The organism is Algoriphagus sp. Y33 (genome assembly GCF_014838715.1).
Taxonomy (GTDB): Bacteria; Bacteroidota; Bacteroidia; order Cytophagales; family Cyclobacteriaceae; genus Algoriphagus.
The window spans coordinates 5,829,455-5,887,125 of the sequence record NZ_CP061947.1 but is presented as its reverse complement, the minus strand read 5'-3'; the positions used below and the strand labels follow the sequence as shown (position 1 = coordinate 5,887,125).

The following is a 57,671-nucleotide window of genomic DNA, read 5'->3' as shown; positions in this document are numbered from 1 at the left end:
ATGCCCGGATGGAAGTCAAGGCTGTCGCTAATGAAATCACGCTTCCCAATAAAGAAGATGGAGTCGCTGCTATGCTTGAAAAAATTCGAGATTCGAAATTTGAGATTAATTCTTAACGCTAGAATCTTGGCTCTAAGCCACGAGACCCCACACAGAATAGCCCGTCTTTCTGGACATAACATTTAGTTATCAGTCATACAAAATGGAAATGACAGAAATTGTTCTTGGATCCAAAATAGTGTAATGAATCAATCTGTTCTTGATAAGAGATTGATTCACTCCTCCGTCGTTTGCAATGACGTGAAAAGATTGTCTCTCAGGTTCTTAATTCCTGGCTCTTGGTTCTAGACTCTACAAAAGTCCTGATCCATCTTCCACATCCTCGATGGCTTGAGCTAGGAACTGCTGCAATGGAATCATTTTCCGAAAACCTTCCAAGGCGATATTGATAAAACTCCCTGATTCAATATCCCCGTCTGAGATTTTTGAAGACACCGTAAAGCTCTTCAATCTCAGATAGTCAATAAACTCATGATCAGCCTCATAATCCCGTGGGCTGGTCTTGAGTTTTTCTCCGTCTATCTGTCCGAAAAGTGCTTTGAATTCCGGATTGCTTTCAATTTTCACCAGCTCTCCTCCGGAGTAATCAATTTCCCTACGGATTTTCTTTAAGGTTTCCGCCATCGGCATCCAGATTCCTCCTGCCACAAATGAATTGTCAGGCTGGATTTGCAAATAATACCCCGGGCCTTCCGACTTCTTTCCTTTGGGAGAAAAATAGGCTCCAAAGTTATTTTTGTAGGGCAATTTATTGGCCGAAAAGCGGATATCCCGATTTTGTCTGAATACACAGTCTTTAGGCTTAAATACCAATAGCTCCTGCTCCCATTCCCCAATTCCTTTGAGCAGAACTGCCACATCTTCCAAAAATTCAGCTCTTGTTTCCAAATACCATTTTTTATTGGCATCCATCCATTCTTTGGAATTATGTTCGGCAAGGGCGGTGAGGAAAGGCAAGTAGGGACGCATTGTTTATCGTATTTGTAACTTATGAAATCAAAAACCGTCAGAAGGCTGACATGAAAGTAAACTTTATTGAAGCAAAATTGATTTCAATTAGGAAGGAATTCTTCTTAAATTATATCGGATAATCCGAAAGCCATGACAACGAAATTAACACTGGACATCAACGAAGTTCTTGCCGAAAAAGCAAAAAAGTTTGCTGAAGCGCAAGGAAAGAGTCTATCGTCGCTAGTAGAAACACTTTTGGCGGACGCAACTAAAGCTGTTCCAAAAACTTTAGAAAAACCAAAGGTAAAGGATCCTGCACTCGTGAAACGAATTCTGGATGGAACTGAACCGATACCGGAAAGTTTGAAGAAGCTTTATGGAATATTAGAAGGGTATACTGAATATGAGCTAAATGAAGCCAAATACGAATATTTAAAGAAGAAATATGGGGTCTAGCTTTTTTATCGATTCCGACGTCATACTCGATTTATTACTAAAAAGGAAACCCTTCGACGCAGATTCTCTGTCAATTTTTAGCTCGCTATAAGCGGAGAGATCCATCTATACTGTTCTTCAATCATTTTAACAAATGTCCATTTCTTTCTGAGAAAAGCATTTGGAAAAGAAACAGCCTTGATTGGAATAGAAGATTTAATGTCTAAATGTACAACTCTACCTGTTGGTGAATCTGAAATCAGACGTGCAATATCAAGTCGTTTTTCTGATTTTGAAGATGCTATCCAATACTATACAGCTTTAGCTAATCCTGAAATCAGCGGAATAATCACCGGAAACACCTCAGATTACAAGCATTCGGATCCGCCTATTTTTTCTCCCGATTCCTTTTTGGCACTTTTCAAATAAAATCCACCAATCCCTCCAGCTTCATTCCACGGCTACCTTTGATCAAGATCAGGTAATCCTCCAGTTTACTATCCTGCAGCCAGTTTCTAAATGAAAAAGGATCCGGAAAATACAATGCTTTTGGATATTTGGCTAAGGCAGATACGATCAGCTGACCGGTAAAACAAACTTTTTCAATATCGTATTCACTTATAATTTCTCCCAATCGAGCATGCTCTGCTTCTGCATGAGCTCCCAACTCAAACATATCTCCTAGGATCAGCATTTTATGCTTCTTTCCCGTCATCTGTCCAAAAGTCCGGATAGCCACTTCCATGCTAGATGGATTGGCATTGTAAGCATCCAGGATAATCAGATTGCTGCGATTCTCGATCAATTGAGACCGCATATTAGACGGTTTATAATCTACTATAGCCTGGACAGCTTTCTGCATTTCTACTCCAAAAAACTTACCGATCGTCAGTGCAGTTGCGATATTTCCAAAATTATACGCCCCGATCAGTGAACTTAAGAAAATTTCATCTGAACCTTCTGTCGAAAACTTAACAAACGGATTGGCCTCTTCGAACATCACCTCACAGAAATCTCCCATCGAGGGATAAAGCACCGGACTTTCAAAGCGTTTTGACAGATTTGACAAAATAGGGTCCTGCGAATTGATAAACACCGTCCCACTTTTTTCTCTCAAAAACTGAAAAAGCTCCGTCTTGGTTTTCAATACCCCCTCGGGACCGCCCATACCCTCCAGATGTGCCCTTCCGATATTGGTGATCACCCCGTGGGTAGGCTCGGCGATCAGGCAAAGCTCGGCTATATCACCGGGTTTATTGGCTCCCATTTCCACGATTGCGATTTCATCTTCCTCCCCCATAGCAAGCAAAGTCAACGGCACACCGATATGGTTATTCAGGTTTCCAACAGTAGCAGCTGTTTGAAATTTCTTGCCCAAAACCGCCTTCATCAACTCCTTTGTAGTCGTTTTCCCATTCGAGCCGGTCAAACCAATGACAGGAATACCTAGATGCTTGCGATGGTAATTAGCCAAATCCTGAAGCATTTTCAATGAATCCTGCACCAAAAAATAACGCTCATCCTCCTCCACAAAACACTTAACATCATCGATCACAACAACAGATGCGCCCATTTCCAACGCTTTTGGCGCAAAGGAATTAGCATCGAAATTAGGGCCTTTCAGTGCAAAAAATAAATTGTCTTTTTCGATCTTTCTGGTGTCAGTACAGACCCCAGTACTATTTTTGAAAAGCGTATATAAAATGGAAATATTCATCGTTTTGGAAGGAATTAATTCCCAAAATAAAGGAATCATTCACATCTTTGAACTGAGACTGCCGTATTAATTTGTCATATCCCTTACCATTCCATGCGCAAATTCTGGATTTTCATTTTTCTCCTCAGCAGCTTTCAACTGAACGCGCAAGAAATTTTTCGAATTGATCAATACCCAAATGTTGAAGTAGACGGTGTTATACTGTCCTCTCCTTTCACAGGTGGGATTAATTCTGCACAGATCCAAACTATAGATCTTACAGGAGACGGGATAGAAGAATGGGTGACATGGGACATCAATTCCAGACAATTGCTGGTTTTCAGAAAAGAAGGGGAAACGTTCATTCACTTGCCCGAATTAAGTTACTTATTTCCGATAGACATCAGTGGATTTCTAGTTCTGGCAGATTTTGATGGAGATGGAAAAAAGGATCTTTTCACTTCCACAGCTCTTGGAATCAAAGCCTATAAAAATACATCTTCCGGAAATAGGATTTCATGGGAAGTAGCTCAAAACTTCCTGAAGCTGGATGGATCAGCTAACATCCAAACAAATAACCTGGATACTCCTCTAATTCAGGATCTGGATGGGGACGGTGATATGGATCTGGTGATTTTCAATTTTGCAGGCGGTGATTACATGGAGTTTTACAAAAACACAAGCATAGAGCGAAAAGGAACACCGGATATTGATGGTTTTGCCTTCGGAGAAAATCACTGGGGGAAATTTGAATTCTGCGGTTGCGGAGAGCTCTCATTTGGCAAGACCTGTGCCGGACTTGACCTAAACCCACGAAGGCTTCCTGACGAAAACGACAAGATACTTCATGCAGGAGGCCACTCTATTCTTTACAGAGACTTTGATGGGGATGGAATAGAAGACCTGGTTTTGGGTCGTGATGAGTGCAGCGTTCTCTATTTTCTTCCCAATACAGGAACTTCTACCGAGCCTATTTTCAATAGCTTTACCAACAGCCTTTCAGGCTATGGAAGCCTTCCCGAATTCCCCCTTTTTCATATTGGCCATATGATTGGTGATGATTTAATAGTGACTCTAAACACAAGTGAAACTTCCTTCGATTACAAAATTGACTTTGCCCAGTCCCTAGTAAAAATCAACAATCAAGGAAATCCTGACTATGATTTCCTACAGCACCGGATGATTGATCTGGGTGAAAACACAAGGCCTCTGTTCTTTGGCAACAAAAGTCTGGGGGAACTTATTGTCACAGCAAATACACTCACGGCAAATGGGCAGGTAAAATCCAAGCTTTCCAAATTTGCAATGGTTGATGGCAAACTCACCCAACTGGAAGAACAGAGTCTGGATCTATCCTCACTTGATCTTGTAGATGTGCAGTATATCAGTTATCGGGACAAAGCTGGGCAATCAATTTTGCTGGCCTCAGGTATCCAATATCAAAACAACATTCCAACCCAGGTGATTTATGATTTACGCGAAGCGGGGTCATCTCCTATTTCAATTACAGGATACACAGCACGGCGTGGCGATTACCTCCAATTTTTCAATTATGCCGCCCAAGACTATATGCTAGTAGCCTCTCAAAATGGGCGTTTAGACCTGTACACACTTGATTTTGGCACACATACCGCAGTTCTTCAGGAAACAGATTTCTTGGGCTTTAACGACAATCCGGCCAATCGAAATCTAAGTGTAGCAGTGGTCCAAAAACCCAATCCGGACCTCTATGCCATTGATCAAAATGGCGTAATCAGCAAAATTGTGGATTTCATGCAGTCCTCAACACGTACTGAGGTCTTGGTACAGATCCAAGGTCAAAATCTTCCCACTCGATTGGGAAGAAATACCTGGATAACTACTCTCATCCCCGCTTTCGATGGACCTATAGATTTAATAGCGGGCACAAGAGGAGGTGGTTTGATTTATTTGACTTCTACCGAGGGGTCAAATCCTGACACGAACGATTATAGAATCAAAGTATATCCCAACCCAAGCGATGGCCCTATTAAAGTTATTGCCAACAAAACCTCCACGGGAACTTTATTCAATTCACTCGGACAGGAATTACTAAGTAACATACAGATTCCGGCCAACTTAGAAATAGAAATACAGGCTAACTTTCTGCCTCCCGGATTATATATTCTCCGACTGGAATACGAAGGCAAATTTAGAGAAAGCCGTAAAATCTGGATGCGCTAATTACAGGACTGGCTTTTTGGATTGTCTGAAATAAGGTAGTTTTCGGGTTGAAATATAAATCCATGAAGAACATCTACTTACTCGCAATCCTGGGGATTATCCTCCTTTCTTGCTCTCCGGAAAAGTCCGACCCAGCCGATCTGATTTTTACCAATGGGGTCATCTACACAGTAAATGAAGACCAGCCCAAAGCCGAAGCTGTCGCTGTGAAAAACGGGATGATCATTGCGGTGGGTTCTGCCGAAGAAATAGAAAAACACAAAGCTGAAAACACCGAAGTAATTGATCTTCAAGGGAACACCATGACTCCTGGCATCATAGAATCCCACGCACACTTGATGGGAATCGGCTACAATAAGCTAGAGCTTGATCTAATGTATGTGAAAACTTACGACGAACTGGTGGAGAAAGTAGCCCAGGCTGTAGCCCAAGCAAAACCGGGAGAATGGATCACCGGTCGGGGCTGGCATCAGGACAAGTGGATCGAGAAACCTGAGAAAATGGTAAAAGGATTTCAAACCAATACGCAACTCAACGAAGTGTCTCCTGACAATCCTGTATACCTCTCCCATGCAAGTGGGCATGCGGCTTTTGCCAATGGAAAAGCACTGGAACTCGCCGGTATCAGCAATCTGAAAGGCGAGAGACCCGGTGAGGTTGAAGGCGGGGAGATTATTCTGGACGAATTGGGAAATCCCACCGGCATACTTTCTGAAAAAGCAGCAGGACTTGTAGCCCGATTGATTCCGGCAGAGACTCCCGAAAGAGCTGAGCAAGCATTGACTTTGGCCCTGCAAGAATTAAATGAAAAGGGAATCACAAGTTTCCATGATGCAGGAAGCGGACAAAATGTGATTGACCTCATCCAAAAATTCAAAAATGAGGGAAAGCTCACCGTACGCCAATATGTGATGCTTACAGGAACTCAACCTGCTCTTTTGGAGCAATGGTATGAAAGAGGCCCGATGATCGATTCCGCAGATCACATGCTTACCGTTCGTTCGATCAAACTCAACTGTGACGGTGCCTTGGGATCAAGAGGAGCCTGGCTTTTGGAAGACTATTCAGATAGACCTGGACATCGGGGCCACGAAACATTGCCGATGTCTGTGGTATCCGAGGTTTCAGAAAAAGCCATCCCGACAGGGTTTCAAGTTTGTGCTCATGCCATCGGTGACCGGGCAAACCAAGAAATTCTCGATAGATATGAAGCAGCATTTGCCAACAGCCCGGATTCCAAAAAGCTGAGATTCCGCATCGAGCATGCCCAGCATATTCATCCAGACGACATTCCCAGATTCGGTGAATTGGGAGTGATTGCTGCTATGCAGGCTATTCATTTGAGTTCGGACCGTCCTTGGGCGATTGACAGATTGGGCGAAAAAAGGATCATCGATGGAGCCTATGTATGGCAGAAATTGATGCAAAGTGGTGCGGTGGTCACTAATGGTACAGATGCGCCAGTCGAACCTGTAGATCCGATTCCTTCTTTTTATGCTTCTGTGACGCGTAAAACCTTGCAAGGGTTACCGGAAGGAGGCTACGAAGGAGATCAGAAAATGACTAGAGAAGAAGCGTTGAAAGCCTATACGTTGGATGGTGCATTTGCAGAATTTGATGAAGACTTCAAAGGATCAATTGAAGTTGGGAAAGCTGCGGATTTCACTGTTTTCGATAAAAATATCATGGAAATCCCCGAGGATGAAATTCTCGACACAAAAGTAGCGATGACTGTGGTCGGAGGAAAAATGGTCTATAAAACCCCGTGATACCTAAACAGAAACTCAGTTTACCTTACCGCAAAATCTAACCTGTAACAAAAAGTCTTGGATCTAAGATCTGAGACTTTTCTCCTTTTGATCTGTTGCATTTTCAGTTTTTCGTCCCTATTACAACCACATTGGCCAACAGGAGAGCCAATTTGTTTCAAAAAAACTTATTTTACACACTTAAACAGCTATAACTATGCAAAGACTCTTTACCTTTTTCTGGCTTTTTTGCCTGATTTGTAACCTAGCAATTGCCCAAGACGAAGCTACCAAGCCGATGACTTGGAAAGACATTCCTACCTGGAAATACATGAATAGTTCTTCCTTCAAAATCTCTCCGGACGGTCAATGGGTGGCCTATGGAATGATTGCGTTGGAAGCTGATGGAGAAGTAATTTTGCAAAAAGTGGGCGAGCCTGACTCTACGAAAACATTTAAAATAGGCTTTACCAATTTCCCCTCCATCGAATTCAGCGAAGACAGCAAGTGGATTGCGTTTAAAGAATATTCGACTTTCAAAGAAAAAGAAGCCAATAAGAAATCCAAAGGTAAGCCTCTTCACGACAAAGTTACGCTGATCAAACTAGGCTCTGACGATAAAGAAGATAAGAAAACCTTTGAAAACGTAAGCAATTTCTCCTTTAACGGAAAAGCTGCAACTCATCTGGCAGTCAATCTAACCAAAGATGGTGGCGGAGATGCTAAGGGCTCTGATCTCCTGATTTATCATCTCAAAACAAAAAAGGCGCAGAATCTCGGAAATGTAGCCGAGTTTGCTTTCAACAAAAGCGGAAACTATTTGGCATATACGGTAGATGCAGCCAATCAATCCGGAAATGGCATTTACCTAATGAACCTGGCCAATAACAGCACAACTGTGCTAGACTCTGACAAAGCTGCCTACAAATCCATCAATTGGACAGAAAAAGGTGATGCTTTCGCTGCGCTCAAAATGGTCAAAGATAAAAAGTACAAGCAAGATCAGGGGAAATTGGTTGGCGTAAAAAACCTGCCAAGCCCTCAAGTGACAGTATATGATCCGATTAAAGATTCTGTCGGATTTTCGAAAGAATATACGATCAGCCCAAATCGCCGACCGATGTGGTCAGAAGATTTGACCAGGCTTTTCTACGGTATTCACCCGTTGGTTTTAGCCAAAAAAGAAGAGGAAAAAAAAGAATTGGACAAAGATTCGGTAAAACTTGCAGAGTCTGAAGCGATGAAAAGAATCATGGCCGACACTTCTTTAAATTCCATTGCTGACCTAAAGAAAGCACTTTCGAAACTGGATTCAGGTAAAGTAAGTCCAAAAGATAAAGATGCAGACAAACCCGATATGACTATCTGGCATTGGAATGACAGTCGTCTTCAATCCCGTCAGCAAGTGCTGGAAAATCAGGATAAAAATTACAGCTTTTATGCCATGTATGATGTCGCAGCAGGCAAGCATATTCAGCTTCAGGATAGCACCATGCGTGATCTGAGTATTCTTGAAAAAGAGAAATATGCGATTGGCTCAGACAATCAATCCTATGAATTGCAAAGTAATCTGGATGGACAGAATTATCGTGATTTCTATATAGTAGACCTTAAAACAGGTGAGAAAAAGCCCCTTTTTACTAACTTTTATCTCCCGGGTTATTCTTCCTATCCCCGCAGCTCTCCGGATGGCACGAAGTTGATTTACGGTCACGATGGCCACTACTACAGCTATGATATTGCCTCAGGCGCAGAAATGAACCTAACGGCAAATTTGCCTGTCACCTTTGTAAATGTGGAAGATGATCACAATGTGAAAAAACCACTGCAAGGTGCACTTGGCTGGAGCAGTGACAGTGAATATGTGCTGCTTAATGATGGATGGGATATTTGGCAAGTGCCCGTAACAGGCAAGACCAAAGCAAGAAATCTCACTCAAAATGGGAGATCAGAAAAAATCAAATACCAGTACCGTTTTTCTCTTGATCCAGATGAAAAAGGCATAAACCTTAGCAAGCCACTTTACATCCGAGCTTATGGGGAATGGACTAAAAAAAGTGGGATTGCTGTAATCAATTCTTCTAAGAAGGGATTGGAACCTGGTGCAAAATTAGTAATCTGGGAAGATGCCAGTATTGGCTCTCTGAAAAAAGCAGAGAATGCTGAAGTTTATTTCTTTACCCAAGAAAAATTCAATGAACCTGACCAGATCTATGTAGCAGATGCTTCTCTTTCTTCCCCTTCCAAAGTAACCAATAATGCCCCTGATGCGGGGAAATATGCGTGGTCTTCAGGGACAAGATTGGTTGATTATGTATCTGACAAGGGAGATACACTTCAAGGTGCCCTATTTCTTCCTGCCAATTATGTAGAAGGAAAAAAATACCCGACAGTAGTTTATTATTACGAAAAGCTCTCCCAAACCCGTCATAACTGGACAAACCCCAGCTTTAGCGGAACAGGCTGGAACCCGAACATATATACGAGCAACGGATTTGCTGTATTTATTCCGGACATCGTCTATACCATGAATGATCCTGGTATGTCCGCAGTATGGTGTGTAATCCCGGGTGTGAAGGCAGCTATTGAAACAGGAGTAATCGATGAAGACAACATCGGAATCCACGGACACTCTTGGGGCGGGTATCAGACATCATTCCTGATCACCCAGACGGACATGTTCAAAGCAGCAGCAGCAGGTGCGCCCCTGACCAATATGATCTCAATGTACGACTTGATTTACTGGAATTCGGGTGGAGGAAATATGTCTATTTTCGAAGCGTCTCAGGGCAGGTTCACTGGAGGTCCGTGGGAAGACTGGGAGGCATACGAAAGAAACAGCCCTGTATATCATGTGAAGAATGTTAACACTCCGCTGTTGATGCTCCACAATGATAAAGACGGGGCGGTAGACTTTACTCAGGGAATTGAGTATTATTCCGCATTAAGGCGATTGAAAAAGCCTGTGATCCTAGTTCAGTACAAAGGAGAAAACCATGGTCTGGGCAAGCTCGAAAACCGAAAAGATTATTCCGTCAGAATGATGGAATTTTTTGACCATCATCTAAAGGGATCCGAAGCACCGGATTGGATGTCAAAAGGAATTGACAAAGTCGATCTGGAAGAGCATCTTGAAAAAAGAGTCTTTTAATCAAAGAGGAGCTGTAAAAGGCTCCTCTTTCTTGTTTTATCCATCCGGAAAGCAAAATGAAAAAAGTTTAACCCCCTTGGCATTCAACCCAATGTACTTCCCCCATCGTCCTAAGGTTGGGGAATAGTCTCACTTTTGCTTTCTTTAAATCCTGATTTTGCATTAGTCTTCGTTGAGGGCTAAAATTGCAAGAAAATCAGGATGTTTGGAAACTGAAGCATGGCACCGCTATGGTGAAGTCGAAAACTGCAGCGATGCTCCTGATTTTAAAGTAATTTTAGAACGCGATAGAAATGCTAATGCATAATGCAGGTTAAAGCCCATTTCGCATAAGCGAATCTTTATTATCCATGCAAGAAAATATCAACAGAAAGAACGGTATCCCGGAATTTGATTTCTCAAAACTAAGCTCCATATGCTACCAAGATGCAGACCCTGATTATCACGAACATCTGGAAACTTACCTTTATGAAGAAGATTTCGACAACGTCTGGGATGGCTATGTCAATATTTCTCCTGAACAAGCATGGAGTGGTCGAATGATCCATTTTCATCAGCTCTATACAAGACAAACGGGTGAAGAAGTCTTTCCTGGCCAAATTTATACAGGAGGCATGGGCGAAGGACAGGTACTTATTTTAAATCTTCATGTATTCAATGGCACCATTAAACTTCAAGTAGGTCATGAAGTGATGGAAGTCGACAAGACGAAAGGACTAATTCGAATCTGTTATCTGGAAAACTCCAAATCTGAAGGCTCCCAATTCATCCGCTTCAAATCGCTTTCTAATGGAAAAACCGAGGTTACACATAAGACATTGTATCGCAGTGGATCGTGGTTTAGAGACAAAATCATTTATCCCTACTTTCATACCAAAGCAATTAATGAGTTTCATGGAAACGTAAAGAACTGGATAGGCACAAGAGATCGAGCATGACTATACCATTACACGGAGCAATGATTATCAATCTCCCGAATGGAGTTCAGGACAGGTTATGACCTTTAAAAGGAAAGCAGATGATTTAAACCTACAATTAGGTGAATACTTAGAGAAGGAATCTGATTATCAGGCTCCTTTTTTTTGTATTTGGCTTTCTGTTTGTACCTTTTAGAAAAACGAAATTCACTCACAAACTTTTTTTATGATTGAGGACAGAGTAGAAACTTTTGACGCCATCATTATCGGATCCGGACAAGCCGGTAATCCTCTTGCGTTGGCACTAGCCAAAGAAAAATGGAAGGTTGCGCTGGTAGAAAAAGCAGCATTGGGAGGAACCTGCGTCAACACTGGGTGCACCCCAACTAAGGCCTATGTAGCAAGTGCCAGAGCAGCATGGGTTATTTCAACTGCTGATAAATTGGGAATCGAAGTTCCCAAATCGCCCAAAATCAATCTTAAAGCAATTAAAAAAAGAAAAGACAAACTGGTCAACGATTCCAGAATCGGGATACGGAAATCATTAAACGATTCACCTCAAATCTCCATGATCCGTGGCACTGCTACTTTTATTGATAAGACTAGAATAAAAGTAGGGTCACGAACACTAAAGTCTTACAAAATCTTCCTGAATGTAGGTGCAAGAGCAAGAATCCCGGAAGGTTTTGAGGATGTCAATTACCTCACAAACACCTCTATTCTTCAGCTCGACAAGATTCCTGATCATCTGCTCATAGTTGGGGGAAGTTACATTGGACTAGAGTTCGCTCAGATTTTCCGACGGCTAGGGTCAAAAGTCACTGTATTGGAAATGGGCAAAACGCTTATCTCGAAAGAGGATGAACACACTTCGGAAGCTGTCAGAGAAATACTGGAAAATGAAGGGATAAAGGTTATCTGCAGAGCCAAATGCCTTAAAGGAAAAGCCAAAAAATCAGGGAAAATTGGAGTGGCTTTCCGCCAAGACGGAAAAGACAAAGAGATCAATGGTTCTCATCTGCTGATCGCTACCGGAAGATTGCCTAATTCAGATTTGCTCAAACCGGAAAATGCGGGGCTTCAACTAAACGACAAGGGTTATTTCGAAGTAAATGAAAGACTTGAGGCCAATATAGCAGGAATTTACGCTCTGGGAGACTGCAATGGAAAAGGTGCCTTTACACACACCTCTTATAATGACTTTGAGATAATACAAGATCAGCTTTTCGGGGCAAAAGAAAGAACGCTGAATGACCGGATCACAAATTACGCTTTATATACCGATCCTCCGCTGGGAAGAGCAGGCATGACGCTCAAACAAGCGAGAGAGACGGGTAAGAAACTTCTTTTTGCCAGCATGCCCATGAGCAAAATTTCCAGAGCAAAGGAAAAAGGGGAAACTCAGGGAAAAATGGAAGTCATCGTAGATGCGGATTCCGAACAAATCCTCGGAGCAGCAGTTTTGGGGACTGGAGGGGATGAAATCATCGGGACGTTCTTAACCGCCATGTATGGAAACTTGAGCTATAAAAAGCTGATGAATTCCGTCCAGACCCATCCCACGGTAACCGAACTTATCCCTACCCTACTACAGCAACTCAAGCCTTTGGAGGATTGAAGAAATGAAGAAATCACATAAAATATACTCCATCCTGAATATGACGGTATTATTACTAGTCATCTTTTGGAACTATTGGGTAAATGCCAAGGGCTTAAATGGAAACACTATGAGTTCCCTAAGCGAGAAATACGCAAACCTATTTACACCGGCGGGATACGCATTTTCGATCTGGGGATTAATCTTTTTAGCTCTTTTAGCCCAAGCAAGCTTCTTTATTTCGAGAGCATTCAGTTCAATCAAGGATTCTGATTTTCTTTCACAGATCGGTCCTTACTTGATCATGGCCAATATTGGCAATGGGCTCTGGATTTACATGTGGCTTATGGAATTCACGGGGATGAGCATCGTTATTATGTGTGGAATTTTAACTTGTCTGATTATTACAATTCTGAACACGAATATGGAACGATGGGATGCTCCACGTCCCATTATTTTTTGGCTATGGTGGCCAATTGCACTTTACAGTGGTTGGATAGCGGTGGCTACTATCGCAAATATATCAGCGTACCTGGCGAAGGTAGGTTGGGATGGCGGCATATCAGAAATTACTTGGACAATACTAATGATTACTGTCGCTGTACTTCTCAATCTCTTTATGATTATAAGTCGAAATCTTCGGGAATTTGCATCTGTGGGGGTGTGGGCCTTAGTCGCCATTGCAATAAGGCACTGGGAGAGCATTCCGTCAATCCAATGGGCAGCACTTATCGGCGCTGTGGTTCTCTTCGCAGCCATAAGTTATCATGGCTATCAAAATAGAGAAACAGCTCCATTTAAACCTAAGTAAACCAGCCAATATGAGAACCTTGACCTATCCCGAAAAATTTGCCTTGGCAATGCCACTTTTGGCAGCAGCAGGAATCATGCTTCTGTCAAAAAAAACAAAGAACAGGATCTGGAAACTGTTCCTTACGTAGACCTTGAAAAATACGCTGGAGACTGGTATGAGATCGCTTCGTTTCCCCAGTCTTTTCAAAAAGAATGCACGTGCACCAAAGCGAACTATTCAGCGAATGAAGACGGCACCATAACCGTGATAAACAGCTGTAATCTACCCGAAGGGAAAACAAAAATTTCCACCGCAAAGGCCTTTGTAGAGGATGGCTCAGGCAATGCCAAGCTAAAAGTGCAGTTCTTTTGGCCATTGAAGGGAAAATACTGGATCATAGACTTAGCCAAAGATTACTCTTATGCTGTGGTCGGACATCCCAATCACAACTATCTCTGGATCCTATCCAGAACACCTGAGATAGATGATACGCTCTACGAAAAACTTCTGGAAGGTATTGCCGAAAAAGGGTTTGATATCGGCAAACTTGAAAAAACAATTCAATCTGAATGCTGAGCAAGCTGAAATCCCGGAAGCTTAATTTCCAGGATTTTTTTTACTTCTACCTATACATTTTGATTAGTCAAATGCATGGTACAATCGACAGTTAAGCCATATGCTTCTGAATCCATCAAATTTATTCCAAAATAGAAAGTCAGTAATTAGATATTTTTTGATATTTTGAGCCTAGCTAAGGTGGCTATAACTTATATTGACATGGAATTTTTAGAGGGATTAGATCCTCAACTCAAACTGTTTTGGTATATCGCTATACCTATTTCATTGGTTTTCATACTCCAGACGATCTTGACATTTGTAGGATCAGGAGGCTCTGACGGCATTGAGGCTGACTTTGATGGGGATTTGGATGGTGCAGAAGCTCCATTCCAGCTTTTCTCCTTGCGAAACCTGATCAATTTCTTGCTCGGATTTAGCTGGGCAGGGATTTCTTTTTATGCGATAATCCCAAATTACCCCCTACTTCTGCTAATCAGTTTGACAATAGGATTTGCTTTTGTTTATTCCTTTTTTCTAATAATTAGGCAAATTCAAAAGCTAGGAGAAGACAACACTTTTCGTTTGGAAAAAACGCTGAATAAAATTGCCAACGTTTATCTAGCCATTCCCGGCAACATGCAGGGCAAAGGAAAAATTATGGTAAGCCTGAATGGTTCGGTGCGTGAACTTGATGCTATGACTGAACAAGATAAAATAGAAACCAATGCCACCGTTAGAATCATGCGGGTAGAAAGTGGCAATATCCTCATCGTAGAAAAGCTTTAAATCAATTCTTTTATGGATCCATTAATTCTTATTGTTGTCGCGACAGTTGTTGTCTTCGTGACTATTTTGGCACTCGTCTCCCGTTACAAACGCTGTCCTTCTGACAAAATACTTGTCGTCTATGGGAAAACAGGAGGCACTTCCGCCAGATGTATACATGGCGGTGGAGCTTTCATCTGGCCGGTAATTCAGGATTATGCTTATCTGGACTTGAAACCGATTTCCATTGAAGCTAATCTGACCAATGCACTAAGCCGTCAGAATATCCGGGTGGACGTTCCCTGTAGATTCACTATTGCTATTTCTACTGACACAGACACGATGAATACAGCTGCCGAGCGTCTATTGGGTCTAGCACATGAGCAAATCCAAGAGCTTTCAAAAGATATTCTTTTTGGTCAGTTACGTTTGGTGATTGCGACAATGACCATTGAAGAAATTAACTCTGACAGAGATAAATTTCTAGAAAGTATCTCCAAGAATGTGGACAGCGAGCTGAAGAAAATCGGCTTGAAACTGATAAACGTCAACGTAACGGATATCAAAGACGAATCGGGATACATCGAGGCTCTGGGAAAAGAAGCTGCCGCAAAAGCAATCAACGAAGCAAAAATCTCAGTAGCTGAGCAAGAGAAAATCGGTGAAACCGGAAAAGCTCTTGCAGATCGTGAAAAAGACGTTCAGATTGCTGACACCCAGCGTGACCGTGATGTGAAAATCGCGATTACCAATAAAAACCGGGAAGTCAGTATAGCTGAGGCTGCAAAAGACGAAAGTATCGGTAAAGCCGAAGCGCAACGAGACACCCGTGTAAAAACATCGGAGGCGAATGCCATTGCGATCAAAGGGGAAAACGAAGCCAAAATCTCCATTGCCCAATCCGATGCACAGCGAAGGGAAAAAGAGGCAGAGGCTTTGAGGATTGCACTTGCCTCGGAAAAAGTGCAAAGTGCAAAGGCTCTAGAGGAAGCCTACCTAGCGGAGCAAAAAGCAGAAACAGCCAGGGCAGAAAGAGAACGCTCCACGCAAAATGCCAACATTGTCATTCCGGCAGAAATAGCCAAACAACGGGCAATCATAGATGCACAAGCAGAGGCTGAGCGAATCAGAGAGCATGCAAAAGGTGAAGCTGATGCGATCTATGCTAAGATGGAAGCCGAAGCAAAAGGGCTCTTTGAAATATTGACGAAACAAGCAGAAGGCTACCGGGAGGTTGTAAGTGCTGCGGGGGGAGATCCTACCAAAGCATTCCAATTGCTACTGATTGAGAAACTGCCTGAACTGGTAAAAACCCAAGTGGAAGCAGTGAAAAATATTAAGATTGATAAAATCACGGTTTGGGATTCGGGACAAGGTGAAAACGGAAACGGCTCCACAGCCAATTTTGTCTCTGGAATGATGAAGACAGTTCCACCATTAAATGAATTATTCAACATGGCGGGCTTGAATCTGCCTACATACTTGAAGGGAGATGACTTAAAAGAGCCGCCCCAAGCCAAAGAGAAGCCGAAACCTGAAGAGTAATAAAAACTTGTTCAACCTTATCAAAAACCCAGCTCCAAAGAGCCGGGTTTTTATTTTATCTTCGCACTATGTTTGTTCTTTCTGACACATCATCTATAGCAAATCATTTCCTTCGGGAAATGCGGGATGTAAGTATTCAACATGACCGGATGCGCTTCCGTAGAAATTTGGAGCGCATGGGCGAAATAATGGCCTATGAAATCTCAAAATCTTTTGAATACGTTTCTGAGAAAATTGAAACTCCGCTTACCCCCACTTTCGCATTAGCCCCGGTAGAACAACCTGTAATTATCTCAGTGATGAGAGCCTCTTTACCTTTTTACAATGGATTTTTGAATTATTTTGATCAGGCTGACAGTGGGTTTATCGGCGCTTTTAGAGATGAGAGTCAACCGGGAGAAATCACGGTTCAACTTGGATATCATGCCAGTCCCACAGTAGAAGGGAGAATTATCATCCTTGCTGATCCTATGCTTGCAACTGGCAAATCACTGATAGAGGCCATACAAACTATACTGTCCCACGGCACTCCCAAACATATCCACATAGCCGCAGTCATTGCAGCACCTGAGGGCATCCAATACCTCAAAGAAAACAGCAGGTGTTCCTATTCCCTCTGGCTGGGAGCAATTGATGAAAAATTAAATCACCAATCCTACATTGTCCCCGGACTGGGCGATGCAGGAGATCTTGCTTTTGGTCCAAAACTTTAATTAGTACATGCTTCCCTATTTCCTCTTATTTCTTGGTTTGATCATTCTCCTCTATGGAGGAAAAATATTAGTAGACGGTGCTTCCGCCATGGCGGTAAAGTTAGGCATGAGTGCCGGACTGATTGGGATGACCGTAGTCGCATTCGGCACCTCTGCACCTGAGCTGCTGGTCAGTGTAAATGCCGCACTCAAGGGAAATAGCGATATTTCTATTGGAAATGTAGTTGGTTCCAATATTGCCAACCTTGGACTTGTTCTCGGGATAAGCGGATTATTCTATCCAATCTTGATTAAGAAAAGTCATATCAGAGTAGATTATCTGGTCACTTTATTGGTCTCGATCCTTTTCTATGCATTAAGCTACAATGGGTTTATTGAGCTCTGGGAAGGTATCTTCTTGTTCGGATTGTTTATAGCCTTCAATGTCTATCTCTTCAAAGGTCCAAATGCGGACTTAATCGACAACACAGAAGTAGAAGAAGAAATCGAGCAGGTGAAAAACTACTCTTGGTTTGCATCCATTGGCCTATTTTTAGGTGGAGTAGTAGGCTTATACTTTGGATCCGAACTATTAGTGAATAACGCCGTGAAAATCTCCAGAGAGTTCGGAGTATCAGAACGGATAATCGGAGTGACCATCATCGCCATCGGCACAAGCTTGCCCGAGCTTATCACCTCGATTATAGCAGCATTGTCCAAACGAACGGACTTGGCATTAGGCAATATTCTTGGTAGCAACATCATGAATATTCTGTCCATAATTGGCCTTACTGCGATCATTAAGCCAATTGGCGTATCGCAGGCATTCATCGATTCTGATTTCTTATGGATGCTGGGAATTACGCTTCTCTTATTCGTTTTAATGCGTGCGAAGATGCGCATTTCAAAAGTTGAAGGCTCACTGCTTTTAGCAAGCTATCTTGCCTATTTGTATTTCCTACTGTAATGGAAGAAATCCTGACCTTCTTGGGAATCTATTTCTTGTGTTGGTTTAAATTTATAGCGGGTCCTGTATTAGGCTCTGCTGCCGGCTACAGTGTTTTGGGTACTGCGTTGGTAACTGTCGCAGGAATGATGACCAGTGTAATCATTTTCACATTGCTGGGGACAAAAATCAAGGCACTCTTTGAAGGGAGTTTCCAAAGGAAACCAAAGCTTGTTTTCTCCAAGAAGAATAGAAGAATTGTCCACCTCTGGAGAAAATATGGGGAAATTGGAATTGCTTTTTTTACACCACTTTTACTCACACCGATCGGCGGGACACTAATCATGGTGTCTTTTGGTGTCAAAAAGAGACATATTTATTTACACATGTTTTGGAGTGCATGCCTTTGGGCTGTAGTGCTCAGTTTAAGTATTGATCAACTTCTAGCAGTACCTTTTCTGAAAAACCTATTCCTTTAATTCATCGTCGGGTAAGATCTCAATATCTTTTATCAACACCCGCTCGGCAATAGCCTGCCCTGTCAATGTCGCAGCCAATCCTCCCATCGCTGTTTCCTTATACCTGCTTTCCATTGAGGCTCCTACTTCTCCCATTGCCTCCACGCATTCGTCCACGGGAATTACCGCACTTACATTGGCCAAAGCTATCTGGGCCGAACTGAATGCAATGGCTGCTGCACTTGCATTCCTTACAACACAGGGCACTTCTACCAATCCTGCCACAGGATCACAAACCAATCCCAGCATACACTGAATAGTGACGGCGACTGCATTGAATATTTGATCTGTATTTCCACCCAAGCAATACACTATCGCTCCGGAAGCCATCGCGGCAGCGGAACCGGTCTCTGCTTGGCAACCGCCCACAGCTCCTGCCAAGCTTGCCTTTTCTTCGATAATCAAAGCAATCCCGGCTCCTACCAAAAGTCCTTCGACAATTTGCTCATCACTTAATCCATGGATTTCCTGAAGGGTGACCAGCGTCCCGGGAAGAATCCCACTTGCACCGGCCGTAGGGGCAGCGACCACTCTTCCCATGCATGAATTGACTTCCTTGGCTGCCAAAGCCCTAGAGATCAACTTCTGAAACTCTGGAGAAAGTACTGCTAATGGATGATTGTAAACTTTCTTTGCCCCATTGTTGATCATTCCGGAGCGAGAGATCATCTCTTCCTCCAGACCGGTTTTCACCGCATCCTTCATGACAGCATAAGCCTGAAGAAGCCCAGCTTTGATCTTATCCCCTGTTCCGTTTTTCTGATCGACTTCGTATTCGATCACCGACTCAGGCAGTGACATATTCTTCTCTCCACAATAGCTTTTCCAACCTTCAAAAGATTCAAACAAATAGCTCATAATAGATGGGTTTATATACTTTTATACTTGTCCTCAATAATGCCCGTAACTTCAATTTCTTTAGCTTGGAGGCTTGAAGAAGGGAGGCCAAAGACCGATGTATCCTCATTTTAAGAGTTCAACAAATCTTAGGTCACTTTCGTCACTCACTTGTAGAAGGAAGTTTATTCAGGCTAAATATTTGCCTAGAAATCGAACTTCAAGGTCTGCTTAATTTCCGGATCCAAGCTTAAGGCAACAGGGCAGGTTTTGGCTGCATTCTTCAATTTTTGGATCATCGCAGCATCATTAACGGGATTTCCCCAATGGAAATCAACAATGATTTCACTTATTTTTCGGGGTGAGGCCTGCATTACTTTGGTCACATCCCACGTCAAACCTTCCAAGGAAACAGAATCTCTGTTAGCCACAATTCCCATAATAGTCACCATACAGCTTCCTAAAGCACTAGCGACCAAATCAGTCGGAGAAAAAGCTTCTCCCTTTCCATTATTATCTACAGGAGCATCGGTGAGAATTTTCACACCTGATTGCAGGTGTTCTGATTCCGTTCTCAAATTCCCTAAATATGAACTTTTTATAGTGGACATAAACTCTTATTTTTAAAATCAGTTAAAATACCAACACCCAAAAATAGGGCTATATTTTCGACCAACTCGAATGAACAAGCTGAAATTCATTTTACCGATTCTATTCCTTTCCTTTTCCATTGAATCTTTTGCCCAAAGAGATGATATCGGCAATTATGAATACGATAAGGAATATATGTTTGGCATTAACAAAAACACGAATGGAGGATTAATCGGTGGCTTTGTTTTCAAAGCCGGAACACGGATTGACGACACTCAGTTTAGTTTTGTGGCTGTGGAATTTTCCAATGTCAAAAACCCGAAGGAGACCCGATATAACACCGTGCTGGGCAACAGTTATATTTTCGGCAAGTCTAACTACCTCTATTCGATCAGACCCCAATATGGTCGCGAAGTAATTCTTTTCAAGAAAGCTCCCAATCAAGGCGTCCAAGTATCTGCCCTGGCGGCCGTGGGGCCATCATTTGGATTAATCGCTCCTTATTACATAGAATATGCACTGAATAGGGTAGAAACTGTACGCGAACAATATGATTCTGAGATACATCGAGCCCCTGGAAACATTTTAGGAACAGGCCGGCTTTTCGAGGGCATCGGCCAATCCGAGTTTGCATTTGGGGGTAATGTGAAAGCGGCAATATCTTTTGAATTTGGGGTTTTTCGCTCAAATGCGACAGGATTGGAACTTGGATACATGCTCGAAGGTTTTACCAAAGAAATCCCGCTGATCCCCACTACAGAAAACAGGCAACTGTTCCAATCGGCTTACTTTACCTTCTTCTACGGGTTCAGAAAATAGGTCAGCTTGGGTTTTGTGCTCTACTGACTTACCTTTGCATCAAATCAGAAATCAATGATCGAATTACCTGTAATTTCCGAAGAAGCCACCCGAAGAAAAAAGCCGGATTGGCTTAGGGTGAAACTTCCCGTGGGGAAAGAATATGCCAAAGTCCGCAAGCTGGTAGATGAGCATAAGCTTCACACCATTTGCGAAAGCGGCAATTGCCCAAATATGGGCGAATGCTGGGGAGCCGGTACCGCCACCTTTATGATTTTAGGAAATGTATGTACACGCTCTTGTTCATTTTGCGCTGTGGCGACAGGCAGACCGCCTGAGTACGATACTGATGAGCCTAGAAGAGTAGCCGAAGCGATCAAACTCATGGGTGTAAAGCATGCTGTGCTGACCTCAGTAAACAGAGATGAGCTGAAAGACAAAGGCGCTGAAATCTGGTATCAAACAGTGATTCAGACCAAAGAACTCTCTCCTGCCACTACTATAGAAACTCTTATCCCCGATGTAAAATCTAATTGGGATGCCCTCTATAGGATGATCAGTGGAGGCCAGGAAGTAGTTTCCCACAACATGGAAACCGTGGAAAGTCTCTACCGCAGAGTTCGCCCTCAAGCTAAATATGCCCGATCCCTTGAGCAGACTAAATTGACAAAGGAATTTGGAAAGAGAACCAAAACGGGAATTATGCTAGGTTTGGGAGAGAAAAAGGAAGAGGTCTTCAAGGCTATGGATGACTTGGCAGCCCATGGCTGTGACATTCTTACCCTAGGCCAATACCTTCAACCTACCAAAATGCATATCGAAGTGGCCGAATTTATACATCCTGACCTTTTTGCGGAATACAGAGAAGAGGGGCTGGCAAGGGGATTAAAATATGTGGAATCCGGACCTTTGGTTCGATCCTCATATCATGCAGAAAGACATGTAAACGTCTAGTCATTAATGGAATTATGGGCTTTATCGTAGGAGCACTGGGTGCTTCATTTATAATTCTGTAGCCTCAAAAATCGGTGGATTGGAAATCCAGCTTTCACAAGAGAATGGAATTCCGATTCTTTAACTAAAAGTCCAGCTTCTGGAGAAGCAGGACAGCTGAGAATTCCCATGCTCTAAAAAATTAGCCTATCGCATTTAAGTGAAAGGCTTCAATTCGCTAAGCCTAACAAGAAGAAATTCCAAAAACTGTGCTTCCTTTGTGGTCTTTGCGGTTAAAAAAAATAAAATGGCTGCCAATCGGCAGCCATTTTTATTAAAAGCAGAATTAAGCTTCTTCGCTAGCATAATCCTCCACAGGAATACAGCTACAGATCAAGTTTCTGTCTCCGAACGCCGAGTCAATTCTACGTACACTTGGCCAGAATTTATTTTCTTTCACGTAGCTAAGTGGGTAAACCGCTTTTTCTCTGGAATATGGCAATTCCCAATTGTCGGTAAGAGCCATCATCGCAGTGTGCGGTGCATTTTTCAATACATTTTCCACCTTATCAGCTATTCCGTCTTCGATTTCCCGGATTTCTGCACGGATAGAAAGTAATGCATCACAGAATTTGTCCAGCTCAGCCTTGGTCTCAGACTCCGTAGGCTCGATCATCAACGTGCCTGCTACAGGGAAAGAAACCGTAGGCGCATGGTAGCCATAATCCATCAATCGCTTAGCGATATCCTCTACTTCCACTCCCACTTCTTTGAACGCACGGCAATCCACAATCATCTCATGCGCTGCTCTTCCCTGCGTGCCCGTATATAGAATCGGAAAATAATCTTTCAGTCTTTCCTTAATATAATTGGCATTTAGGATTGCCATCTTGGTAGCATTCTTCAAACCATCTCCACCCATCATCGCAATGTAGGCATAAGAGATAGGCAAAATACTTGCACTTCCATAAGGTGCAGCCGAGATGGACGACACCGCCAGCTCACCACCGGCTTTTACCACGGGATTACCCGGAAGGAATGGTGCCAAATGACTTGCGACACAAATAGGCCCCATGCCGGGTCCACCACCACCGTGGGGAATACAGAAGGTCTTGTGAAGGTTCAGGTGGCAAACGTCAGCTCCAATTCTCCCTGGGCTAGTCAATCCTACCTGAGCATTCATATTGGCCCCATCCATGTAAACTTGCCCACCATTTTCGTGAATGATCTCACAGATTTCTTGGATTGCTACTTCAAATACTCCGTGTGTTGAAGGATAGGTAACTAGAAGTGCTGACAAATCAGTTGAATGTGCCGTAGCTTTTGCTCTCAAATCTTCGATATCGATATTTCCTTTCTCATCACATTTCACCAAAACGACTTTCATCCCGGCCATCACGGCAGAGGCAGGATTTGTACCGTGAGCGGATGTAGGAATTAATGCTACATTTCTATGATGATCTCCTCTGCTCTGGTGATAGGCACGGATTACCATCAATCCGGCAAACTCACCCTGCGCACCGGAGTTTGGCTGAAGAGATGTATCAGCAAAACCGGTGATTTCATTAAGCCAGTGTCTCAAATTTGCAAAAAGCTCCTGGTATCCTGCCGTCTGATCGGTCGGAGCAAATGGGTGCATCTGTCCGAATTCCGGCCAAGTCACAGGGATCATTTCGGCTGTCGCATTCAGTTTCATCGTACATGAACCAAGCGAAATCATGGAGTGTACCAAGGACAAATCCTTGTTCTCAAGACGCTTGATGTAGCGAAGCATTTCATGTTCACTTTGGAAATTATTGAATACAGGATGAGTCAGGTACTCTGACTGCCTTACCAATGCTTCCGGCAACTCCAGGTTAATATCCGAAGCCAAAGCGGACAAATTCGGAGCTTCCACTCCCTTCACTTTTGCAAAGACCTTCACCACAGAAGCTACATCTTTCAACGTTTTAGCCTCATCAAAAGTCAAGAAAACAGTATCGTATTCGTATCGGAAATTCATTTCCGAAGACAAAGCCAAGGACTGGATTGTAGTGAGCGATTTCGCTTCGATCCCTACTTTTATCGTGTCAAAATAATTCTTTGATGTCACCTCATACCCAAGTTGCTCCAGTGCTTTAGCTGTAAGTTTTGTCAATCCATGAGTTCTAAGCGCAATATTTTTCAGTCCTTTTGGACCGTGATAGACTGCGTAGAAACTGGCCATTACAGCTAGAAGCACCTGTGCTGTACAGATATTTGAGGTTGCCTTTTCTCTCTTGATATGCTGCTCACGTGTCTGCAAAGCCATTCTGTAGGCTTTGTTGCCCTCACGATCCTGAGAAACTCCGATGATTCGCCCGGGGATCTGACGCTTATAAGCTTCCTTGGTAGCAAAGAAACCGGCATGCGGCCCTCCATAGCCCATAGGCACACCAAAACGCTGAGACGAACCAACCACCACATCTGCTCCCATTTCTCCCGGAGCGGTCAAAAGTGTCAAAGCCAACAGGTCTGCGGCAAAAGCAGTCGTCACATTGTTCTCCTTGGCGGCAGCAACAATAGCAGAGTAATCCCTCACTTCACCGTCCGCATCCGGATATTGGAATAAAACCCCGAATAGATTTTCGTCTGTCAAGTCCAAGGAATCAATGGATCCAAAAACCAAGTCAATACCCACTGGCTCAGCTCTGGTCTCCAATACGGCCTTGGTTTGAGGAAAAACCTTTTCGTCCACAAAGAATTTTGTAGCATTCTTTTTCTCTCTTGGTTTCACCGCAAAAAGCATGTTCATCGCCTCTGCAGCAGCAGTTCCTTCATCTAGAAGAGAAGCATTGGCAAGTTCCATCCCTGTCAACTCCATCACCACAGTCTGAAAATTGATCAGAGCTTCCAATCTACCTTGGGCGATTTCTGCCTGATATGGAGTGTATGCGGTATACCATCCAGGATTCTCCAGCACATTTCTCAAAATCACTCCCGGCACCAATGTGTCATAATACCCCAAGCCTATGAAAGACTTGAATACTTTGTTTTTAGAAGCAAGTTTTTTGAAATCCTTCAAAAAGTCCGACTCAAGCTTTGCGGCAGGCAAATCCAACGGGCGTTCCAATTGGATGGATTTCGGTACAGTTTGGTTTATTAATTCCTCTAAAGATGAGGCTCCGATTTTCTCCAGCATAGCTGTGATCTCTGCATCTGTCGGGCCATTGTGTCTGCTCTCAAACTTGACAGCATTAGAAAGATTGATCTTCATATAAGAACGTTAAGACGATGAACTATTTGGGTTTGAAATAGGCTGAATTTTCAAGGTGCAAAGGTACAATTTATTGAAAGATATTGCTTTCAAGAACTCCTTTATTTCCCATATGCCGCTTCAAATTATATTGAAGGTTTATTGTGGGGCAGAAAAATTCTCTAGTTTAGCACCACAAAATACAAACTGGATGAAATCCGCCGCAGTTTACGCTATTGATTAACAGGGCCCTGCTAAGGCGATTCCTTTCTGAATCAAAAAAAACCTAACTATAAACTGATGAAATCGAGCATGATCCCGTATCTACGGGCACACACAGAGGGATGATTATCCCATATGCGAGATTCCGTGTGACCTTAAAAAAACAAATTATAAACACATGAATAAAAGTCTGTTATTGACGGGTGCAATGGCTTTGGGTCTTGCACTGCCGTCGTTGGCGCAGCAACCTGTACAGGTGAAGTATGCCAACACCATCACCGCAGGAGACCTGAAAGAGCGCCTCACTTATCTAGCTTCTGACGAAATGAAAGGTAGAGACACAGGATCTGAAGAACAAAAAGTAGCTGCAAATTATCTTGCGGATTTTTACAAAAAGATTGGACTGGCCGGACCTGTAGAGGGAAGCTATCTGCAGCCTGTTGAATTGGTGAGCTCCTCTTTTGGCGAAGTTTCCCTGAAAGTAGGTAAAAACAAACTTGTCAACAATGAAGACTTCGTTTTCATCGGGGATGGAGACATGAAGAAGACAGCAAAAACCGATCTCGTTTTTCTGGGTTTGGTCTCTGACGAAAATCTTGCAAAAGTTGACGTTAAAGGCAAATTGGTAGGGATATGGGCTGTAGGTGTAAGGTCCAATGATCTTCTTACCAAGGTAATGGATGCAGGTGCTACCGGTATCGTATTGGTTAGTATGGAAGGTCAGGCAAACTTTGACCGTATTGCGAACCGCTATAAGAGCTTAGTCGGAAAGGGAAGAGTTGGCTTCGCCAAGCCAACTGAGCAAAAGCCTGTTTTTATGGTAAGCTCTGATAAAATGGCGGAGTTGTTTGCTACTCCGGTGGAAGACTTGAAGGAAGCTGCAAAATCAAGTCCTGAAACTGTCAAGTCTCAAAAAGCTTCTTACCATATCGAAAAGACAATTGAAGAAATTGAAAGTTCTAATGTATTGGGATACTTGGAAGGAACCGACAAAAAAGACGAATTGCTCGTTATTTCCTCCCACTACGACCACGTGGGTGTGAGCAGCACCGGTGAGGTATTCAATGGCGCTGATGATGATGGATCAGGAACTGTATCTGTCACTGAAATCGCCGAGGCATTTGCTGCAGCAGCAAAAGACGGAATCAAACCAAGAAGATCCATCCTTTTTCTAAATGTCACAGGTGAAGAAAAAGGACTTTTGGGATCTGAATATTACTCAGACTATCCAATTTTCCCGTTGGAGAATACGGTAGTGAATTTCAACATCGACATGGTAGGTAGAATTGACTACGAATACCAAGATGCTGAAAACACGGATTTTGTCTATGTGATCGGTTCAGAAATGCTTTCTACGGATTTGAAAAAAATCCTGGAATACAACAACATCACTTACTCTGATCTAATCTTGGACTATAGATATGATGCCGAGGATGACCCAAACAGATTCTATTACAGGTCTGACCACTACAATTTTGCTAAACACAATATCCCGGTGGCTTTCTTCTTCAACGGAGTTCACGATGACTACCACCAAGTAACTGATACGGTGGACAAAATAGAATTCGAGCTAATGGAAAAGAGAGCAAGGTTGATTTTCTATACCGCTTGGGATGTAGCCAATAGGGACAAAAGACTTCCTGTAGACGGAACCAACACAAGAACAGAAGAATAAAAAGTTATAAAGACAGCACATTAAAGGCTATTGGAGAGATCCGATAGCCTTTATTCGTTTTCAGTAAAAACTCTCAAAAAATTAAGCTTTCAAACCTCCGTGCCCCATGAGGTCAAAACTTATCGTACAAAAGCCACAAAGACAAATCTTCTAATTGATCCAACTTTTCCAATCGTCAAATTTTATAAAACGGTATCTTTACATTCCAAACGCAATCCAGATCCCGTGTACAAATATCTACTTAAACCTCTCTTTTTCTTAAAAAAACCTGAGGATGCCCATCACTTCACAGTAGATCTCACCAAGTTGACATTTAATCTTCCGCTGATCGGCTCAATTGTAAAATCTACTTTTAAACTGGAGGACAAAAGATTAGAGCGGGAGATTTTTGGTTTGAAGTTCAAGAATCCGGTTGGTTTGGCAGCAGGATTTGACAAGGATGCCAAGGTTGTTGATGAAATGGCAATGCTTGGTTTCGGCTTTATCGAAATCGGAACGCTGACCCCAAAACCCCAAGACGGAAATCCACAGCCGCGACTTTTCAGGCTTCCGCAAGACGAATCTCTGATCAATCGTATGGGCTTCAATAACGGAGGTGTTCACGAGGCGGTTGAGCGGTTGAAAAAGCGGAAATCCACTGTATTGGTGGGGGGAAATATCGGGAAAAACAAAACAACTCCGAACGAAAATGCCATCCAGGATTACTTAATCTGTCTGGAAGCATTGCATGATCACGTAGATTATTTTGTAGTAAACGTGAGTTCACCCAATACACCAAATCTTCGGGATTTGCAGGAAAAGGAGCCGCTCAAGCAATTGCTCCAAGCGGTTAAAGATGCCAATTTGCTCAAACCAAATCCTAAACCAATTCTGTTGAAAATTGCTCCTGATCTGACAGATGGGCAATTGGATGATATCATCGAAATCGTGCTGGAAACAAAAATTGATGGCGTAATAGCGACCAATACTACTATAGACCGTTCGCACCTGAGCACTTCAAAAAATGAAGTAGAAGCAATAGGAGCCGGAGGAGTCAGCGGAAAAGTACTGGGAAAAAGAAGTACAGAAATCATTCGATACCTTTCGGAAAAGTCAAATAAGGCTTTCCCGATCATCGGAGTGGGCGGTATATTTTCTGCAGAAGATGCTATAGAAAAACTGGAAGCCGGAGCCAGCCTGGTACAAGTGTACTCGGGCATGATTTATGAGGGGCCTAGCTTGATCAAAAAGATTAAAAAAGGATTATTGGCTCATTTTTCGCAATAATTTGTCAATCTAAATTCATTAATCTTATCTTAAATCGGATTTGAATCGCATACATGGCCACCAATTCACCTAGGACCAATACGTTTAGAAAAAAAGGAGAGCCCACCAAAAAGAAAGGAGTAGGTTTCAAACCTCCTCGCGTTTCATTTGGTAAGATTAATACAGTCAAGATCAGCTTGACGATGGGTATCTTGTTGATATCCACGTCCATTTTTCTGTTGATCGCTTTTATCAGCTATCTTTTGAACGGTCCTGCGGATCAGAGTTTGGTCATGAACAATCCCGACGAAGCTATTCGTGATGCAGCCCGTAAATCCACCAATTGGCTGGGATATCTCGGAGCACAGGCAGGAAATTGGATGATTTATCGCTGGTTTGGAGTTGCCGCATTTTTATTCCCTCCCTTTCTCTTTTTATTGGGATTCAAGTGGGCATTCAAAATCTCCCTAGTTTCACTTACTAGATACACTACTTTTGCCCTTTTCTTTACATTCTGGTTGGGCCTGCTTACCGGATATGTGGTGATTTTGATTCAGGGATATTCTTATTGGAGTTTTCTCTCCGGAGGTTTTGGCTACGAATTAGCCAAGCTATCGGCCGATTTCCTGAGTTGGGGAACATTTATTCTACTTGGAGGATCCATGCTCATTTTCGTGATTTTCTTCTTTGATATTGACAAGCTGGACTGGTTTAGCGGCAGAGCCTCAGATCTGGATGAGGATGAGCTACAAGTTTCGGCTGAACGTTCAGTGAAAAATCCTTTTACAGAGGAGGAAGAAATCGATGAGGAAGAAGAAATTGACGACGACGGCAGCTCTTGGACTATTAAAGAAGATAATCCCGACACGTCGATTGAGCTCAATCCTGTCTCGACACCAAAGCCAAAAAGAGAGGACATAGCTTTCGACGTACCTCAATTGAATATTCTAGATCCAATAGTACAACGTGAGACAGAAAGGAAGATGGAGGAAAAAAACTTCTCTGTGGTAAAACCGGCCGGAGAGGAGAAAACCGCCGAAGAAGTCGAGAATCTGGACGCTTACGACTCGACTCTAGATCTTCCCCATTACAAATACCCTACACTGGATCTCTTAAATGAATATGATGTCCAAAAAGTCACTGTAAGCCGTCAGGAACTTGAAGACAATAAAAATAAGATCGTCGAAACACTTGAAAACTTCAAGATAGGAATTCAGGAGATCAAAGCGACCATCGGGCCTACGGTAACTCTCTACGAAATCGTCCCTGAACCCGGTGTGAAAATCTCCAAAATCAAAAACCTGGAGGATGATATTGCCTTGAGTTTGGCTGCTTTGGGAATCAGAATTATTGCCCCAATTCCGGGCAAAGGTACGATCGGTATTGAAGTTCCCAACAAAAACCGTGAACTGGTACCTGCGAGGGCTGTGTTGGGCACCGAGAAATTCATGCATTCGGACAAGGATCTGCCGATTGCTTTGGGCAAGACTATTTCCAATGAGGTTTTTGTAGCTGATTTGGCCAAAATGCCTCACTTGCTTATGGCCGGTGCTACCGGACAAGGTAAGTCTGTGGGCTTGAATATGATCTTGGCTTCCTTGATTTACAAGAAGCATCCTTCTCAATTGAAGTTTGTGCTTGTAGATCCTAAAAAAGTGGAGCTAACACTTTTCAATAAGATAGAGAGACATTTCTTGGCCAAGCTCCCCGGAGCAGAAGAAGCGATCATCACTGATACAAAAAAGGTGATTTATACACTTAACTCACTTTGTATCGAGATGGATAACCGATACAATTTGCTCAAAGATGCGGGGACAAGAAACCTAAAAGAATACAACGCTAAGTTCATTGCCAGAAAACTCAATCCTGAAAAGGGCCATAAATTCATGCCATACATTGTTTTGGTAATAGACGAATTGGCGGATTTGATGATGACTGCAGGTAAGGAAATAGAAGGCCCCATCGCACGTCTGGCACAACTTGCCAGAGCAATTGGAATCCATTTGGTAGTAGCTACCCAGAGACCTTCAGTCAATGTGATCACAGGTATTATCAAGGCGAATTTCCCTGCACGGCTCTCTTTCCGGGTGACATCCAAAATCGATAGCCGAACCATCCTAGACGCAGGTGGTGCGGATCAACTCATCGGCATGGGAGATATGCTTTTATCCCATGGATCAGAAGTCACGAGGATCCAATGTGCATTTTTGGATACTCCTGAAGTCGATTCTATCTGTGATTGGATCGGCGAACAAAAAGGTTATTCTGATGCTTATTTACTGCCGGAATTTGAAGGCGAAGATGCGGACAATTCGATTGGAGATGTTGATTTTTCTGATCTAGATCCTCTGTTTAATGATGCCGCCAGATTGCTGGTAATGCATCAGCAAGGAAGCACCTCTTTGATACAACGTAAGCTTAAACTGGGATACAACCGAGCAGGAAGAATCATTGATCAACTTGAGGCAGCGGGAATTGTAGGCGCATTCGAAGGCTCCAAAGCCCGTGAAGTGCTTATTCAGGATGAAGCTAGTTTGGAACGGTTATTGGAGAGTTTGTAAAAGCTGTTCAAGTAGTTCAAACAGCCTCTTTCATGAAACAAATTGCCTTATTTTATACGCTTTTTCTTACCCTATTATTCACCTTCGAGGTTTCGGCTCAAAAAGACCCCAAAGCAAAAATTGTTTTGGACGCCATGAGCGAAAAGTTTCAGGCAATGAATGGGTTTACTGCAAATTTTGATTTCACATTCCAAGATGCTTCAGGAACAGGAGATCGCCAGTCCGGTGATATCGCCGTAAAAGGTGAGCAGTATCGCCTCAAACTACCTGATCAGGAAATCTATAACGACGGCAAAACAGTATGGACTTACATCCAATCTGACAATTACAAAGAAGTTACCATCAATGACGCAAGTCAAATGGAAGGAGAGCTGACTCCATCCAATATTTATCGGCTTTATGAATCAGGATACAGCTATAAATTAATTGGCGAAAAACAATTTCAGGGCAAAACAGCGCAGGTAGTAGAATTAATTGCGGAAAAGAACAATGCTCCTTTTGAGCAAGTAAAATTGATGATTGATAAGGGGAGCTCAAGTTTGCTGGGCTGGGAAATGTTTGATGGTCAGGGAGGTGTGTTTTCCTACACTTTCAACAACTTGAAGCTTGAGGCCAATCTTCCTGCTTCCTATTTTGTATTTGACACTAAGCAATATCCTGGAATAGAAGTGATTGATTTGAGATAAATGAAAATCAAAAGAGGAATGAGTTTCAACTCTCACACAGAAACTTTTGACGCCATTAATCCTGCGAATTCTCTCTCACCATTTAAATTAAGTGAAGAAAAACGCCCTTTCAGGCGTTTTTTAGTTTTTCGATATCAAACTTTTTCATTTTCATAAAAGCCTGAACTACACGCTCGGATCGCTCTGGATCAGACATTAATTCAGGAAGGATTTCTGGCACTATCCGCCAAGAAACTCCAAATTTATCCTTCAACCAGCCACACTGATCCTCCCTACCGCCTTCTAAAAGTTTCTCCCAGAAATAATCAATTTGTACTTGATCTCGGCATTCCACTACGAAAGAAAGTGCTTCATTGAAATTAAAATCATGAACAAGAGAACTATCCATCGCTGCAAATAATTTCCCGTTCAATTCAAATTGAGCATGATTTATAGCTCCTTCTTGACCGTTGGGATCATCTGCTTCATATCTTGATATCAGTCTCGTGCAAGAGTCTTTAAATATCCCACTGTAGAAATTAATTGCTTCTTCAGCTTTGCCAAAATTAGTCCCTGAAAATAATAGCGCAGGAATAAATTTCTGGTCGGAGTACTCGGGTTTGTCGATTGTGAGCTGCCAAGTAACTCCAAATCTATCCTGTAGCCAGCCATATTTTTTACTCCATGGATAAGTATCCATCGGCATCAAAGCTCTACCGTTCTCTATTAATTTATCCCATACCGCTTGAATCTCATCTTCATCCGGTATTACCGTATAAAAAGATATCGCCGGTGTAAATTTAAATTTGGGACCACCATTTAAGCACATAAACTGTTGTCCTGCCGAATTAAAGACTACCACCATAGGATTTTCATCCACTATTTCAGAATCCGAAAATACTGAGCAGTAAAACCCTGCAGCTTCTTTAGCATTGCCATCAAACCACAAGCAGGGATAGATAGGCTTTTTTAGAGAGTTCACCGATTGATCATCCATTCCTTTCACAGATTTCTTTGAGTTTGTCTAATGCTTTGGGCCAGATTCCGGCAAAGTGCTGTGAAAAATCTTCTGGGGAATCCAGATCAACTTTTAGTAAAGTGCCCTTATCTGTCTCTTCGAAAGTGTAATTTTCATGTGCTCCCACCCAGTTCAACGCGGCTTCGTTAGGTGCCACTTCTTTCCCATCTTTCCATTCTCCCAAGTGCTCGATGCTTACGAACTTACCCGGATCATTTTTTTCAACCCGGCCATGCATTCCTTCATTTTCACCTTCACCCACAAAAATTATCTTGCTCCCTTCTTCCCAGCTTCCAATGAAAGTAGAACCAGGTGAAAAGATGTGAGTCCATTCTTTGTACGTTTCTTTTGCCAGCATGTGCTCATGCACTTTCATAGGAGAACATGCTATTTCGATTTCGAAGTGTAATGTTTCTAGATTACTCATGGGATTGTATATATGTTTTAAAGTTGTCTAAAATTGCCTGCCAGCCATTTTTCTGCATTTCCGCCGGATTAGTCATCTCAGCATCGAAAACCTCCTTAATCTCGACTCCATCCGACACTTTGGTAAAAGAGACCTTCGCATAGCGTCCATCTTCCATGATGTATGTGTAAAAAGAATGCAGTTCTACCTCCTGATATACACCTCCAAAATCGAAGCCCATACTCCCGTCTTTGGCTTCCATTCTGGACGTAAAACTTCCGCCTGGTTGAAGATCATTTTCTGCCCTTGGCGTATGCCAATCCGGAGAAGCATTGTTCCAATGTATGATATGTTTGGGCTGGGTAAAGTAATCCCATACCTTTTCTAATGAGGCATTTACTGTGGCTTGCACAGTAATTTTGGATTTTTGAATAGTTGTCATTGTATTTTGGCTTATTTTCAAAAATTAATTTAACAAATCTATCATACAGGGCTTTGATACATCCTGTTCAATTCAGACAAATGATAGGCAAATTGCGACAGGAAATAGTAAATTCAAGTTATGAAAAATATCGCCATCCTAGTCCCGGAACAGTCTGTTCTGCAAGCGATTGCCGACCCGCAATATTGCTTCTCTGCAGTCAATGAATTCCTGATCAAATCCGGAGGCACAGCTCTTTTTCATGTAGAATTGGTAGGACTCAATCCTGAGGTGAAATTAAACGGCAAACGTTATTCCGTTTTTCCTGACCGGCTTTTATCCACAGCAACTCCGCCGGATCTCGTGGTAATCCCTGCACTGTTTGGAGACATGAAACTAGCTGTGGAAGCGAATAAGGCCTATATTCCTTGGATCAAAGCGCAGCATAAGGACGGGACGGAAATTGCATCATTGTGTGTAGGCGCTTTCCTTTTGGCGGCTACGGGATTGCTGAATGGTAAAAAATGCTCTACACACTGGGGATTTGCAAATCTATTCCGGGAGTTTTATCCTGAGGTAGAAGTTCAGGACGGAACGATAGTGACAGAAGAAAACGGCATTTATTCCAGCGGAGGAGCCAATTCCTATTGGAACTTATTACTTCATCTCGTAGAAAAATATGCGGATCGGGAAATAGCGATTTTGACAGCAAAGTACTTCGCAATAGACATAGACCGTGATAGTCAGACAGCCTTCTCCATGTTCAAAGGTCAAAAATCCCATCAGGATGAAGCTGTAAAAAAGGCTCAAGAATACATAGAAAACAAACTCGAAGAACGCATAACTGTGGACGTGCTCGCCGATCAAGTGGCTGTAGGAAGAAGGAGTTTTGAGCGCAGATTTAAGCGTGTCACCAATAATTCGGTCTTAGAATACATTCAGCGGGTAAAAGTAGAGGCAGCCAAACGAAGCTTTGAAACTACCATGAAGAACATCACCGAAGTCATGTTTGACGTAGGCTATTCTGACACGAAAGCATTTCGGACTACTTTCAAAAAGATCACCGGACTCACTCCTATTGAGTACAGAAATAAATACAACAAATGGGCAAGGATGAATTGAGATGGGTGGCTTTATGTAAAATCGATCATAATTATCCGCAATGATGCCATTGGCTATATTCTCTTTGGTTTGCAGGAGGGAAGACAGAAGACCGAAGTGGCCTTAATGCTAAAGTTCCTCGAATCCTATACTGCTTTGGGCACTTTAGTGGTAGAAAAGATAGAACTATGACGTAGCTATCCACTTCAGAAACCGGGAAGTAGCACTTTGGCTACATACCACCAACTGATTCAGCCCTATCATTTTTATCGCTATGGAATTTTTGGTATAGCGCTCCATCCCCTGTACAAATTGCTTTTGCACTAAATGACTCCTACTGATCCTAAAAAACAAATCAGGATTCAGAGTTTCCTCGATTTCCTTTAAGGTAGGCTCCTGAAGCAGATGCTTTTTCCCAAGCTGATCCACCGCCCAGACAACTGAATTCTCCGCTGTGAACAGGCAAATCTCCTCAACTGACAAAAAATAAGATCCCTTATGGGTAGGTATCGAAATTCTGGTTTTGAAAGTTGGCTTAACGGATTGTTGATTTCCCAACAATGCGTGAAGGGACTTTAGCAAATCAGCTTGATCATCTTTCGATTTGGTTAGATGGGCAAATTTATTCCAGGCTTTTTGAAAGCGGTCAAAATTAAAAGGCTTTAGTAAATACTCAATCCCATTTCCCTCGAAAGCCTGCATCCAAAATTGATTGTATGCAGTAGTGAAAATGATGGGGCAGGGAATTTCAATTTCCTCAAAAATCTGGAAGGCATTTCCATCCAGCAGCTCAATATCCGATATGAGCAAGTCTATTTTTGGCTGAGTAGAGAAAAAAGCAATTCCCGATTCAACAGAATCAAGTTCCTTTACTAGTTGGATCGGTTCATCCAATTGCTCTAAGAATCGCTTCAATTTATTTCTCGAAGGCAATTCATCCTCCATAATCACTACCTTTATCATCATGCTTTTCGGTCAATCAGGGGTAGTTCCACTGTAAATATTTCATTCGTTTCGATGATTTGAATAGGCGCTTCGCTCAGCAGCCCATATTGTTTTCTTAGGTTTTCCAAGCCTCTCCCACCACTCTGTTTTTTAAATTTATAGGGTTTCCGCTTATTCGTAACTCTTAGCTTATCCTGGACATCGATGCTGATCGTGATTGGCTGAACTTCGTTACCTTGATTATGAAATACCGCATTTTCTATCAAAAGCTGTAACGTCAGCGGAGGTAAAAATGTGGTGTTAATGGAATTGGAAACATTCAGTTTGAATCCTTTTCCAAATTTCCGTGAAAGTAAACGGAAATAATTAGTGGCAAAATCCAACTCCTCCTCAAACCTAACCAACTTTACATCCGATTTTTCCAAGGCATAACGGTAAATTTCTGAAAAATCATGAAGGAATTCTGATGCGGTAGCCGGATTCTCCTCAATCAGCTGATCCAATACGTTCAGATTATTAAAAAGAAAGTGGGGATTGAGTTGCTGCTTGAGTTGACGTATGGTAGACTCTGCCAACGCTGCGTCGTACGCAGCGAGCATTCTTTGGTTCTCTTGAAATTTCTGAAAGAGCAAAAAAGCAAAGTAGAATCCTCCATAAACCATAAAATCAAGCACATTGGCAAAGTTGGCTCGCAGAATAATTCCATAAACAAAATTTCGCCCGAAAGTCCCAAAGACCAGTGAGATCATCAGCGAAATCAAGTTACTCGCCAATACCCAACCTATCATTCCTGCCAAGAAACTAGCCACTGCTTTTTGTCGGTGGAATGGAAAACTGTCTCCATGTATTTTTTGAAAACAATAGCGGAGGAGAAGCACAATAATTAACACCTGGGGAATTGCGGTAATCACTGCTTCAGGGGTAAACGTATAGCCATTGATGAGTTGACCGGGAGCTATTCTGGCACGGATTGATTCTAGGTAAGAAAAAAGAATCATGAAAAGCAGAAAGCCTGGTGAAAGGTGCAGGCGGGCAAAAACCTTCTTCATAAGTGAAAGGGGAAAAGGCGGGAGAGTGCTCCCGCCTTCATTATTCAGTTTTAGTTTTCAGGCCAAGAACCCGTTACGTTTCCCTGCTCATCAAATGCCTCCAGTTTCGGATTGTTGTCCTTATCCAGATAGAACATGGCTCTAGGCATCCCTTGGTCATCAAACAAAAATAACCCGTTATTCTGACTTCTTGATTTTCCCAGCATAATTCTAGGTGAGCCACCCAGCAACTCCTGATCCTTGTATTCAGCATACTTTACCTTAAATGCGGCTGGGTCTGACTTGCGAAGTTCTGCCAGTTCCTGCATAATCTCCCGTGTTTTTTCCTGCGTTTCTTTGGCAGGTCTATCATTGAAAACCAAGCTTGAACTCACGTAGCGCTGATCTCCCTTTTGGGAATCGGTGGTCAAAAGCTGCATTACCTGATCTCCATCATACTGGTCAAAAGTCAGAGACAATCCGGCGCTATGCCCATTTTCCTTTTTCTCGCCATCATAGATAAGTCCTCCACATTCAATCCCATCCTCATTGAAAAACAGCATTCCGGCTCTTTTCTTACGGTCTTCATTTGTGTTTCTGCCATTGATCTTCTCTGCTCCATTCGGAAACAAACCTGCGTTGGTCACAATCATTTTAACCGTGCCGTCAGCTTCTACGATATTGATTCGCTGTACATCAATGGTTTCGAATTTTTGACTTCCGGTTTCCTTGAATGAGGAAAAAAAGAAGAAAGATGAGCTGATGGCTGCCGTAAAGGCAAAAGTTCTGAGAAAGATTAATTCCTTGTTCATGTGCTTAGTATTTGTTGGTAATTGATGCTCAAAACTAGCCCGTGCACTATAGAGGTCATACAAGAATCAAGTGAGCCAAGGAAATTTTCAAATAAGTGATGGAAAAATCCAAACAAATGCGGGCTAAAGGAATCGCCCTACATTAAAATCCCTACTAACAAACTGTATTTTCTAACATGCCCACACACATTTCCACCTTTCAAGTTCTAGCTTTTAGCCCATGTTTTCGTCAGGCAACCTTGACGTAAACCTATATTTCACTACTTTATTTTGATGCGGACACCCATATCGCGCCACTAATTTGACGCAATAGCAAGAATCGCGTCACTAATTTGACGCGATTCTTGCTATTGCGTCATTTTTGTAATAATATTGTCGCAATACATAAAGGGAATAGGTCATGGAACTTAAAAACGAGCCTGATATTATTAAGGAAATAGTTTCGTCATTTCCAAATGGTCTAGCAATAGATGACCTTATTGAAAAGCTGCCATTCTTAATTAAAAAAAGGACACTCCAAAGACGACTTAAGAATCTTAAGGAAAGTGGTTTCATCCGTGTTGAGGGAGAGGCTCGGGCCACTCGATATTTTGCAAAGAATATAGATCCGCCTCCCTCAAAGACAGAGAAAGCTGACGAGCCACAAACGGCAATCCCTCTATCTCAAGGAGGAAAGGTTGTTTTAGCCTTAGTATCACGCCCCGAGATACAAAGAACTCCAGTGGGATACAACCGAACATTCTTAGAAAACTATCGCCCGAACATTGACAGCTATCTCAGCAATGAAGAAAAGCAAAAGCTGGCACAATGGGGGAAGACACGGGATAGTGAACAACCCGCAGGAACCTATGCCCGTGAAATCCTGAACCGTCTATTGATTGATTTGTCGTGGAACTCAAGCCGACTGGAAGGCAACACTTATTCACTTTTGGACACGGAATTGCTGATTCATGAAGGACAAGCCGCCAATAATAAATCAGCCAAAGAGACGCAAATGATCCTCAATCACAAAGAGGCAATTGAGTTCTTAGTCGAATCATCAAATGAGGTAGATTTTAATCGGTACACCGTCCTAAACCTGCATGCCTTGCTGTCAAACAACTTATTGCCGAATCCTGCAGCATCAGGAAGATTAAGGGCATTCGGAGTCGGGATAACGCATTCGGTTTTTACACCCTTGGGAATTCCCCAACTCATCGAAGAATTATTCGATCTTATTCTTGAAAAAGCGCGGCAAATTGAAAATCCTTTTGAGCAAGCCTTTTTCGTGTTGGTGCACTTCCCATATTTACAGCCGTTTGATGATGTCAATAAGCGTGTCTCCCGATTGGCAGCCAACCTTCCATTCAACCGTCATAATCTTGCCCCCCTTTCATTCATAGATGTACCCGAAGAAAGCTATGTCAAAGGAATGCTTGGGATTTATGAGCTAAATCGAATAGAACTGTTTAAAGATGTTTTTCTGTGGGCATATGAACGATCTGCACTTCGCTATGCTGCCATCCGCCAATCTTTGGGTGAACCAGACACCTTCCGTATGAAATATAGGGAACACATGCGCAGTGCGATTGGTCACATTGTCAGCAACGCAATGGGTAAAGAAGAAGCGTCATCCACAGTGAAAAAAGAAGCCCAAAAGCTTCCCGAAGAAGATCAGGCGAAATTCATCGAAGTGGTAGAAACGGAACTTCTAGGACTACACGAAGGAAATTTTGCACGCTACCGCATCAAACCCTCTAAATTTACAGACTGGAAAAAACATTGGGACAATCCGAAAAGGGAGAGGTAATTTAGGGGAGTATCACTCAGACCGCATAAAAAACAAAAAGGCAGCCACAACTTAATGTAACTGCCTGATCTCAATGTAGAGGGGAGCGGCATAAAGTCGAACCTTAATGATGATTTGAAGGCAGTTTTAGATGCGAAATACCTCATTGAAAAATAACAATCTGATGTAGCAGACCTCCTATAGTTACAATGTCGTATTGAGAACCCCCCCGCATGGACCCATGCGGGGGGGGGGGGGGGGGTCTATTGAGGGTAACCCCTCATTTGCCCCTATGCGTATTTAAAGATAACGCTGTTTTATGGACTAGTTGACTGAAATTCCGACGTATCCCGGCGATTACTAAAGCGTACAACCTCCACCTGATTGTGCTTCGCATTCTTTCTTCGCTTCCGCTTTAGTGGTTGTTTTTACTTTAGCGGTAGTACCTGCGGGGCATTTGCATTCGTATTCCTTCAAACATGAAGTAAGTGAAACCGTGAAAAATGTAACCAGCCCAAAAAGAATTAAGTTTTTCATAAGTTTAAATTTTACACAAGATAATATCCTACCTATGTATTTTCAACCCCAAAAGTAAATCTTTAAACAGGCAGCCAGCATGGCCACGCTCCTAGAAAAACAAATTGTCCGCCGATTCAGGCGTTTTAAATGGGTGCGTAAATTTAAGTTCATCCGTTCAATATGATTTATTCCGTTAACATTTGTCAGGTGTATCTTTTTCGGTATAAGATATTTATAATTTTTGAGCCGGCCTGTGGAAATAGCCTTAGTCTGTGCCAAAAGGAGTGTATTGACGATGGTTTTAAGGGTTTTATTTGTTCTTTTCCCAATATTAAATCAACTACCTCTTTTGTGTCCTTTTTTATGGCATACGCTATCCAAATCAGGTTGTCCTTACACTTAATAAATGTTCTTATTTCATCTAATTGATATTTTTTGCCTAAGGCAACAGGTGGCTTTTTGATACAGGTGGCTATTGATTTTATACGTTTCATCACTGTAGCACAGGCGATTTCTAATAAGCGGCCAATGCTTCTGATACCGCAACCTTCTTTAAGCAACCTGTATATCCATTTATTTGATTCATGATGGCAGGCGTTATTGATATACTCTTTTAAACAGCTTTTGCCACATTTCCTGCACCTGAATCTTTGTTTGCAGATCCTGTTTTGCCATTTTTTACACAATTTCCGTTGCAACTATTACAGATTAGAATTTCTCTGTCAACACTTTTGATACATGTAGCTTTGAATGCTCCCATAAAATGACCTTAAAAGGCCGTAAAAATAATTAAGGCAGCCATATGACTACCTTAATTCATTATTTCCAACTTTTTACTGTTTAGTATTTACAATGCTTTCATGGCCTGAAAACTCCCAAAACACACTTTTGACACATTGCCCTATCCTACCATTCCTCAGGCAATTTTGTAAAGAATAAGCTGTCACGAATAATCCTTTCAGTTATCAAATGTAAATCGCTGTCACTATATAACTTTCGTTTACCTTTCTTGACAGAAATAAGCCGATAGAAGGTATTCACATGTCCCTTTTGTGGTATAATTTTGACCAGAACCCCGTATGACTTGTTATAATAAATACGGTAGTCTTGGTGAGGTATATACTCGCCTTTTGCCAATATGAATTGAGTAACTACTATAGTATCATCGCAAAAGGGTACGTTAATCTGGGATCCAAATATTATGTCATTCCCATTAAGAGTAGGGTACAGTGTATGAAATACATTGGGGTCGATTTGCAACATTAAACTGTCAACACCTTTTTTATAGAGGATGTTTAATGCATTGGTGTCGATTTGCGATATTAAACTATCAAGACCTTTTTTGGATAATATTATGCCATCAATATAAATGTTATTTAAATCTTTCACCTCTTCTGTCGTGTATCCAATCTGATCTTTTACTCCATACAAAGTTTTCCAAGTCATTTTATAGCTTGGATGACAGCTTACAAGCAACGACACAAAAACAAATATTATCATATACATTCTCATAACTAATGCGATTTTTTAAATTCACCTGTACGACCTGATCTCATAAAATCTTGCAACCCTTCATCTGATATGGGGGAGCTTCCTTTAAAATCACTATTAAGTAATTTTATTTGTGCATCCTTCAATAGATTTAATCCTTGACGATAATGCAAACTATTAGATTTATTATATATCGCATCGTCATGATCATATCCTCCTTTTATAATATCTAATCTTGAATCAAAATGCAAATTAGGATTAGGGTTATTAAAGAAGTTTCTGTTGCCTATATATCTCCTGGTTTGAAGGTCCGCGTGCAAAAACGATTCGTGTGAAAAGCTTTCCACTTCACGGACTCCCTCGGAGAATGATCCAGGCTTGAAGATATCGGGACGCATTGTGGACCATACATCTCGCTTCATACCAATATTTATTTTTAACCGTCCCTCTAGCAAAGATGGAGAGGTATAATTCGATTCTCCATCATGAAAAGAATAAATCAAGTCGACTCCTCGCGCGCTATTTATTCCTTCTTCTTCCGCTTGTATATTTAAACCTTTGACGATTTCGCCTTGCAAGCTAAAGCCCTTTTCCGCGTAGCTTAAAATAAAAGCATTTCCTTCAGTAGTTGAAGCAAAGGTTTCAAATGCACGTACTTTATCATAATTTTTGAGATTGCCGTTTGCATCTCTTTCATATAACCCTTTAACGGATACTGAATCGCCGAGTGGGTCGCTAAATCTTATGGGATTCCCATTGAATACTGCATACGGACTAATGCTCTTATTCGGCCTAGGGTCTCTATTCCATCTTCTGCCAGTCCTCGAATCATATTCCCAGAAGAGTGCTGTATAGTGGTTACCAATACCCGCTACTTCATTTACCTTTTCCTGAGTTTGTGCTCCGAAACGATAATTATCCTTTTCATCACACACAATAGCAATATGTGTCTTCGGTTCATAGTGGGTTATTTTGTAGTAGAAGTTTCTCATAACACCACCAACACCACCGGGGAATTCTGCTGCAGTAGTAGTGTTAAACCTGAGTTCCAGTATCGTCTTGCCGCCAGCCGCTACAGAGGTTTTGTCAATCGGAACCAGCACTTGCTGCGCACCGCTCATATCCACTTGGGTCCAGGTTACGGCATCGTAATACTCTTCACCCGTGCCCGTATAATATTGCCTTACCCTCATATCCACATAGCAATCTCCAGGTAAAGTTAGGTCAAATCCTATTTCCTGATCAGTCTGGTTGGTATCGGCATGTACCTGGAAGTAGGTAGTAACACCACCGGATGGCTCCTCGCTCAGGCTGATGGTATATTCAGCATTACCTTCCACCGTTTGGCCGGTTATCACTTCCCCGTTGGGGTGCGTTGATGCATCGTTATAATGATATACATAAGGTTTTTCGTCTGCTGCTACTAATGCTACGGGTAGCTGGTGTACGGGAGGTGTGGAAATTCCACCATTCCTATGTCCTACACCTTCAGTCTGCCACAGGTACACCCTCACTATCACCGGCACAAGTATGCTGGTATTGATAGTTACGCATTTACGGCCGGTGTCACTTACGTAACGCCCCGGCATCAGCATACCAAAGGGATAATAGTCATGTGCCAGGCTGATATCCGAATTATACCCGGTAACAAGGGTATCATTGTTCAGTATCGGCGTAGTCCTGTCCAGCACCGTGGCCTGCACGTTGCCCAGGTGGTTGGTCAGCTCGTATTGGTTTTGTAATATTTTCATGCAGCGCAGCGATTGCCTTATTATGAAGCGATAGTCCTGCTGTTCGCTGCTACTCCTCGCCCCGCATGGGCGGGGCTGCGGGGTAATCCGCTTCCATCGGGGCTGTAATTCGCCGTAGTTGCTGCTATGAAACACTTGCTTCAATTCTGTATTGCCAACTTTTTACTTTTCAGTATTTACAATGCTTTTATGGCCTGAAAACTCCCAAAATACACTTTTGATACTTTACCTATGCGTATTAATCACAGCCTCTATACACATACCTCTGAATTTTGGCTCTACGAAATGAAAGTTTACTTATTTGTCTTTTCTTAAGCATGTAATATTTTTTTATGTTTAAAGGTGTAAAAACTGGATACGAAACAGTATTGCCATTCCCATAACAGTGTAACCGCTTAAAAATAATCTTCCTTCCATTGGCAGAATCATAGAAAATAAACTTTGCCTTAATATTGTAAGCGATAAATATCGTATCTAATTTCCTGTCATCAGGAATTCTATTACTTACGAATATTTCTCCCCCATAGTTAATCTCATCTGTAGAGCTATACTCAATGCTATCCCGAAACAGCTTTGTTGCAGAAACATCGTGATTTATTGCTTCATCACGTATTTTACCAAATAAGGCGCTGTCAATAATCATTTCGGCAGTGGTCATAAAAATAGAAGCTTCGCCTAAATTATATTTAGTCCCTTTAATTATTATTGACGTTTCAGATAGGGCAAAAATATTCTCGCCTCGCATTTTAATAAGTTTGAATAGTACAATACCCCTCTCATTTAGGAATGCTTGCCCACTTGCGTAAAAACACAGAAAACTCAAGAGAAGAACCGATAAAATTATTTTCATTCGTTCTTATTTTTCTCCCTTCTACTATTTCTCTCTAAATACTTCTTAACGTTCATATACATACGACGAGGGTAGGTTTTTTGATTATCAATCACTTTAAGCATAGGTAGCCCATCATGATAACAATATCTTGGTGTATATGGGTGCTTAATCTTAATATCGGTGAAAATGAGAATGTCGCCCTGAATTGCTCCATATTTCTTAATATTCTCTCTCAATGTATCAAGAGTTGTCAGCGTTACTGTATCAAAGCTACTTGCATACAGTATTTCATTCTTTCTCATTAAGATAAACCTAAACGATGCAGTTTTACAATCTATTTCATTTCCATTTGAATCAGCTGCCGACATACTATATAAACCGGGAGTTCGCTCGAATAGACGCTGTGTAATGAAGACACTAGTGTCGTCACCAAGGAATTTTGTATAAAATGCCCTACGGTCGTTACAAATCTGAATAGCTTGAGCTGATGCTAAATTTGAACATAAAATAGGGATAAAAAAATATGCCAGACTACTGTGTAGGAGTAGTCGGAAGAACATCACTTCTGCCTTCATCTTTTATAGTTTTTATGACTTCTTTTGTATCTGATATATTGTCTTTATCAGCTTGATATACCCTGTTATTACCATCAATGCCATCTTTTTGATAGAAAATCTCATCGGTTAAATCATTGCCTACATCACCATCACTTCCTCCATACCCCTTATATGGATCCTTGGAATACTTAGAACCTGCCAGTGTGATTTCGTCCATCATCGTGATATAAAAAGCTGTAATTGCTTGCTGTTTCTCATCCGCAGTGTACTTTTTATCTCTATCAGACAATATGTCTTCAACCTTTTGTGCATAATCTTTATTTATGTAAATACTACCCTTGTTTTGCGTTTGGGCATTCGCACCATTTATTGTATTGCCATCAACATAATTTATGGTTACTTTGGAGTCTTCTTTCCAAGCCAACAAATCTTGGAAAAGTTCTTTTTTAGTAAATTCAGGGTTATTTGCATGGTTAACTATCGCGGTGGATAACCGTGAACTCTTATTAACGTCTCTTTGAATATAGCTTGCGAGGTATGTAGTTAACATCGGGTACTGTGCCCTATAAGCATCACCCGCCTTGCCTTTAGGATACTTTAGTTCTCCGTTTTTATCAATATTGGCAATCGGGCTATTCCCTGCAGCCACATAAGGAGATTGCCACGGGAATTTTGAAGCCAATGGATCAACTCTCATTCCCAACCGTCCTGTCCTCGTATCCATCATTCGCTCACCTAAATCAACGCTATTACCAATCCCCTTAATCTCATTATCCTTCTCTCCGGCCCAAAACCCGAATCGATAATTGTCTTTTTCATCACACACAATAGCAATATGTGTCTTCGGTTCGTAGTGTGTTATTTTGTAATAGAAGTTTCTCATAACACCACCTACATCACCGGGGAAATCTGCTGCAGTAGTAGTGTTAAACCTGAGTTCCAGTATCGTTTTACCGCCAGCCGCTACAGAGGTTTTATCTATCGGCACCAGCACTTGCTGCGCACCGCTCATATCTACCTGGGTCCAGGTTACGGCATCGTAGTACTCTTCGCCCGTGCCCGTATAATATTGCCTTACCCGCATATCCACATAGCAGTCTACAGGTAAAGTTAGGTCAAATCCTATTTCCTGCTCTGTTTGGTTGGTGTCGGCATGTACCTGGAAGTAAGTAGTAACACCACCGGAGGGCTCCTCGCTCAGGCTGATGGTATATTCCGCATTGCCTTCCACAGTCTGGCCGGTTATCACTTCCCCGTTAGGGTGCGTTGATGCATCGTTGTAATGATATACATAAGGTTTTTCGTCGGCTGCCACTAATGCTACCGGTAGCTGGTGTACGGGCGGGGTAGAAATTCCGCCGTTTTTATAAGCTACCCCTTCCGTTTGCCACAGGTACACTCTCACTACAACAGGCACAAGTATGCTGGTATTGATAGTTACGCATTTACGGCCGGTGTCACTTACATAACGCCCCGGCATCAGCATGCCAAAGGGGTAATAATCGTGCGCCAGGCTGATGTCTGATTTATAGCCGGTAACGAGGGTATCATTGTTCAATATAGGTGTGGCCCTGTCCAGCACCGTGGCCTGCACGTTGCCCAGGTGGTTGGTCAGTTCGTATTGGCGCATGCCTAGCAAATGGCTGTTGATGCCCATGCCCTGCGTACCCATATTCAGGGTGTCCAGGTCATTGCTATACACCGTGGGCTTGAACAGGTCGTTGCCGTACAGCGTGTACCATGGCCTTGTAGTAGAAAGCGTATTGGTAGTGCCACCCTGTCCCAGCGATTTGAAGTGGTACTGGGCCTGGTCGGGCAGGTACTTCTGTATACCAAGACGGCTGCTGCCGTATATATGGTGCTCGGCCAGGTATTGCCGCTGGCTTTGCAGTATGTGCTGCGTCCTCAGCCAGTTGTGGGCTACCTCGGTAAGTGGAACGTTGATCGTTAGCGCATCCCTTATGGAAGTGACCAGGAGATTACCCTGCCCGGTGTTATCCGCCAGGTCCACCACATCGGCAAAATGGCTGCCTAAGATGACGGAAAGGGCTTCCGGCTCCGGCTCGTTGGCTTCCTCGGTGATAACACCGGACAATACGCTGTTATACCTGAACTCATCCTGTACCGTTGCCAGCGGCACTTCCTCCAAATCCGCCTGGGCATAGCGGTGCGCAATGTAGTTGGCTCCGTCCTGCCGGATACCGTCCAGTATGGTTTCGCCGTTAGATAGTTCCGTTACAAAGTTGCTATAAGAATTGCTGCCGTTGTAAACTGATGCCGACAGCAGGTTCACAACAGGCTCCAGGGTAGTGATATGCGTGGTGGTGAGCGCCTGGGCCAGCGTATTGGTAATACTCAACTTGTCGCCCGGCTCCATACCCCTGAAGGCCTGCAGCATGGCCGGATCTGCCGGGAAATCATCCTTCTCCTGCTGTGTGGCCGGTACCGTGGAAACCGTACTATTGTACAGGGTCTCGTCATGGGTTTTCAGCGTTACAAACAAGTCGCTCTGCAAGCTTTCAAGGTCTCCGCTCAACAGCAGGGGTTGCAGGTAAGCGGACAATTTTTCGTGTGCTACAGGTGTTTCGCCAGGCGGCATCAGGGTATGTACCGTAATTTCCGGTATAGACTTTACGAAATCCAGCGCCAGGGACCGGTCCATGGTTGATACCATGCTTTGCAGCAGGGCGCCGTTGTTCACATATTCATTTATATCTGGTATAGCCATGCTTAGCCTGGCCAGGTTGTCACCCGGGTCAGTTATATAAGCGGTATACAGTTTGTCAGCAATCGCCCTGCCCAAAGGTGCGTCTATTGGCCCGCCACCGTGGCCCAGCCAGGGGTCTGTCTTTATCTTGTCCAGGTCCAGCTTAGACAATTCATACTCTTTTTTATCCTCGTATATAGCCAATATATTCCCTGCTGCATCCCTGATGTATGTGGTTTTCAACTTCACCATCGAGTCAGCGATAGGGTATTGAACCACTTCCTTTTCCAGGCGGTTGCCCAGTGGGTCGTAAGAGAAGAACAGCCTGGAGCCATCCTGCTTTTTGATATGCTTTACTTTACCCGCATGGTTCCAGTCTATCACATCCAGCCCGCTTACCATATCTTTCACCAGGTTGCCGTTGGCGTCATACAGGTAGCGCGATGATGTATCCAGCGATATGGCCGGGATATCTATCTGGTACTGGCTGGCAGAAGCCAGGTCTGCCAGGTTTTTCAGCTTGTTGGTACCATCGGTATATTGATAGATAAGGGAATCCATCAGGTGCGTAGTTACAGAAGGGAGTACATCGCCGCCCATCCTTTTCATTTTCAGCAGGTTGCCATCGGGGTCGTAAGTGTAATCCGAGGCATAGGCCAATAGCGGTGTTTGCGTGTAGGTGGGGTTGCCACCGTTGTTGATGGTATATCCATCATAGTCCGCATGGTCTATCCGTTGCAAAGGGTCGTAATGGTACTTTTTGTAAATATTGTCAAACGGTGCCAGCGCCACGGCGGTGGCGGCGATATTGCCGTTGTATAGCGCCTTCGGCGTCGCGGGCAATTGCCAGAAGGTTGTGGAATCACCTATCGCCTTGTAATCCCCCGCAAAATAATCTATACGCTGGGAGAACACATCTTTCGGTGTTACCAGGCCACCTTTGCCATCCATACCCATGTCGTTAGCCGTATCATTCTGTATGCCGTTGATGGCCTTTAGCCAACCATTGATGGTATAGGCATAGTCCACGCCCTGCACCCTTTGCTGGCCGAGTTCCATGCGGGCAAGCGGCCCGTGGTCGTAATAATCATAATGAGCGTCCCTGTCCCAGAAAATACCGTTGTTGCTGGTAAAGGCTTCCAAGATCCGGTTGTCGCTGTCATACTCATACTTTTGGTAAAACTGGTCAGCATAGCCCCTGTTATAGGCCAGCATGATGACCTTGCCGCTGTACAGGTCATATTCATAATCCACCCGCTTAAACCGCAATAGCTTATCCGCTACATTCCTCAAGTCGTGTATCAATGTTTTTACATTTCCTGATACATCATAGCTATAATGCAGCGCATTGACATAATTCGTATCGGCAATGGGGTTGGCATTAGGGTTAATAAGCTCGTAATATTTAACACAGGCTATCCTGTTTTTCAGGTTTTCCTGCGCGGGTAGTGTTGCGAAAAGACCAGCTACCTGGTAAGATGACGTATCATACATCGTGGCCGTCACTTCGTACCGGGTAAGCCCCCGTACCTGGCTGCTGAAGTTGTAAGCGGGGTTAACCAGGTCCTCCTGTTTCCAGCCATTAAATTTTACTGCCCCGGTTTCTACCACCCTGGAGAGGTTGTCGTAAATGAAATAGGTACATCTGCCTGCCGCACGCTGTTTCGCGTCCTGCGTCATCACCATCCTTCCGGCCACGTCATAGCAGATCTCTGTTGGCCCTATCGCGTCGGGTGTATTTATCGTTCTTGGTTTATTTTGTGCGTTGTAAGTTGTCCGGGTAGTTTTAGTATGCGAGGGTACCACCAGGCCGCCTGTAGTAGTGCTTCCGCCACCACCATATAAAGATGTACGGGCAGTGTTGATGCCATCGTTATGAGGATGGGTCACATCCATCGTGTCCACGCCCGCAGGAGGCACGGTCATCACCCGGTTGCCGGCCACGTCATAATAGTACAGCGTAATTCCGTGTTTAATGTCTGCGCCCTCGATGGAGAATTGCTCCAACAGGTTGTCGATCACATGCTGGCGAAAGTGTACAACCAGCGTGTCGCGCAATTCCTGCCTGTATTGATTATACTTGATCAGGGCGTTAGGGTACAACTCCCGCAGCCTTTCTATTTCACAGTTGTTGAATTTGCCGGAATAGGATTCCATATTGCTGTGCGAAACTAAGTAGGCCGAAGGTATCATATAGACCTCGCCCAGGTTACGGTTGGTATGTGCGATGCAGTATATCGTATCGTTGATACCGTTGTATCCGCCGCCCAGTTTCAGGTTGATATATGTTACCGAATCCTTTTCCATGCCCTTGCTAATACCCAGGAGCTCATATTGTTCCCGGGGTATGGGCAGGTAATCCGGCAGTTCGATGAAGATATTGGTCATCTTATGTTTGCCGTCAAAATGGTTGATCCAGAACTGCGTGGTGTCTCCGCAGACATAGGCCCTGGTCTGGGTGCTTCCGGAGCTGTTACTCCACATCAAAGGCGTCGTATGGCCGTAAGCGGTGAATATCGTCCCGTTCGTAGTCTGAAGTTGCTGCAATAGCGCTGCCATATAACTATAAACAGTATTCGAGCTGTTATCGTCAATATAGAGGTTGTTCCTGAAGTACGGGCTTTTCGCGTTCTTGTAGGACAACGAAGAGCCGGAAAACGCCGCTGCCCCCGCTTTTATCTGGTCGGCTTTCGAACCTTTTACGTTGGCATAGTGGTCCGTACCCGACAGGGACCTGATATAATCCCGCCAATCCACCATCTGTGCATCCCTGTATTGTTTGCTCACAGCCGCTTCGGCATGGGCAAAAACGGTGGTCATCGGCGCATGGATGGCCAGGAACCTATAGACGGAATCCAGGTAATGGTTGTACTCATAAGCGCTGTCGAGCGTGCTGTTCACCATCGTAATGCAATAGCCCTCCAGCATCAGGTTCCGGTAGCCTGGGATGAAATAATAGGCTATGGATTCCGGGGCGCCCATAAAGGCCGGGGTGATCGTCGCGTCGGGAAAAGCGTAGCCCAGCGCGTTCCTGAACGATGCGATACCCGCAGTGACGTCCATATTGTACACAATCAGTTGCGCCACGGTGTCTTTATGCTGGTAAGGCAGGTATTCCACCACGCTGCCGCCGGGGGCCTTATCCTCCACCACGGCTTTGGCTTCGGCGATGGTCCGGTCGTTGGCCTCGTGTATATTCAGGTAGAGGTAATAATAGCCGTCCAGGTGGTAGGCTACCATATCGGAAATGGCTATACCTGTGGTATCGTAAGCCCTCAGCGAATCAATATAGGCGCTGATATCGCCTGTATCAGCCATTGAGGGGAACTTTATCCTGAAATGGGCCAGGTGTTTTGGGATGATCACCGAGTCGGTAACACCGCAAGACACCAGCGCGGTATGGTAATTATTGAAATCGAAGTTGATGCTGTTACGATAGTTAACGACATTGGTGAAGAACTTTTCAAAATAAGGGTGCCCGTACTTGATGTCCAGTGCCTCCGCCATCGTGACAGCCTCCCTGGCCATAGGTATAAGCTCGCTGCAACCGACACCGTTCATGTATTCCGGCTCGTCAGCTTCCATCATATTATAGTCTTCCAGGGAAAAGGCGCTCAGGAAATAGGTGAACTCTTTGGATTGCTGTGCCTGCGTACCGCTAAAATGCAGGATCGCTGTGTTGCGGTTGGCAAATGATTGGGATACTTTGTCAAACCCATGCAGGTTGAACAATGTCCGCACTTGGTAATCGGCTATGTTGGCAATCTCAGGCGCACCGAAAGTGTCGTTCAGCCCGTTCCGTTCCGACCTGTCGGCCGGGTACAGGTAATAATGCGCCTCGTTGGAATTTTCAATAAATGCCAGTTGTATCGCGTTGTTCGACGTATCAAATACCGACCTGATCAGCAGCACCTGCTCTTCATGGTCGCAGTCACCGGCATTAGTGTCTATTCCCAGCTGAGCCGAAAGCCTTTGCTGGAAAGGATGTGTACTACAGTTCTCAAGCGTGACATTCATGGAGTCATCATTCCCGGTAAAAAAATCGAGTATGCTGTTGGTTTGGATGAAGAGTTCGAGGTCCTCGTAGTATGCAGCGGGGTATTGTAACAGCCCCAGTTGGACATAGTCATGCGACATCCTGGTCAGTTTTCTCAGGTCCACCAGTCCGGCGTTGCAGATGTCGCTTTCTGATAAACCCACTTCCGTAAGTATGGCCGCCAGGCTGTCATAGGTCAGCGTAGTAATGCTGTTGTTGTTGATACAGAACCTGTCTTCCAGGGTATCCTTCAATGCTTCAAGCAATGTGCCCGATAAATCGCAACCTGAAAGTGTTTGCACGATATACTCAATCACGCTGGCGCAGTATTTTGAATTATCACCGTTTTTCAGAGCGTTTAAGCTATCCCCATCAACACCGCTTCCTAGGTCAAAATACCTGCCGAAGGAACCGTTTACCGGCAGGTTCAGGTTATCGCTGAGGGAATCCACCCCGCTGACCAAAAAAGTGGTGTCGCTTTCCTGGCTGAACAGGGGCCCTGTGTCGTCGGTCAGCCGGATGGTCGAACAGGGGCCGCAGGAGCTGCCCATGTTTTCGAGATATTTATCAATCCTGTCCTGTCGGTTAGCAGTGTACAGCGCAATGAGGTTGCGGTAGTATTCATCCTGCACGTTTGGCGGGTATAGGGTGATGTCATCGGGATTTTTGCCCGCATTGACGCTGGCGCATACCGATTCGATTACGCCCGATTCACTGCCGCATATCGTCTTCATAAATGCCACGGACGCTATGTGCAGGCTGTCCACCATGGTATAAATAAGCTCATCCTCCGTCAAGATAGTATTATCTACCAAGGGGTCATTGCCGGCGATACTGTCCAGGATAAACCTGTTGATTTCCGCCGCTTCTGATGCTCTCTCTATCGAACCCAGCAACTTGCAGTAAGGGTTCCGGAGTATGGGACAAAGCAGTAATTTACAGTAATCGGGGTGCAAGGGTAGCAGCGCTGCCGCAATTGAGTCGTTGAATATCTCAATTAACTGCTGTGGCTCCATAAACTTAATATAATAGGAAGTGTCCTCGCAATGTATGGTGTCGTCGGCCACGCAATTATCCTGGTAGAGAAGCTCGGCTGTCCCACCCTCGCTGAAAATTGAGTTGGTGCCCGAACTGTCGAAAATCTTGGAAATGGAATCGGTGTACTGGTAATGGCCATATTTAGCACGGGGGTACATCTCCTTGATCATGGAGAGGCGCAACGCCTCGCAGGGGTCGTAATTGCCTGGACAGGGAAACTCTCCACTGCTTGCTATAAATTCCTGTTTCAGGAAATAGTCAAAAGTCTGGAAGCAGGCGGTATCCAGGTTAAGATCCATGAACGAATCCACCGAAGCCCGCAAATCTTCAATTTTGATGTATGCCTCCTTGTTCCAGACATGGTTCCCTTTGAATAAGAAAACATCTGAACTGTCGGCATAACTTAAGCTGGTACTGGTAGTAACGCCTGTTCCGCCCAATGCACCTTGTTTATACAAAGCGGTGTCCCCGCAGGGATCGATCACCTCGTAAGTAAAATATACCTTCGGCTTGAGCCCGACATTGGTATCCAGCGGGCAGGGAAGGAATGGATTATAGGTAACCTGGTATTTGAAACGGTAATTCCTTTCCGCTTCAACGAAATAGGAGCCGTTATTTCTCCAGTAATCGCCCATCCTGGGATTGGGGACAGGCAGCAGATTGGACCGGAAATAACTGGAATCAACCTGTTTACGGACAGTCAAAGCAAAAGTGGATGTATCGGGCTGTCCTATCAGCCCCGAGGCCACGATCCTTCCTTCGTCATCGGTGATGCTGAACATATCCTGTCCGTGGTTGTCCGTGGTGACCATTTTCCGGTAATAGTTGTACTTGCCGATATCTTGCCCGAAATAGCGGTTCAGTTCCGCCTGCAGAGGAGAGCCGTAAACATATTCCATATGCCGGTCGTTGCCTAACTGCAATGCAGCGCCTGCCTGGCCTTCAAATAATACCTTTTCACTGTTTTCCGCGGCGAGTATCTTCCGTGTCATGGGATAACCCTCAGCATTTGGGATGAACGCATTCACACCGGTTTTGTCCGGGTTATTTGCGGAAAAATATTGGTTACCCGGCGCTTCCGGCGCCAGCGGGGGGATGGGTGTCTCCTTCGGCGGGCAGGTATCGGGGTTAGGGATAAAATCGTACATGGACCTGCTGTATTCAGTATAGCCCGCAGGGTGCAGGAAATTGCTGAGGTAAGAAAATTTATAAAAACTGTCCACCGGTATAGGCAGGCTGTTGATTACCGCACGGCCTTCATGGTCGTACAGGCTCTGGGCGATAATGGTCTGGCCCGGCTTGCTGTTGAACCTGGTTTGGACCTGGCGGTGTTTCAATAAACCGTCATAATAGGTCATGACCTGTTTGTATTTACCGTCCTCTACAAAACTCATCTTCAAATCCCAGTTCAGGCTGTCATGATGTGAGCGCTGGATCTGTACGCTGCTGCCCGAAACAGAACTGAGTGTCCCCTTGTCAGCAGTTACCGTCCAGGCCCCGTAGTTGCGTGCAAGCAGGTCGTCCAGTGAAGGGCGCACCATGCGGACGCGGTACACCAGCGTGCCCGCCCTTTCAGCCACGGGTATGCGGTAGCTGGTATTATTGGTAAAAATCCGGGTGGCGTTGTTCCTGAAATCATAGTCCTGTGTCCCGTAAGGGTTGACATAGGTCCATTCCACTTCGTAGGCCGCCGGTGTGATACCCGAAACACCAGCTCCCCAGTCCAGCAGCACGGTCCCGTTACTGCCGATATTATTGGTCATCGCGACACTTCCCACGCTCAGGCTGGTGGGATAGGTGAATTTCTGGACATGCACTTCACCGACTACATAGACAAAGTCAGCGACGTTTGGATTGGGGCCTGGACTGATAAGGTTGTAGTTGATTTGGCCTGCGTTATTGGTGATTTTGTAGACATCGCAGATGATTATCTCTAGCCGGCTGTAGCTGCCCGCTATCCGGAAGGAATTATCGTTGATCAGTTGCAGGGAGTCCCCATCATAAGAAACGGTCAGCGTGTCATCCCCATTTGGGGTCAGCAACACGGGTGCGGAATTTGAGTCGGTCTGGCCCCAAAGCTCGTAGGTGATCATATAGGTAAATGAATCGTACTTCCCTACCTGCATGGATTGTACGTCAACAACCAGCTTGACCAGCGACGTCACGCTTTTCAGGATGAAGTTCGGGCCTGTCTTCGGCCCCGTCATGGCGCCAAAAGCATCATGTTTCACGTCGAAGGTGTCACAGGATGAGGCCGTGGTGGTCAGCACAGTCTTGAGAGATAACGTATCGGAAAATACGCTGTGCGGAAATTCAAAAGTCTGTCCGGAAGCCTGCACCTGCAACAACAGCAGGAGCGTGCCTATCACCAGGCATTTATGGTTGAACTGTTTGAAAAAATCGCTTGTTACCCTGAGCATTTTTTTCATAGCAATGAAAATTTGTAATTAGTGAACTTTTTTAATTGCACGGACCATCCGTCCCAGTCGAGGTAGTCCCCCAATGCAACGGGGATGTCCGGTACGTTATCATAGCTGAAACCGTCATAGATGGTGGTCACCTTCCGGAATATCCGGTTTCCTTCCCAATCGCTGCTGTAGGCGTCCCGGAAGGCATATTGGTAATACGATACCCTGGAATCCTTATCGTACCTGATCGTGATATTCAGGAATACGGAGCCTTCCTCCTGTTTAGGTACAATCGTGATCTCCCCGGCTTGCCCGTCCCGGTTCCAGGTGACATTGCATTTACCGGTCACATAATCCCTGAATGCCTGCTCGTCCTTTTGCGCAAAACCGTCGTCCAACAAAGCTTCGTATTCTTTGTTCGGCTTGATTGCCAACTCCTTTTGCAGGGCCAGTTTGATACTGTCCGAGATTTGCAAAGTGGCCGTTTTCAATTCATGGTTGATGACCAGTTCCCCTTCCGGGCCTTCCAATCGCTCCACGAGCCGGGAACGGTACCAGGTTGCGCCGTTTTTATACACCAGCCTGGAAGTGTCCCTTATCACCTTCCCCGCTTTCCCGGGATAACGCACCTCCGTGATGGCCAGGCAGGAGTATGGTTTCCTGCCATGGAAAAGCGCTGTCAGTTCCGTTAATTTATCGTATGCCGCAGCCGCGTCCTGCTGGGCCGGGGAGACCAGTGGGATTAGTATGATGCAAAGCAGCCACAGGTATTTTCTATGCATATCGTCCTTAGTTCGCTTTAATATTTTTGATGTTCTCAGTCATCGTGATAATGCCTTTTTCTGTTTCCTTTTTCAGGCGGACCAGTTGGTTGCGGGTATTGTATTCGTAGTAGGTTGCATAGTTGTTTTCATCCAATACCGCCATCAGGTAGCTTTTGAAAGGATGGTATACATATGCTTTTACATTGGAAGCCATCGGGTACACCCTTAGGTCGTCATAATTCTGGCTGTGCGGAAAATTGAACGTAACGGCGACATTATCGCTCACGTTGATATTCAACCGGTACAGTGTCCAGCCCTCAATGGAATTGGATGCTGCCGTCATAGACGTTGGTGAACCGCCGCCAATGGTTACCTGTGGTGCGATGATAACGCCGCTGCTCCGCTTCACCCATACCTCGCAGGTGAATTTCTGGTCAGTGGCGACATCCAGGTTGAAGTCAAAAAGGTTGGAATAAGAACCGGTCCCGGTACGCAATTGCGGCGTAATTTTAACGCTGGTACCCCCGGTTGTTTTCATGGAGTACAGGCCGCTGTGCGATACCGTGCTGTCCAGGGTGAATGAACCATTTACACCGTTGGTATTGCTAGGCGACTGGATTTTTTCAAAAACTCCGTAACCAGGAACGAGTCCGGAGGTGGTGCTCATATCTTCCTGGAAGGGTGAGAACACCAGGTCCGACTCACCATTGTATTTGCGTACACGCCGCATGTCCTCGAAAGTCTCTACCCAGGTCTGGCCGAACCTGCCGTTGGCGGTTGTGTGTTTGACCTTTTTGGATACCGGTTCAACGAATATGGCATTATAAATACCCAGGTTGTTCTTTTCCTCTACCGGACCAAGGGAAGGCAGCGATCGGGTCACCGTCGAAGCGGGGGACCAAATGGCATTGCCATTGGCCTTAACGGTCGCCCTGAAAATAGAATCGTCCCAGTGATGCAGCATGGGTTTGAGCGGGATAAACGAGCCCGTACTGTCATAGCGTGAAGGAAGCCAGTAATACCAGTTATTGAGCAACCCGTTGCGGCGCTGCTCTGTTATCGTGGTACCGCTGGCGGTCAGGCCCAGCCTGTCGCCGATCAGCGTGTAAGTAGCGCTGACATAAAGCTGGTTCATAACAGCTGTTGAAACGGGGTTCAGCGAAGAATAACCCAGGGAGCCGTCCTCCAGGCTATGGATACTTGCATACCTGTTCGCCGCGGCGTCTATCACCGGGCGCAGGAAGCTGGGCAGGTCACATTCCTGACTGCCAACCCATAAAGTATCATCTTCCGCGAGTATCAGTGAGTTACCGTAGCTGCGGAAATTACCGGCTGAGAGTCCCAGCATGTTTTTTCTGCCGGAGCGGTATTTAAAAACTGTTTGGATGCTTGAAAGGCTGTTGCCAGATTGGATTATGCCGTTTGTTATTTTGTGAGGCGCGACATATACCTTAAAATTAACCCCGGTCGACAGGCCTTTGCCGTACAGCCTCGACAAGGGGTCAGGCTCTCCGGTATCGGCTTTGTGCACCAGTACGTCTGTAACGTACAACCGATACCACTGCGCTGTGGGCCCAGCAGTGTTAAGCACCGCCTTGACAAACAGCTCGTCGCCGGTGTGGAAGAGGTCCTCGGCAGTCGTAAATGAAGCCTGCAGGAAGCTGTTGCCGCCAAGCTGGGGCGCTGAAACACTGCTGAAATTCAGCGTACCGTTGATCAGCGGGGTTACTTCCTGGCCTGTAGCGTAAAGCGGGTACCCGGAATAAGCGGGTTCCAGGTCTGTTTTCGTCCAATACGCGGGAATATTGGTAGAGTAAATATCATCACCATATTTATCCTTGACCACCTGCACTACGGGGGCTCCGGTCACTGCGTCATAGTATTTGTTCTCCACGATGGTTTCGGCCCCTTCTTCATAATTCCTGACACTTTTTAGAATACCGTATTTGTTGATGATCTTGGTAGTGGTCGTAGCCCTGAAATAATCTGTATGTTTATGGGTAGCTTCTATCCAGTTGAATTTCGGGGTGATGGATGGCGGGATACAGATCTTCAGCCCCCCGCCTTTTTTGGCCATCTGCCTTGTTTCAGAGGATGTTGCCTCCCTGCTATCCGTGCAGACATCTATGTCCACGCCCAATGTTCGTTTCGCCACTGCCAGGTTTCGTTGGGGGAATTGGGCTACCGTTTCAGGGGGACAATTCTGATACTGTGGGATAACAGCCTTGTATTCGATAACATCCACCTCGTTCCTTAACCCTCCGTTACCATCGGCATGGTAGAAATATTCGGTCGAAGAAATAAGTTCTTCCTTATTGTCTTTAGGTAGCAGGCGGTATTTGTAACTGGCCTTTTGCTTGCCATGCATATCATTGGTCTCTACGATAAAGTCCTGTTTGATGAAAAAGCTGTTGGCCGAAGATGAGCTGGTGTTGGAGACTCCCAGGAAACTCAGCAGTATATCCCTCAGCCCAGGGTTCGGGTAGTCCGCGTCGATGGACATGGATACCTTTCTGGGGCCGAATTTCGCGATGAACGGGAAATCCTTTGCCGTATAAAATTCCTGCACCACCTTCGAGCGTGCAGACCTTGCATAATCCTTGTGGATGCTTTCAATCACCACGCGGCTGTAACCCACCGAACCCATAGGGAAGAAGGATTCTCCCACAGGGTCTTCCTTTAGCAATTCCACCGGGTCATAAGGCGGGTATTTCGACGTATTGCTGCTGAGCTTGTAGGAGGCGCCTGTCCTCA

The 57,671-nt window shown here is 44.0% G+C and carries 43 protein-coding genes (2 of these 43 running past the window's edge); 23 read left to right on the top strand and 20 right to left on the bottom strand.

Annotated elements, in window-relative coordinates:
• On the top strand, positions 1-116 hold the end of the coding sequence (locus ID165_RS24220; protein ID WP_192347963.1) for a Cof-type HAD-IIB family hydrolase. It extends 712 nt beyond the left edge of the window; only the last 116 of its 828 coding nucleotides appear in the window; the start codon falls outside the window, past its left edge; its stop codon occupies positions 114-116.
• Positions 117-351: 235 nt separating this feature from the next.
• On the opposite strand, the gene ID165_RS24215 is transcribed toward ID165_RS24220, so the two are convergent.
• Complete coding sequence (locus ID165_RS24215) at positions 352-1,029, bottom strand: DUF2461 domain-containing protein (RefSeq protein ID WP_192347962.1); 678 nt, start codon at positions 1,027-1,029, stop codon at positions 352-354.
• Positions 1,030-1,161: 132 nt separating this feature from the next.
• Here ID165_RS24215 and ID165_RS24210 point away from each other — a divergent pair, with 132 nt between their 5' ends.
• Both ID165_RS24210 and ID165_RS24205 read left to right on the top strand, forming a co-directional pair.
• Positions 1,162-1,467, top strand: a complete 306-nt coding sequence (locus ID165_RS24210; RefSeq protein ID WP_192347961.1) for a DUF6364 family protein — start codon at positions 1,162-1,164, stop codon at positions 1,465-1,467.
• A gap of 87 nt (positions 1,468-1,554) precedes the next feature.
• Positions 1,555-1,875, top strand: coding sequence for a type II toxin-antitoxin system VapC family toxin (locus tag ID165_RS24205; protein ID WP_370539768.1), 321 nt, complete (start codon positions 1,555-1,557; stop codon positions 1,873-1,875).
• Here the strand turns inward: ID165_RS24205 and murF are convergent.
• Positions 1,868-3,163: a UDP-N-acetylmuramoyl-tripeptide--D-alanyl-D-alanine ligase gene (gene murF / locus ID165_RS24200; protein ID WP_192347959.1), complete on the bottom strand. Its 1,296-nt coding sequence runs from the start codon at positions 3,161-3,163 to the stop codon at positions 1,868-1,870. The genes ID165_RS24205 and murF overlap by 8 nt on opposite strands.
• Before the next feature lie 93 nt (positions 3,164-3,256).
• Between murF and ID165_RS24195 the strand changes: the two genes are divergently transcribed.
• The 12 genes from ID165_RS24195 (at position 3,257) to ID165_RS24140 (ending at position 18,535) form a co-directional block, all read left to right on the top strand.
• Positions 3,257-5,344 carry an FG-GAP-like repeat-containing protein gene (locus tag ID165_RS24195; protein ID WP_192347958.1) on the top strand — a complete coding sequence of 696 codons (2,088 nt, stop codon included), beginning with the start codon at positions 3,257-3,259 and terminating at the stop codon, positions 5,342-5,344.
• Between the two features lie 62 nt (positions 5,345-5,406).
• Positions 5,407-7,113: an amidohydrolase gene (locus ID165_RS24190; protein WP_192347957.1), complete on the top strand. Its 1,707-nt coding sequence runs from the start codon at positions 5,407-5,409 to the stop codon at positions 7,111-7,113.
• Positions 7,114-7,309: 196 nt separating this feature from the next.
• Entirely contained in the window at positions 7,310-10,243 is a 2,934-nt protein-coding gene (locus ID165_RS24185) for a prolyl oligopeptidase family serine peptidase (protein ID WP_192347956.1), read from the top strand.
• Between the two features lie 350 nt (positions 10,244-10,593).
• Positions 10,594-11,181 (top strand): hypothetical protein, encoded by a 588-nt coding sequence (locus ID165_RS24180; RefSeq protein WP_192347955.1) that lies wholly within the window; start codon positions 10,594-10,596, stop codon positions 11,179-11,181.
• Positions 11,182-11,386: 205 nt separating this feature from the next.
• Complete coding sequence (locus ID165_RS24175; RefSeq protein ID WP_192347954.1) at positions 11,387-12,778, top strand: mercuric reductase; 1,392 nt, start codon at positions 11,387-11,389, stop codon at positions 12,776-12,778.
• A gap of 109 nt (positions 12,779-12,887) precedes the next feature.
• The gene (locus ID165_RS24170; protein ID WP_225586888.1) at positions 12,888-13,568 is read left to right on the top strand and encodes a hypothetical protein; all 681 of its coding nucleotides are present in this window, start codon (positions 12,888-12,890) and stop codon (positions 13,566-13,568) included.
• Between the two features lie 108 nt (positions 13,569-13,676).
• On the top strand, positions 13,677-14,126 hold the full coding sequence (locus ID165_RS24165) for a lipocalin family protein (RefSeq protein ID WP_225587164.1): 450 nt from the start codon (positions 13,677-13,679) through the stop codon (positions 14,124-14,126).
• A gap of 201 nt (positions 14,127-14,327) precedes the next feature.
• Positions 14,328-14,894: an NfeD family protein gene (locus tag ID165_RS24160; protein ID WP_192347952.1), complete on the top strand. Its 567-nt coding sequence runs from the start codon at positions 14,328-14,330 to the stop codon at positions 14,892-14,894.
• A 12-nt stretch (positions 14,895-14,906) separates the two neighbouring features.
• Entirely contained in the window at positions 14,907-16,418 is a 1,512-nt protein-coding gene (locus ID165_RS24155) for a flotillin family protein (RefSeq protein WP_192347951.1), read from the top strand.
• 68 nt (positions 16,419-16,486) lie between these two features.
• The gene (gene upp / locus ID165_RS24150; protein WP_192347950.1) at positions 16,487-17,131 is read left to right on the top strand and encodes a uracil phosphoribosyltransferase; all 645 of its coding nucleotides are present in this window, start codon (positions 16,487-16,489) and stop codon (positions 17,129-17,131) included.
• 7 nt (positions 17,132-17,138) lie between these two features.
• Positions 17,139-18,077 carry a calcium/sodium antiporter gene (locus ID165_RS24145; protein ID WP_192347949.1) on the top strand — a complete coding sequence of 313 codons (939 nt, stop codon included), beginning with the start codon at positions 17,139-17,141 and terminating at the stop codon, positions 18,075-18,077.
• Entirely contained in the window at positions 18,077-18,535 is a 459-nt protein-coding gene (locus ID165_RS24140; protein ID WP_192347948.1) for a hypothetical protein, read from the top strand. Before ID165_RS24145 ends, ID165_RS24140 begins: the two co-directional genes overlap by 1 nt.
• On the opposite strand, the gene sdaAA is transcribed toward ID165_RS24140, so the two are convergent.
• Both sdaAA and ID165_RS24130 read right to left on the bottom strand, forming a co-directional pair.
• Positions 18,524-19,432: an L-serine ammonia-lyase, iron-sulfur-dependent, subunit alpha gene (sdaAA, locus tag ID165_RS24135; RefSeq protein ID WP_192347947.1), complete on the bottom strand. Its 909-nt coding sequence runs from the start codon at positions 19,430-19,432 to the stop codon at positions 18,524-18,526. The two genes, ID165_RS24140 and sdaAA, sit on opposite strands and share 12 nt — an antisense overlap.
• Positions 19,433-19,617: 185 nt before the next feature.
• A complete protein-coding gene (locus ID165_RS24130; RefSeq protein WP_192347946.1) occupies positions 19,618-20,022 on the bottom strand; it encodes an OsmC family protein in 405 nt (134 codons plus the stop codon).
• A 70-nt stretch (positions 20,023-20,092) separates the two neighbouring features.
• Between ID165_RS24130 and ID165_RS24125 the strand changes: the two genes are divergently transcribed.
• On the top strand, positions 20,093-20,821 hold the full coding sequence (locus ID165_RS24125; protein ID WP_192347945.1) for a hypothetical protein: 729 nt from the start codon (positions 20,093-20,095) through the stop codon (positions 20,819-20,821).
• Between the two features lie 54 nt (positions 20,822-20,875).
• Positions 20,876-21,754 carry a lipoyl synthase gene (gene lipA, locus ID165_RS24120; RefSeq protein WP_192347944.1) on the top strand — a complete coding sequence of 293 codons (879 nt, stop codon included), beginning with the start codon at positions 20,876-20,878 and terminating at the stop codon, positions 21,752-21,754.
• A 325-nt stretch (positions 21,755-22,079) separates the two neighbouring features.
• Here the strand turns inward: lipA and gcvP are convergent, their stop codons facing one another.
• On the bottom strand, positions 22,080-24,968 hold the full coding sequence (gene gcvP / locus ID165_RS24115; protein WP_192347943.1) for an aminomethyl-transferring glycine dehydrogenase: 2,889 nt from the start codon (positions 24,966-24,968) through the stop codon (positions 22,080-22,082).
• A 379-nt stretch (positions 24,969-25,347) separates the two neighbouring features.
• On the opposite strand from gcvP, the gene ID165_RS24110 reads away from it, so the two are divergent.
• The 4 genes from ID165_RS24110 (at position 25,348) to ID165_RS24095 (ending at position 31,336) form a co-directional block, all read left to right on the top strand.
• Positions 25,348-26,844 (top strand): M28 family peptidase, encoded by a 1,497-nt coding sequence (locus ID165_RS24110; RefSeq protein ID WP_192347942.1) that lies wholly within the window; start codon positions 25,348-25,350, stop codon positions 26,842-26,844.
• Between the two features lie 225 nt (positions 26,845-27,069).
• The gene (locus ID165_RS24105; protein WP_192347941.1) at positions 27,070-28,110 is read left to right on the top strand and encodes a quinone-dependent dihydroorotate dehydrogenase; all 1,041 of its coding nucleotides are present in this window, start codon (positions 27,070-27,072) and stop codon (positions 28,108-28,110) included.
• A gap of 53 nt (positions 28,111-28,163) precedes the next feature.
• Positions 28,164-30,650, top strand: coding sequence for a DNA translocase FtsK (locus tag ID165_RS24100; protein WP_192347940.1), 2,487 nt, complete (start codon positions 28,164-28,166; stop codon positions 30,648-30,650).
• Positions 30,651-30,682: 32 nt separating this feature from the next.
• Positions 30,683-31,336 carry an outer membrane lipoprotein carrier protein LolA gene (locus tag ID165_RS24095; RefSeq protein ID WP_192347939.1) on the top strand — a complete coding sequence of 218 codons (654 nt, stop codon included), beginning with the start codon at positions 30,683-30,685 and terminating at the stop codon, positions 31,334-31,336.
• A gap of 109 nt (positions 31,337-31,445) precedes the next feature.
• Here ID165_RS24095 and ID165_RS24090 read toward each other — a convergent pair whose 3' ends face one another.
• From ID165_RS24090 to ID165_RS24080, 3 genes are read right to left on the bottom strand one after another with little or no spacing between them, the layout of a single operon-like run.
• Positions 31,446-32,312: a VOC family protein gene (locus tag ID165_RS24090; RefSeq protein ID WP_192347938.1), complete on the bottom strand. Its 867-nt coding sequence runs from the start codon at positions 32,310-32,312 to the stop codon at positions 31,446-31,448.
• Positions 32,305-32,760, bottom strand: a complete 456-nt coding sequence (locus ID165_RS24085; protein WP_192347937.1) for an SRPBCC domain-containing protein — start codon at positions 32,758-32,760, stop codon at positions 32,305-32,307. Before ID165_RS24085 ends, ID165_RS24090 begins: the two co-directional genes overlap by 8 nt.
• Complete coding sequence (locus ID165_RS24080; protein WP_192347936.1) at positions 32,753-33,181, bottom strand: SRPBCC family protein; 429 nt, start codon at positions 33,179-33,181, stop codon at positions 32,753-32,755. Before ID165_RS24080 ends, ID165_RS24085 begins: the two co-directional genes overlap by 8 nt.
• Before the next feature lie 120 nt (positions 33,182-33,301).
• Here ID165_RS24080 and ID165_RS24075 point away from each other — a divergent pair, with 120 nt between their 5' ends.
• On the top strand, positions 33,302-34,282 hold the full coding sequence (locus ID165_RS24075; RefSeq protein WP_192347935.1) for a GlxA family transcriptional regulator: 981 nt from the start codon (positions 33,302-33,304) through the stop codon (positions 34,280-34,282).
• Between the two features lie 165 nt (positions 34,283-34,447).
• Here ID165_RS24075 and ID165_RS24070 read toward each other — a convergent pair whose 3' ends face one another.
• Genes ID165_RS24070 through ID165_RS24060 form a run of 3 tightly spaced genes read right to left on the bottom strand, consistent with a single transcriptional unit; the run spans position 34,448 to position 37,046 of the window.
• Positions 34,448-35,227, bottom strand: coding sequence for a LytTR family DNA-binding domain-containing protein (locus ID165_RS24070; RefSeq protein ID WP_192347934.1), 780 nt, complete (start codon positions 35,225-35,227; stop codon positions 34,448-34,450).
• Entirely contained in the window at positions 35,224-36,255 is a 1,032-nt protein-coding gene (locus tag ID165_RS24065) for a sensor histidine kinase (protein WP_192347933.1), read from the bottom strand. Before ID165_RS24065 ends, ID165_RS24070 begins: the two co-directional genes overlap by 4 nt.
• Positions 36,256-36,305: 50 nt before the next feature.
• Positions 36,306-37,046: a hypothetical protein gene (locus tag ID165_RS24060; RefSeq protein WP_192347932.1), complete on the bottom strand. Its 741-nt coding sequence runs from the start codon at positions 37,044-37,046 to the stop codon at positions 36,306-36,308.
• 400 nt (positions 37,047-37,446) lie between these two features.
• Between ID165_RS24060 and ID165_RS24055 the strand changes: the two genes are divergently transcribed.
• Positions 37,447-38,835 carry a Fic family protein gene (locus ID165_RS24055; protein ID WP_192347931.1) on the top strand — a complete coding sequence of 463 codons (1,389 nt, stop codon included), beginning with the start codon at positions 37,447-37,449 and terminating at the stop codon, positions 38,833-38,835.
• A 339-nt stretch (positions 38,836-39,174) separates the two neighbouring features.
• On the opposite strand, the gene ID165_RS24050 is transcribed toward ID165_RS24055, so the two are convergent.
• The 9 genes from ID165_RS24050 to ID165_RS24010 all read right to left on the bottom strand — a co-directional run.
• Positions 39,175-39,351 carry a hypothetical protein gene (locus ID165_RS24050; protein WP_192347930.1) on the bottom strand — a complete coding sequence of 59 codons (177 nt, stop codon included), beginning with the start codon at positions 39,349-39,351 and terminating at the stop codon, positions 39,175-39,177.
• A 42-nt stretch (positions 39,352-39,393) separates the two neighbouring features.
• Positions 39,394-39,663, bottom strand: coding sequence for an IS1 family transposase (locus ID165_RS26815; protein ID WP_225587163.1), 270 nt, complete (start codon positions 39,661-39,663; stop codon positions 39,394-39,396).
• Between the two features lie 576 nt (positions 39,664-40,239).
• Positions 40,240-40,779, bottom strand: a complete 540-nt coding sequence (locus tag ID165_RS24040) for a hypothetical protein (RefSeq protein WP_192347929.1) — start codon at positions 40,777-40,779, stop codon at positions 40,240-40,242.
• Between the two features lie 68 nt (positions 40,780-40,847).
• The gene (locus tag ID165_RS24035; RefSeq protein ID WP_192347928.1) at positions 40,848-42,575 is read right to left on the bottom strand and encodes a hypothetical protein; all 1,728 of its coding nucleotides are present in this window, start codon (positions 42,573-42,575) and stop codon (positions 40,848-40,850) included.
• A 238-nt stretch (positions 42,576-42,813) separates the two neighbouring features.
• Positions 42,814-43,425 (bottom strand): hypothetical protein, encoded by a 612-nt coding sequence (locus ID165_RS24030; protein ID WP_192347927.1) that lies wholly within the window; start codon positions 43,423-43,425, stop codon positions 42,814-42,816.
• Complete coding sequence (locus tag ID165_RS24025; RefSeq protein WP_192347926.1) at positions 43,422-43,982, bottom strand: hypothetical protein; 561 nt, start codon at positions 43,980-43,982, stop codon at positions 43,422-43,424. The genes ID165_RS24030 and ID165_RS24025 overlap by 4 nt, the downstream gene beginning before the upstream one ends.
• A complete protein-coding gene (locus ID165_RS24020; protein ID WP_192347925.1) occupies positions 43,939-54,174 on the bottom strand; it encodes an RHS repeat domain-containing protein in 10,236 nt (3,411 codons plus the stop codon). The genes ID165_RS24025 and ID165_RS24020 overlap by 44 nt, the downstream gene beginning before the upstream one ends.
• Positions 54,171-54,935: a hypothetical protein gene (locus ID165_RS24015; RefSeq protein WP_192347924.1), complete on the bottom strand. Its 765-nt coding sequence runs from the start codon at positions 54,933-54,935 to the stop codon at positions 54,171-54,173. The genes ID165_RS24020 and ID165_RS24015 overlap by 4 nt, the downstream gene beginning before the upstream one ends.
• A 7-nt stretch (positions 54,936-54,942) precedes the next feature.
• Positions 54,943-57,671: the end of a hypothetical protein gene (locus ID165_RS24010; RefSeq protein WP_192347923.1), read on the bottom strand. Its footprint extends 3,529 nt past the window's final position; only the last 2,729 of its 6,258 coding nucleotides appear in the window; the start codon falls outside the window, past its right edge; it ends in the stop codon at positions 54,943-54,945.

What these genes read in the sequence shown, in the direction of transcription:
- ID165_RS24050 (WP_192347930.1), bottom strand. Translation starts at nt 39,351, where the DNA reads ATGAAAAACTTAATTCTTTTTGGGCTGGTTACATTTTTCACGGTTTCA.
- ID165_RS24175 (WP_192347954.1), top strand. Translation starts at nt 11,387, where the DNA reads ATGATTGAGGACAGAGTAGAAACTTTTGACGCCATCATTATCGGATCC.
- ID165_RS24085 (WP_192347937.1), bottom strand. Translation starts at nt 32,760, where the DNA reads ATGAGTAATCTAGAAACATTACACTTCGAAATCGAAATAGCATGTTCT.
- ID165_RS24215 (WP_192347962.1), bottom strand. Translation starts at nt 1,029, where the DNA reads ATGCGTCCCTACTTGCCTTTCCTCACCGCCCTTGCCGAACATAATTCC.
- ID165_RS24180 (WP_192347955.1), top strand. Translation starts at nt 10,594, where the DNA reads ATGCAAGAAAATATCAACAGAAAGAACGGTATCCCGGAATTTGATTTC.
- ID165_RS24040 (WP_192347929.1), bottom strand. Translation starts at nt 40,779, where the DNA reads ATGACTTGGAAAACTTTGTATGGAGTAAAAGATCAGATTGGATACACG.
- ID165_RS24155 (WP_192347951.1), top strand. Translation starts at nt 14,907, where the DNA reads ATGGATCCATTAATTCTTATTGTTGTCGCGACAGTTGTTGTCTTCGTG.
- ID165_RS24125 (WP_192347945.1), top strand. Translation starts at nt 20,093, where the DNA reads ATGAACAAGCTGAAATTCATTTTACCGATTCTATTCCTTTCCTTTTCC.
- ID165_RS24090 (WP_192347938.1), bottom strand. Translation starts at nt 32,312, where the DNA reads ATGGATGATCAATCGGTGAACTCTCTAAAAAAGCCTATCTATCCCTGC.
- upp (WP_192347950.1), top strand. Translation starts at nt 16,487, where the DNA reads ATGTTTGTTCTTTCTGACACATCATCTATAGCAAATCATTTCCTTCGG.
- ID165_RS24025 (WP_192347926.1), bottom strand. Translation starts at nt 43,982, where the DNA reads ATGAAGGCAGAAGTGATGTTCTTCCGACTACTCCTACACAGTAGTCTG.
- ID165_RS24080 (WP_192347936.1), bottom strand. Translation starts at nt 33,181, where the DNA reads ATGACAACTATTCAAAAATCCAAAATTACTGTGCAAGCCACAGTAAAT.
- ID165_RS24020 (WP_192347925.1), bottom strand. Translation starts at nt 54,174, where the DNA reads ATGAAAAAAATGCTCAGGGTAACAAGCGATTTTTTCAAACAGTTCAAC.
- ID165_RS24075 (WP_192347935.1), top strand. Translation starts at nt 33,302, where the DNA reads ATGAAAAATATCGCCATCCTAGTCCCGGAACAGTCTGTTCTGCAAGCG.
- ID165_RS24060 (WP_192347932.1), bottom strand. Translation starts at nt 37,046, where the DNA reads ATGAACAAGGAATTAATCTTTCTCAGAACTTTTGCCTTTACGGCAGCC.
- ID165_RS24110 (WP_192347942.1), top strand. Translation starts at nt 25,348, where the DNA reads ATGAATAAAAGTCTGTTATTGACGGGTGCAATGGCTTTGGGTCTTGCA.
- ID165_RS24095 (WP_192347939.1), top strand. Translation starts at nt 30,683, where the DNA reads ATGAAACAAATTGCCTTATTTTATACGCTTTTTCTTACCCTATTATTC.
- ID165_RS24210 (WP_192347961.1), top strand. Translation starts at nt 1,162, where the DNA reads ATGACAACGAAATTAACACTGGACATCAACGAAGTTCTTGCCGAAAAA.
- ID165_RS24145 (WP_192347949.1), top strand. Translation starts at nt 17,139, where the DNA reads ATGCTTCCCTATTTCCTCTTATTTCTTGGTTTGATCATTCTCCTCTAT.
- ID165_RS24035 (WP_192347928.1), bottom strand. Translation starts at nt 42,575, where the DNA reads ATGAAAATATTACAAAACCAATACGAGCTGACCAACCACCTGGGCAAC.
- ID165_RS24185 (WP_192347956.1), top strand. Translation starts at nt 7,310, where the DNA reads ATGCAAAGACTCTTTACCTTTTTCTGGCTTTTTTGCCTGATTTGTAAC.
- sdaAA (WP_192347947.1), bottom strand. Translation starts at nt 19,432, where the DNA reads ATGAGCTATTTGTTTGAATCTTTTGAAGGTTGGAAAAGCTATTGTGGA.
- ID165_RS24170 (WP_225586888.1), top strand. Translation starts at nt 12,888, where the DNA reads ATGAGTTCCCTAAGCGAGAAATACGCAAACCTATTTACACCGGCGGGA.
- ID165_RS24130 (WP_192347946.1), bottom strand. Translation starts at nt 20,022, where the DNA reads ATGTCCACTATAAAAAGTTCATATTTAGGGAATTTGAGAACGGAATCA.
- ID165_RS24065 (WP_192347933.1), bottom strand. Translation starts at nt 36,255, where the DNA reads ATGAAGAAGGTTTTTGCCCGCCTGCACCTTTCACCAGGCTTTCTGCTT.
- ID165_RS24015 (WP_192347924.1), bottom strand. Translation starts at nt 54,935, where the DNA reads ATGCATAGAAAATACCTGTGGCTGCTTTGCATCATACTAATCCCACTG.
- gcvP (WP_192347943.1), bottom strand. Translation starts at nt 24,968, where the DNA reads ATGAAGATCAATCTTTCTAATGCTGTCAAGTTTGAGAGCAGACACAAT.
- ID165_RS24140 (WP_192347948.1), top strand. Translation starts at nt 18,077, where the DNA reads ATGGAAGAAATCCTGACCTTCTTGGGAATCTATTTCTTGTGTTGGTTT.
- ID165_RS24195 (WP_192347958.1), top strand. Translation starts at nt 3,257, where the DNA reads ATGCGCAAATTCTGGATTTTCATTTTTCTCCTCAGCAGCTTTCAACTG.
- murF (WP_192347959.1), bottom strand. Translation starts at nt 3,163, where the DNA reads ATGAATATTTCCATTTTATATACGCTTTTCAAAAATAGTACTGGGGTC.
- lipA (WP_192347944.1), top strand. Translation starts at nt 20,876, where the DNA reads ATGATCGAATTACCTGTAATTTCCGAAGAAGCCACCCGAAGAAAAAAG.
- ID165_RS24070 (WP_192347934.1), bottom strand. Translation starts at nt 35,227, where the DNA reads ATGATGATAAAGGTAGTGATTATGGAGGATGAATTGCCTTCGAGAAAT.
- ID165_RS24055 (WP_192347931.1), top strand. Translation starts at nt 37,447, where the DNA reads ATGGAACTTAAAAACGAGCCTGATATTATTAAGGAAATAGTTTCGTCA.
- ID165_RS24190 (WP_192347957.1), top strand. Translation starts at nt 5,407, where the DNA reads ATGAAGAACATCTACTTACTCGCAATCCTGGGGATTATCCTCCTTTCT.
- ID165_RS24100 (WP_192347940.1), top strand. Translation starts at nt 28,164, where the DNA reads ATGGCCACCAATTCACCTAGGACCAATACGTTTAGAAAAAAAGGAGAG.
- ID165_RS24030 (WP_192347927.1), bottom strand. Translation starts at nt 43,425, where the DNA reads ATGAAAATAATTTTATCGGTTCTTCTCTTGAGTTTTCTGTGTTTTTAC.
- ID165_RS24160 (WP_192347952.1), top strand. Translation starts at nt 14,328, where the DNA reads ATGGAATTTTTAGAGGGATTAGATCCTCAACTCAAACTGTTTTGGTAT.